This is a genomic window from Massilia horti (assembly GCF_004614195.1).
Lineage (GTDB): Bacteria > Pseudomonadota > Gammaproteobacteria > Burkholderiales > Burkholderiaceae_D > Telluria > Telluria horti.
Map to the genome: position 1 here is coordinate 1 of NZ_SPUM01000100.1, position 56,941 is coordinate 56,941.

The 56,941-nt window shown below is 63.8% G+C and carries 51 protein-coding genes and 1 pseudogene (1 of these 52 cut by a window edge); 22 read left to right on the top strand and 30 right to left on the bottom strand.

The window, feature by feature from the left end:
• Positions 1-285 precede the first annotated feature (285 nt).
• The gene (locus tag E4O92_RS14425; protein ID WP_135190437.1) at positions 286-825 is read left to right on the top strand and encodes an REP-associated tyrosine transposase; all 540 of its coding nucleotides are present in this window, start codon (positions 286-288) and stop codon (positions 823-825) included.
• Between the two features lie 106 nt (positions 826-931).
• Here E4O92_RS14425 and E4O92_RS14430 read toward each other — a convergent pair whose 3' ends face one another.
• Genes E4O92_RS14430 through E4O92_RS14445 form a run of 4 tightly spaced genes read right to left on the bottom strand, consistent with a single transcriptional unit; the run spans position 932 to position 6,122 of the window.
• Positions 932-1,984, bottom strand: a complete 1,053-nt coding sequence (locus E4O92_RS14430; RefSeq protein ID WP_135190438.1) for a glycosyltransferase family 9 protein — start codon at positions 1,982-1,984, stop codon at positions 932-934.
• 11 nt (positions 1,985-1,995) lie between these two features.
• The gene (locus E4O92_RS14435) at positions 1,996-2,997 is read right to left on the bottom strand and encodes a radical SAM protein (RefSeq protein ID WP_135190439.1); all 1,002 of its coding nucleotides are present in this window, start codon (positions 2,995-2,997) and stop codon (positions 1,996-1,998) included.
• 9 nt (positions 2,998-3,006) lie between these two features.
• Positions 3,007-4,362, bottom strand: coding sequence for a N,N-dimethylformamidase beta subunit family domain-containing protein (locus tag E4O92_RS14440; protein ID WP_135190440.1), 1,356 nt, complete (start codon positions 4,360-4,362; stop codon positions 3,007-3,009).
• Positions 4,359-6,122: a carbamoyltransferase family protein gene (locus E4O92_RS14445; protein ID WP_229483373.1), complete on the bottom strand. Its 1,764-nt coding sequence runs from the start codon at positions 6,120-6,122 to the stop codon at positions 4,359-4,361. Before E4O92_RS14445 ends, E4O92_RS14440 begins: the two co-directional genes overlap by 4 nt.
• Before the next feature lie 83 nt (positions 6,123-6,205).
• Here E4O92_RS14445 and E4O92_RS24865 point away from each other — a divergent pair, with 83 nt between their 5' ends.
• Positions 6,206-7,090, top strand: coding sequence for a DUF4142 domain-containing protein (locus E4O92_RS24865; protein ID WP_167759798.1), 885 nt, complete (start codon positions 6,206-6,208; stop codon positions 7,088-7,090).
• A 52-nt stretch (positions 7,091-7,142) separates the two neighbouring features.
• Complete coding sequence (nudC, locus tag E4O92_RS14455) at positions 7,143-7,961, top strand: NAD(+) diphosphatase (protein ID WP_135190441.1); 819 nt, start codon at positions 7,143-7,145, stop codon at positions 7,959-7,961.
• A 5-nt stretch (positions 7,962-7,966) separates the two neighbouring features.
• Here the strand turns inward: nudC and E4O92_RS14460 are convergent, their stop codons facing one another.
• Positions 7,967-8,854: a hypothetical protein gene (locus E4O92_RS14460; protein WP_206076880.1), complete on the bottom strand. Its 888-nt coding sequence runs from the start codon at positions 8,852-8,854 to the stop codon at positions 7,967-7,969.
• Between the two features lie 159 nt (positions 8,855-9,013).
• Here E4O92_RS14460 and folE point away from each other — a divergent pair, with 159 nt between their 5' ends.
• From folE to E4O92_RS14480, 4 genes and pseudogenes are all read left to right on the top strand, one after another.
• Complete coding sequence (gene folE / locus E4O92_RS14465; protein WP_135190442.1) at positions 9,014-9,580, top strand: GTP cyclohydrolase I FolE; 567 nt, start codon at positions 9,014-9,016, stop codon at positions 9,578-9,580.
• Positions 9,581-9,688: 108 nt separating this feature from the next.
• Positions 9,689-9,964 (top strand): annotated as a pseudogene (locus E4O92_RS14470) (transposase); the annotation flags it as partial.
• 654 nt (positions 9,965-10,618) lie between these two features.
• Positions 10,619-13,525 (top strand): TonB-dependent receptor, encoded by a 2,907-nt coding sequence (locus E4O92_RS14475; RefSeq protein WP_206076881.1) that lies wholly within the window; start codon positions 10,619-10,621, stop codon positions 13,523-13,525.
• Positions 13,526-13,733: 208 nt separating this feature from the next.
• A complete protein-coding gene (locus tag E4O92_RS14480; RefSeq protein ID WP_135190444.1) occupies positions 13,734-14,342 on the top strand; it encodes a phosphatase PAP2 family protein in 609 nt (202 codons plus the stop codon).
• A 30-nt stretch (positions 14,343-14,372) separates the two neighbouring features.
• On the opposite strand, the gene E4O92_RS14485 is transcribed toward E4O92_RS14480, so the two are convergent.
• On the bottom strand, positions 14,373-14,786 hold the full coding sequence (locus E4O92_RS14485; protein WP_229483375.1) for a hypothetical protein: 414 nt from the start codon (positions 14,784-14,786) through the stop codon (positions 14,373-14,375).
• 217 nt (positions 14,787-15,003) lie between these two features.
• Between E4O92_RS14485 and E4O92_RS14490 the strand changes: the two genes are divergently transcribed.
• Genes E4O92_RS14490 through E4O92_RS14500 form a run of 3 tightly spaced genes read left to right on the top strand, consistent with a single transcriptional unit; the run spans position 15,004 to position 18,855 of the window.
• Positions 15,004-15,651 carry a (2Fe-2S)-binding protein gene (locus tag E4O92_RS14490; protein WP_370660012.1) on the top strand — a complete coding sequence of 216 codons (648 nt, stop codon included), beginning with the start codon at positions 15,004-15,006 and terminating at the stop codon, positions 15,649-15,651.
• A 13-nt stretch (positions 15,652-15,664) separates the two neighbouring features.
• Positions 15,665-16,648 (top strand): FAD binding domain-containing protein, encoded by a 984-nt coding sequence (locus E4O92_RS14495; protein WP_135190446.1) that lies wholly within the window; start codon positions 15,665-15,667, stop codon positions 16,646-16,648.
• On the top strand, positions 16,645-18,855 hold the full coding sequence (locus tag E4O92_RS14500) for a xanthine dehydrogenase family protein molybdopterin-binding subunit (RefSeq protein ID WP_135190447.1): 2,211 nt from the start codon (positions 16,645-16,647) through the stop codon (positions 18,853-18,855). The genes E4O92_RS14495 and E4O92_RS14500 overlap by 4 nt, the downstream gene beginning before the upstream one ends.
• Positions 18,856-19,018: 163 nt before the next feature.
• Here E4O92_RS14500 and E4O92_RS14505 read toward each other — a convergent pair whose 3' ends face one another.
• Positions 19,019-20,002: a quinone oxidoreductase family protein gene (locus tag E4O92_RS14505; protein WP_135190448.1), complete on the bottom strand. Its 984-nt coding sequence runs from the start codon at positions 20,000-20,002 to the stop codon at positions 19,019-19,021.
• Positions 20,003-20,119: 117 nt separating this feature from the next.
• Here E4O92_RS14505 and E4O92_RS14510 point away from each other — a divergent pair, with 117 nt between their 5' ends.
• The gene (locus E4O92_RS14510) at positions 20,120-20,977 is read left to right on the top strand and encodes a LysR family transcriptional regulator (protein ID WP_206076883.1); all 858 of its coding nucleotides are present in this window, start codon (positions 20,120-20,122) and stop codon (positions 20,975-20,977) included.
• Between the two features lie 22 nt (positions 20,978-20,999).
• Here the strand turns inward: E4O92_RS14510 and infA are convergent, their stop codons facing one another.
• The 10 genes from infA to E4O92_RS14560 all read right to left on the bottom strand — a co-directional run bounded on the left by infA (position 21,000) and on the right by E4O92_RS14560 (position 35,732).
• Positions 21,000-21,260, bottom strand: a complete 261-nt coding sequence (gene infA / locus E4O92_RS14515) for a translation initiation factor IF-1 (RefSeq protein ID WP_135190450.1) — start codon at positions 21,258-21,260, stop codon at positions 21,000-21,002.
• Between the two features lie 448 nt (positions 21,261-21,708).
• Entirely contained in the window at positions 21,709-23,184 is a 1,476-nt protein-coding gene (locus E4O92_RS14520; protein ID WP_135190451.1) for an efflux transporter outer membrane subunit, read from the bottom strand.
• A 6-nt stretch (positions 23,185-23,190) separates the two neighbouring features.
• Complete coding sequence (locus E4O92_RS14525) at positions 23,191-24,120, bottom strand: efflux RND transporter periplasmic adaptor subunit (RefSeq protein WP_135190452.1); 930 nt, start codon at positions 24,118-24,120, stop codon at positions 23,191-23,193.
• A gap of 7 nt (positions 24,121-24,127) precedes the next feature.
• Positions 24,128-24,334, bottom strand: coding sequence for a DUF1656 domain-containing protein (locus tag E4O92_RS14530; RefSeq protein ID WP_135190453.1), 207 nt, complete (start codon positions 24,332-24,334; stop codon positions 24,128-24,130).
• Entirely contained in the window at positions 24,331-26,382 is a 2,052-nt protein-coding gene (locus E4O92_RS14535; RefSeq protein WP_135190454.1) for an FUSC family protein, read from the bottom strand. The genes E4O92_RS14530 and E4O92_RS14535 overlap by 4 nt, the downstream gene beginning before the upstream one ends.
• On the bottom strand, positions 26,379-26,849 hold the full coding sequence (locus tag E4O92_RS14540; RefSeq protein WP_135190455.1) for a MarR family winged helix-turn-helix transcriptional regulator: 471 nt from the start codon (positions 26,847-26,849) through the stop codon (positions 26,379-26,381). Before E4O92_RS14540 ends, E4O92_RS14535 begins: the two co-directional genes overlap by 4 nt.
• Positions 26,850-27,247: 398 nt before the next feature.
• Positions 27,248-28,945 carry a methyl-accepting chemotaxis protein gene (locus E4O92_RS14545; protein WP_135190456.1) on the bottom strand — a complete coding sequence of 566 codons (1,698 nt, stop codon included), beginning with the start codon at positions 28,943-28,945 and terminating at the stop codon, positions 27,248-27,250.
• 410 nt (positions 28,946-29,355) lie between these two features.
• A complete protein-coding gene (locus tag E4O92_RS14550) occupies positions 29,356-32,907 on the bottom strand; it encodes a pectinesterase family protein (protein ID WP_135190457.1) in 3,552 nt (1,183 codons plus the stop codon).
• A gap of 16 nt (positions 32,908-32,923) precedes the next feature.
• Positions 32,924-33,511, bottom strand: coding sequence for a PEP-CTERM sorting domain-containing protein (locus tag E4O92_RS14555; RefSeq protein WP_135190458.1), 588 nt, complete (start codon positions 33,509-33,511; stop codon positions 32,924-32,926).
• Positions 33,512-34,100: 589 nt separating this feature from the next.
• The gene (locus E4O92_RS14560) at positions 34,101-35,732 is read right to left on the bottom strand and encodes a TonB C-terminal domain-containing protein (RefSeq protein WP_135190459.1); all 1,632 of its coding nucleotides are present in this window, start codon (positions 35,730-35,732) and stop codon (positions 34,101-34,103) included.
• A gap of 491 nt (positions 35,733-36,223) precedes the next feature.
• On the opposite strand from E4O92_RS14560, the gene E4O92_RS14565 reads away from it, so the two are divergent.
• From E4O92_RS14565 to E4O92_RS14575, 3 genes are read left to right on the top strand one after another with little or no spacing between them, the layout of a single operon-like run.
• Positions 36,224-36,715: an Hcp family type VI secretion system effector gene (locus tag E4O92_RS14565; RefSeq protein ID WP_135190460.1), complete on the top strand. Its 492-nt coding sequence runs from the start codon at positions 36,224-36,226 to the stop codon at positions 36,713-36,715.
• Between the two features lie 12 nt (positions 36,716-36,727).
• Positions 36,728-37,198, top strand: a complete 471-nt coding sequence (locus E4O92_RS14570; RefSeq protein WP_135190461.1) for a hypothetical protein — start codon at positions 36,728-36,730, stop codon at positions 37,196-37,198.
• Positions 37,195-37,563, top strand: a complete 369-nt coding sequence (locus tag E4O92_RS14575; RefSeq protein WP_135190462.1) for a hypothetical protein — start codon at positions 37,195-37,197, stop codon at positions 37,561-37,563. The genes E4O92_RS14570 and E4O92_RS14575 overlap by 4 nt, the downstream gene beginning before the upstream one ends.
• A gap of 220 nt (positions 37,564-37,783) precedes the next feature.
• Here the strand turns inward: E4O92_RS14575 and E4O92_RS25035 are convergent, their stop codons facing one another.
• The 4 genes from E4O92_RS25035 to dnaA form a co-directional block, all read right to left on the bottom strand.
• On the bottom strand, positions 37,784-38,812 hold the full coding sequence (locus tag E4O92_RS25035; RefSeq protein ID WP_206076882.1) for an MrcB family domain-containing protein: 1,029 nt from the start codon (positions 38,810-38,812) through the stop codon (positions 37,784-37,786).
• Positions 38,813-38,947: 135 nt separating this feature from the next.
• A complete protein-coding gene (gene gyrB, locus E4O92_RS14585; protein WP_135190463.1) occupies positions 38,948-41,458 on the bottom strand; it encodes a DNA topoisomerase (ATP-hydrolyzing) subunit B in 2,511 nt (836 codons plus the stop codon).
• A gap of 185 nt (positions 41,459-41,643) precedes the next feature.
• Positions 41,644-42,750, bottom strand: a complete 1,107-nt coding sequence (gene dnaN, locus E4O92_RS14590) for a DNA polymerase III subunit beta (RefSeq protein WP_135190464.1) — start codon at positions 42,748-42,750, stop codon at positions 41,644-41,646.
• A gap of 98 nt (positions 42,751-42,848) precedes the next feature.
• Entirely contained in the window at positions 42,849-44,240 is a 1,392-nt protein-coding gene (gene dnaA, locus E4O92_RS14595; protein ID WP_135190465.1) for a chromosomal replication initiator protein DnaA, read from the bottom strand.
• Between the two features lie 361 nt (positions 44,241-44,601).
• Between dnaA and rpmH the strand changes: the two genes are divergently transcribed.
• The 5 genes from rpmH (at position 44,602) to mnmE (ending at position 48,745) form a co-directional block, all read left to right on the top strand.
• Positions 44,602-44,736, top strand: a complete 135-nt coding sequence (gene rpmH, locus E4O92_RS14600; RefSeq protein ID WP_040378179.1) for a 50S ribosomal protein L34 — start codon at positions 44,602-44,604, stop codon at positions 44,734-44,736.
• A 33-nt stretch (positions 44,737-44,769) separates the two neighbouring features.
• On the top strand, positions 44,770-45,183 hold the full coding sequence (gene rnpA, locus E4O92_RS14605; protein ID WP_135190466.1) for a ribonuclease P protein component: 414 nt from the start codon (positions 44,770-44,772) through the stop codon (positions 45,181-45,183).
• The gene (yidD, locus tag E4O92_RS14610; RefSeq protein ID WP_135190467.1) at positions 45,180-45,437 is read left to right on the top strand and encodes a membrane protein insertion efficiency factor YidD; all 258 of its coding nucleotides are present in this window, start codon (positions 45,180-45,182) and stop codon (positions 45,435-45,437) included. Before rnpA ends, yidD begins: the two co-directional genes overlap by 4 nt.
• 11 nt (positions 45,438-45,448) lie before the next feature.
• A complete protein-coding gene (yidC, locus tag E4O92_RS14615) occupies positions 45,449-47,098 on the top strand; it encodes a membrane protein insertase YidC (RefSeq protein ID WP_135190468.1) in 1,650 nt (549 codons plus the stop codon).
• 267 nt (positions 47,099-47,365) lie between these two features.
• Positions 47,366-48,745, top strand: a complete 1,380-nt coding sequence (gene mnmE / locus E4O92_RS14620; protein ID WP_135190469.1) for a tRNA uridine-5-carboxymethylaminomethyl(34) synthesis GTPase MnmE — start codon at positions 47,366-47,368, stop codon at positions 48,743-48,745.
• Positions 48,746-48,768: 23 nt separating this feature from the next.
• Here mnmE and E4O92_RS14625 read toward each other — a convergent pair whose 3' ends face one another.
• Positions 48,769-49,116 (bottom strand): GFA family protein, encoded by a 348-nt coding sequence (locus tag E4O92_RS14625; protein WP_135190470.1) that lies wholly within the window; start codon positions 49,114-49,116, stop codon positions 48,769-48,771.
• Between the two features lie 182 nt (positions 49,117-49,298).
• Here E4O92_RS14625 and E4O92_RS14630 point away from each other — a divergent pair, with 182 nt between their 5' ends.
• Positions 49,299-49,877 (top strand): DUF1439 domain-containing protein, encoded by a 579-nt coding sequence (locus E4O92_RS14630; protein WP_229483377.1) that lies wholly within the window; start codon positions 49,299-49,301, stop codon positions 49,875-49,877.
• 5 nt (positions 49,878-49,882) lie between these two features.
• On the opposite strand, the gene E4O92_RS14635 is transcribed toward E4O92_RS14630, so the two are convergent.
• Positions 49,883-50,449, bottom strand: a complete 567-nt coding sequence (locus E4O92_RS14635; protein WP_135190471.1) for a flotillin family protein — start codon at positions 50,447-50,449, stop codon at positions 49,883-49,885.
• A 340-nt stretch (positions 50,450-50,789) separates the two neighbouring features.
• Between E4O92_RS14635 and E4O92_RS14640 the strand changes: the two genes are divergently transcribed.
• Complete coding sequence (locus tag E4O92_RS14640) at positions 50,790-50,996, top strand: hypothetical protein (protein WP_135190472.1); 207 nt, start codon at positions 50,790-50,792, stop codon at positions 50,994-50,996.
• 23 nt (positions 50,997-51,019) lie between these two features.
• On the opposite strand, the gene E4O92_RS14645 is transcribed toward E4O92_RS14640, so the two are convergent.
• Both E4O92_RS14645 and E4O92_RS14650 read right to left on the bottom strand, forming a co-directional pair.
• Positions 51,020-51,634 carry an Hpt domain-containing protein gene (locus tag E4O92_RS14645; RefSeq protein ID WP_135190473.1) on the bottom strand — a complete coding sequence of 205 codons (615 nt, stop codon included), beginning with the start codon at positions 51,632-51,634 and terminating at the stop codon, positions 51,020-51,022.
• Positions 51,635-51,639: 5 nt separating this feature from the next.
• Positions 51,640-52,608, bottom strand: coding sequence for a CAP domain-containing protein (locus tag E4O92_RS14650; protein WP_135190474.1), 969 nt, complete (start codon positions 52,606-52,608; stop codon positions 51,640-51,642).
• 200 nt (positions 52,609-52,808) lie between these two features.
• Between E4O92_RS14650 and pssA the strand changes: the two genes are divergently transcribed.
• Positions 52,809-53,549: a CDP-diacylglycerol--serine O-phosphatidyltransferase gene (pssA, locus tag E4O92_RS14655; protein WP_370660010.1), complete on the top strand. Its 741-nt coding sequence runs from the start codon at positions 52,809-52,811 to the stop codon at positions 53,547-53,549.
• Positions 53,550-53,684: 135 nt separating this feature from the next.
• Here pssA and E4O92_RS14660 read toward each other — a convergent pair whose 3' ends face one another.
• The 5 genes from E4O92_RS14660 to E4O92_RS14680 form a co-directional block, all read right to left on the bottom strand.
• Positions 53,685-53,993 carry a metal-sensitive transcriptional regulator gene (locus E4O92_RS14660; RefSeq protein WP_135190476.1) on the bottom strand — a complete coding sequence of 103 codons (309 nt, stop codon included), beginning with the start codon at positions 53,991-53,993 and terminating at the stop codon, positions 53,685-53,687.
• A 9-nt stretch (positions 53,994-54,002) separates the two neighbouring features.
• The gene (locus E4O92_RS14665; protein ID WP_135190477.1) at positions 54,003-54,929 is read right to left on the bottom strand and encodes an aldo/keto reductase; all 927 of its coding nucleotides are present in this window, start codon (positions 54,927-54,929) and stop codon (positions 54,003-54,005) included.
• Between the two features lie 19 nt (positions 54,930-54,948).
• Positions 54,949-56,097, bottom strand: a complete 1,149-nt coding sequence (locus E4O92_RS14670; protein WP_135190478.1) for a D-alanyl-D-alanine carboxypeptidase family protein — start codon at positions 56,095-56,097, stop codon at positions 54,949-54,951.
• Between the two features lie 98 nt (positions 56,098-56,195).
• On the bottom strand, positions 56,196-56,825 hold the full coding sequence (locus E4O92_RS14675) for an alpha/beta hydrolase (protein WP_370660011.1): 630 nt from the start codon (positions 56,823-56,825) through the stop codon (positions 56,196-56,198).
• Between the two features lie 3 nt (positions 56,826-56,828).
• On the bottom strand, positions 56,829-56,941 hold the final stretch of the coding sequence (locus E4O92_RS14680; protein ID WP_135190479.1) for a (2Fe-2S) ferredoxin domain-containing protein. 208 nt of this gene lie beyond the right edge of the window; 113 of the gene's 321 nt are visible here — the last part of the coding sequence; its start codon lies off the right edge, out of view; the stop codon is at positions 56,829-56,831.

Genomic DNA, 56,941 nt, shown 5'->3' on the forward strand with positions numbered 1-56,941 from the left:
AGAAAGCGGACATTTCTACTTTGCTAGAACCGGACATTACAACTTTGCTCTTACAGGGTGCGCACCTGTGCGCCCGCGGTTCGCGAACGCAGCGCAGTGAAAACGACAGCCGCAAGCCAGCACCCGACGGAGCTGGTGGATCGAACTCAACGTATTCGAGTTCCTAGGGTGCGCACCAGTGCGCACGAGGACGATCGATCCGCCCGGGCCGTCAATCCCTGACCATGATGCGGTTTTTGACACCCGTCACGGGGCCGAAACGTGACGGGCGTACGATGCTGCGTCATGTCCCGCTATCGTCGTCCACTCGCTGGTCCGGCCTTCTTTTTCACTGTCGTTTCCTACCGCCGTCGTCCGATCCTGTGCAATGAATCGATCCGATTGGCGCTCAGGAGCGCAATCGAAATGGTTCGCGCTGTGCATCCATTCTCAATCGATGCGTGGGTTCTTCTTCCGGATCACCTGCATTGCGTGTGGACCCTGCCGGCTGGTGACAGTAATTTTTCCGTTCGCTGGTTAAAGATCAAGCGGTGGGTGTCGATATGCGTGCGCGACGATTTCAGGGACCAAAGATTGTTGACTCGGTCAAGTGTTGTACGACGAGAGTCGACGATCTGGCAGCGGCGTTTCTGGGACCACCGGATTCGTGATGATGTCGATTACGGACGGCATCTCGACTATGTGCATATCAATCCGGTGAAGCACGGGCATGCAAAGCGAGCTGCCGATTGGCCGTATTCGACATTTGGACGGTATGTTCGGGAAGGGGTTTATCCGGCGGATTGGGGTGGGGCGGCCGATTTGTCGGAAATGGATTATGAATGAGCCAACATGACGCACACGTACCGCGTGCGCACGGGTGCGCACCCTACGATGTTCATGCGTAGGTGCGCGGTGCACGATTAGGATTTCGCGTCCGCATCTGCCCGTGTCACCAATACGGCCACATCCCCGCCGCGCGCTCACGGCTCGGCGCGGTGCCGGCCAGCAGCGCGCGCGCATGCTGCAGCACCACGCTGGCGCGTTCGGCGTCCGGGTCCCAGATGCAGCGGTGGTTGCGGCGGTCGAGCGGTGCCCAGCGCGCGATGTCGGCCTTGCTGAACACGACCACGCTCTTGAGCTTGAGTCCGGCGGCGATATGTGACACACCCGTATCATTGCACACCAGCAGCCGCGCACGGCTCATCAAGGCCGCCATCGCGCCGATCGAGATCGGGGCCGCCGCGTCGATCGCCGGCGTGCGCATGTGCTCCGCCACCTCGGCCGTGGTGGTCGCTTCGCCGGCCGATCCGGTCAGCACCACCGCCACCCCGAATTCGTCGGCCAGCCGGTCCGCCACGGCGGCGAAGTGGCGCGCCGGCCAGCACTTCTCGCTCCTGCTCGCGCCCGGATGGATGCAGATGTAGCTGCCCGGCGACAGCCTGGCGCCGATGCCCCGGCTTTGCAGTTCTTCTTCGTCCTCGCTGCCGACCGGGAACTCGAGGTGTTCGCCGGCCGCTGGCGCGCCCAGTCCGAGGACGAGCTGCAGCAGGCGTTCCGGTTCCGCTCCGGTGTCGGGATAGGGGAGCAGCATGGTCTTGTCCGTGTGCACCGCCTCGCCGCGGGTGTAGCCGGCCATCGCCGCGGCGCCGAAGCCGGCCACGATCTCGTTGCTGACTTCGCCGCTGCCGTGCAGCTGCAGCGCCAGCGAAAGGCCGCGCTCGCACATCCCGGCATAGAAGGCGGTCAGTTCGGCTTGGCGCACGGGCTGCTCCGGGAGCAGCGGGTGGCCGGGAAAGGCGACAAATTCGTCGACGTAGCGCGCGAAGCGGTCGGCGAACTCTTGCGCCCAGGGCAGGCCGACCAGCGTGATGCGCGCCGATGGCAACGCGGCGCGCAGCGCCCGCAGGGCGGGCACGGCGCACAGCATGTCGCCCAGCCGCAGGGCACGGAAGAGGGCGACCGACCGGATGTCGGGCCGCTGCAGGAGTGGTCGGCGGTTCACGTGTTCCTCCATTAAAAGGTTCCCTTGTAAATCGCGCAGCTGGCGCACACGGCCGGCGGGGTGGGCGAGGACAGCTGGTCGCGGAACGCCTCGTAGGCTGCCCCGTGCCAGATGTCGGCGACGCCGCGCGCGGCCATGTCGCCGAAGTTGATGCGGTCCGGGGTTGCGACCATGCAGCACGGCATGGCCTTGCCGTCATAGCTGACGTAGGCGCCGCGCCACGGCCAGTCGCAGCGCTGGGGGCCGGGGACGTCCGGCGCGTGCACGCGCGCCACCAGCCGGGGCAGCTTGAGCGGAAGGCCGAGCCGCTCGGCCTCGGCGCGGGTCGCGTTGAACACGTCTTCGGCATGCGGGCGGTCGGCTTCGGTCAGCATCTCGGCGTCGACGAAGTCGCGCATCGGCAGGTAGCGCGCCGGCAGCGTCGCTTCGCCAAAGTCGTGGCACAGCTGCTGCACCGCCAGGCTTTCCGCGCCTTCGCGCGCGGCCAGGCGCACCAGCGCCGGCAACTGGTCCAGGTTGCGGCGCATGAGCACGGCAACGAGGGGAATCCGCGGCAAGAGCGAGCCCAGGCGCTCCCTGGCCTCGACCAGCCGGCGCAGGTTGCGCAGCACCTTGTCGAAGCGCGCGCGCACCCGGATCGCCTCGTAGGCTGCGGCGCTGGCCGCGTCGATCGAGACGTGGATGCTGGACAAGCCGCTGCGCACGCAGCGCACCGCCTGTTCCTCGGTCAGCACGGTCAGGTTGCTGTTGGTCGACACCGCGATCCCGCGCGCGGTTGCCAGCTGCACCATGTCGAAGAAGCGTGGATGCAGCAGCGGCTCGCCCAGGCCCTGCAGGTGCAGCTCGGCCAGTCCTTCGAACTGGTCGAGCAGCTTGCGGAAGGTGTCGTAGGGCATGAAGGCCGCGGGGCCGTGCTGGCCATCGGGCCGGAACTGGACCGGGCACATGCGGCAGCGCAGGTTGCATTGGCCGACGGGCTCGATCTGGACGAAGCGCGGCAGTGGCGTGCTCATGGCGTTCTCTCATGGGATTAACAGGCGGTCGAGCACGTTGCGCGTGATGCGCTCGACCACCGGCTCGCGCCCGCTGCCCAGCACCTGCGCCCAATCCGTGGTGCCGGCGCAAAACACGGTGCCGCCGCGTTCGAACAGGCCGAGCGTGGCCGCGTGCACGCCTTCCCCGGCGGCGTGGCGCGCGCGCGGCGGACGCTCCTGCCAGCGCGCGTCCAGCGGACTGGCCGCCAGCAGCTGGTAGCTGGCCGGCGTGCCTTCGTCATCAACCCACGCGGAGAGCAGGGCCGCGCCGGTATCCGGATCGAACGCGTCCAGCGGCGCGCCGTCGCATTCGTAGCCCACCAGCGGCGGCTCGCTGTGCTGGCCGAATGCTTCGCCCCGTTGCAAGCCGGTGCCGGCGAACACCCAGTGCTCCGGCTGCTGCACGATGTAGCCGCGGGTGGCGCGCGCGCCGTCCCACCAGCCGCCGCCGTGGCGGTAGCTCACGCCCGAGAGCGTGTCTTCCGGCCGGCCCGCGCCGCCGGGCGGCCACCAGTGGTCCAGCGCGCCGCGCGGCCCGCCCTGGTGGCACACCATGGCCGTGCCATCGTCGACCAGGTGCACCCGCCACCAGCACAGGTTGGCCGCGAAGAACGCGACGTTGCCGCCGCCCGTGACGAAGTCCTCGACCGCGTCGCGGGTGGCGGTGCTCCAGTATTCGTCGTGGCCGCTCGAGACCAGCAGCCGGTAGTCGTGCAGCATGTCAGGTTGCGCATGGAGGTCCAGGTCGGTGCAGAACTGCGGCGCGTAGCCGTTCCTGGCCAGCCAGCCGATGAAGCGCGCATCCCAGTGGGCGAAGGTCTGGCGCGGCGAACCGGGATCGTAATGGTCGGGGGCGCCCCAGGTGGGCCCGCCGATGCCGCCGCCCGGCCGCAGCAGGGATACGCGCGCCCCCGGCGGGTCGCTCGAGCGTGGCGGATTGAAGTAGTAACAGCCGCCGCCGCTGCAGTTGTAGGCGTGGTAGGTGGCCAGCGGCAGTTTGTAGAGCATGCCGCCCGGCTGCTCCCCGCGCACCACGAACAGCGCCGCCGCGCAATCGAGCGCGAGGTCGAAAGGTGCTCCGCCCGGCTCTTCCAGGTGGGCGATGTAGACCGCCGACGGCCAGTCGGCCGGAATGGCCAACGGGTAGACCGGCCAGCGCCAGTCCTGGTCAGCGCCGCGCTCTGGCGCGTCCTCGCCCGCCATCCATCCCGATGCGTGCACCGGCACCGGGCCGTCGCCGTAGCGGTAGAAGCGCACCCGGAAACGCGGGCTGTCGGTCGCCACGTGCAGCAGCAGCTGCTCGCCGGGCGCCACGCTGGCGCGGGCGGGATAGCCGCGGATCATTCGGGCAGCTCCGGCTCGACGCGCTTGCGCACCAGGAACGGCGGCATCGCCAGCGCGTGCAGGGGCATGCGCCGGAACGCGGCCACGGCCTCTTCCGGCGTTTCGACGATCGGTTCGTCCTTGCCATTGAACGAGGTGTTGAGCAGGACCGGCACGCCGGTGCGCGCTTCGAAACCCTTGAGCAAGGCGCGCAGCAGCGGATCGTCACGCGGGCCGACCGTTTGCAGCCGGGCGGTGCCATCGACATGGGTGATGGCCGGCACCAGCGCCGCCATCTCCGGATGCACGGGCGCGGCGAACTGCATGAATGGCGACGGGCCCGCCACGCCGAAGAAATCAGAGACGCGCTCTTCCAGCACGACCGGGGCCAGCGGCCGGAACCACTCGCGCTGCTTGACGCTGGCGTTGACCCAGTCGCGCACGTGGCCGTGGCGCGGATTGCCCAGGATGCTGCGATGCCCCAGCGCGCGCGGCCCGAACTCGCTGCGCCCCTGGAACAGGCCCACCACCTTGCGCGCGCACAGCAGGTCGAGCATGTGCACGGCGAGCACGTCGCGCCCCGGCGGGCGCTCGACGATCAGGTCGGCGCAGTCGGCCAGCGCCGCCTCGATGGCATCAAGGCGCGGCTCGGGCCCCAGATAGTCGTTGGTCCAGCGCCATTCGCAGCGCTGGCCGGCCAGCTCGACAAGGCCATACAGCGCGCAGCCGATCGAGGTGCCGGCGTCACTCGGCGCGGGCGGGATGAAGACGTGCTTGAACGGCGTTTCGCGCAGCAGGCGCTCGTTGGCGGAACAGTTCAGGCCGGTGCCGCCGGCAAAGCACAGGTTGTCCATGCCGGTCGTGGCGTGCAGCCAGCGTGCCACCTGCAGCAGCGCCTCTTCGAACGCGCGCTGGCCTGCTGCGGCCAGGTTGGCGCAGTCGGAAAAGCGCACGCCCGGCTCGCCGTAGCGAAAGCGTGCCCGTTCGCGCAACTGCGCGCGCCATGCCGCCGGGATCATGACGTGGAAGCCGTCGACATCGAGCGGCGGCAGGCCGAGCGCGCGCGGGTCGCCGTGCGGCGCCAGCCCCATGATCTTGCCTTCGTTGCCTTCGCCGGGGAACATGGTCTGGGTCAGCAGGAAGTAGAACATGCCCAGGCCGACCAGCTCTGCATCGTCGCGGTTCCAGACCTGCTTGTCGATGCATTCGATGCGCTCCCGGTCGGCGCGGTAAAACGAGGACACCTCGCGCCAGTCGCCCGGCACGCCGACCGCACCGTTCCAGTGCTCGGTCAGCGCGGACACCTGGCTGCCCTGGCCGTCCACGATCATCACCGCCGCATCGCGAAACGGCGAGGGATGGAACACGCTGTAGACGTGGGCCAGGTGGTGCGAGATGCGCCTGCTCTGCCAGCCGGGCGCCAGGCGCAGCGTCTCGCGCAGTTCCGCTTCGTACAGCGGCAGCTGGCCGATCTCGGGATCGGACGAGTAGCATTCGACCAGCACGTCGATCGGCCGGTCCAGCCCCGGCAGGCGGGGCGCATAATGGTCGCGGAAATCCCCCGGCTTGCCCCAGTGGTGCTTGTGGCGCGTCAGCCTTTCCTTCTGAATTGCCCATACCAGCTGCGAACCGTGCATCAGGCAGACGCTCGCGTCCTGCGTGCGGTTGACCCCGAGCACAACGGGCGCATCGTTCATCGTGATCTCCTGGTTGGCCATGGTGGCGACCCGGCGGCCGGCGATCCGGCGCTCCAGCTCACTGTTGGAGCGTGATGAGCTCATTAAGTTCGTGGCGGACGCGAGCGGCTGGGCGAAACCAGTATGCGAAAACGAGGTCTTAAGGCTATTTGTCAAGGAGGCCGATCATGGCGCACGTCAATCCGGTTCAGATTCAGAAGTTTTTGAAGGGCATGGACTATCCGGCGTCCAAGGCCTCGCTGATCGACAAAGCGAAGAGCGAAGGGGCGGACGCCAACGTCTGCGCATCGCTCGAAATGCTGCCGGACGAAATGTTCCAGACACCGGCCGACGTCAGCCAGGCGTTTGGGCGCTTACCGGATGATGTGACCGGCGGGCGTGACGAGGGCCAGGAACACAAGCGCGATACCAGGCATGAAGCCAAGCCGAAGGAGGCCGAGGCCAAGCACGAAACAAAGCATGAGGCCAAGCACGAGACAAAGCACGAAGCCAAGCCGAAGGAGGCTGAGGCCAAGCACGAGACCAAACACGAAGCCAAGCCGAAGGAGCAAGCCGAGGAAAAGCACGAGACCAAGCACGAAGCCAAGCATGAGACCAGGCATGAGGCCAAGCCTCACCTGGGCAGCAATGAATTCCTGATCGAGGCGCTCCAGGACTCGATGGCGGAAGTTAAGATCTGCGAAATGGCGATGGAAAAGTCGCAGAACCCCGAGGTCAAGCACTTTGCCCAAAGAATGATCGACGAGCACGGCCGCATGAGCCGCGACATGGAAAAGCTGGCGACCGACAAAAAGCTGGAAGTGCCGCGCGCCATCCGGCGCGAGCAGCAGATGACGGTCGACGAGCTGTCGGGCGTGGAAGGCACCGTGTTCGAGCAGCGCTGGATTCAATACGAAATCGACGTGCACGAGCGCGACATCAAGGTGTTTAGCCACTACGCCGATACCGAACCGGACCCGGAAATCAAGAAAATGGCGAAGGAGGGTGCGCGCATGTTCGGCGACCACCTGAAGCGGGCGCACGACGTGGGCAAGAAGCTGGGCCGTGCCTGAGGGAGGCGAAAGAAGGTATCATCGAGAGAACTTTTCTCGCTGATACCAACCCATGCTGCAGACGCCCGCTTCGTTCATTCCGCTCCTGACTCGCCAGTCCCACCCCGACCCGCTGACTTTCCTGTTCCACCAGGGGCGGCTGCTGGTGTCCGAGCCCGGCCTCGCGTTGCCGGATACATCGGTACTGGCGCAGTTGGACGTCGATCCCGAACGCCTGCTGCCGCTCGGCCTGTGGAATGGCCGCTACTGCCAGGCTGGCTGGACCGATAGCGAAAGCGTGCCGCCCGGCTTTGCCTGGCGCGGCCTGCGCTCGCTGTTCGGAACGCTTGACGACCAGTTGCTGGGACTGGCCGGGCGCGCCTCCCAGGTCGCCGAATGGGCGCGCACCCACCGTTTCTGCGGCGCCTGCGGCAGCCCGACGCTGCTGATGGCTGGCGAGCGCTGCTTCAAGTGCGTCGCGTGCGGCCACATGGCCTACCCGCGCATCTCACCGGCGATGATGGTGCTGATCAAGAAGGGCGATGCAGTCTTGCTGGCGATGCACGTGCACTCGCCCTCCAAGCGTTTCAGCCCGCTGGCCGGCTTTCTCGAGGCCGGCGAATCGATCGAGGAAGCGGTGCACCGCGAAGTGGCCGAGGAAGTGGGCCTGCGGGTGCACAACCTGCAATACTTCTCGAGCCAGTCCTGGCCTTTCCCGCATTCCCTGATGATTGCCTTCACCGCCGACTACCTGGACGGCGAGATCCGCGTCGACCGCAATGAAATCGCCGAGGCGCGCTGGTTCGGCCCCGGCGACGAGTGGCCGGAGCGGGTGCCGCACGTGTCGATCTCGAGCCTGCTGGTCGACACGCACCGTCCGCCCGGACGCTAGCAATCTCAGGCGACCGCCACCGGCTTGGCCGGCTGTTCCGGCTGGACCGCCAGCGCGCCATCGAGCACCACGGTCCGGGGCGTGTCCTGCGGTTTGGCGCCGGTGCCGCGCATCTGGATCGCACGCTGCAGCAGGTCGAACCAGAACGGCGCGCCGAACAGGGTGGTCGAGGCGGTCACCATCCAGCCGGCCAACTGCAGCGCAAAATCGGCGTTCAATGCCGGCGGGAAGCTGGTCCAGCCGATCGGCAGCGCCCAAAGCGCCTGCAGGGTCTCGGGCGTGAGCGCGCCCGGCACCGTGCTGATCTGGCTCGCCAGCGGGTGCTGCCACAGGGTGCGGAACAGGTGGATGCTGTCGATGTTGAACAGGACCGCCAGCAGGAACGAGATCAGCACCGAAATGAGCAGTTGCTGGCGCTTGTAGACGCCGGACAAACGATCCATGGCATTGTCGAACCACGCCGCCAGTGCGTGCTGGAACTGGGGCAGGTCGGCCGCGCGCCGGTACAGCCCCTGCATCATCCGCCGGATCTGATCATCCGGAATGGCATCGATCGCCCTTCCTAACGAACTGTAGTCGCCAGGCGTCTGCTGGATGCTGTCCACCAGCGCGATCGCGAAATTGGCCGGCTCGATATACGACGGCATGCTCTTGAGCGAGCCTGCCTCGGTACCGCCGCCATGCGGATTGACCAGCGGGTGCGCGTACACGGCCTGCGCCAGGCTGGCGAAGTTCGGGTCGTTGAGCATGCTCTTGACCCCGTCAAGCAGGGTGTTGGCGCGCAGCCGGAACGCCGACGCCAGCGCTTCTTGCAGCGCGCTCACGATCAGGGCGACCGTGCCAAAGCAAAACGTCAAACCAATCGCAACTTCCAGGACTGTGCTGCCAAACATGGGCGCCTCCTTGGCGAGTGAGTCAAAACTCGATACACGCTAGCGCATCCGGCTAACGGATGAGGTCGGTTTGCTCAAACTTGCTCGAACAAAAGGCAATGCCGGATACATTTGCGGCATTTTCTATATACTCTCGGGATTGCACATTTAGGGTTGAACATGTCTGACAAAGAAGCTTTCACCGAACACGACTGGCGTCGCCTGCTGACCAGCCTGGGAGAGGATCCGGACCGTCCTGGCTTGCACGAAACGCCGGCACGCGTTGCGAAAGCGTGGAAACACTGGACTTCCGGCTACGACCAGGACCCGGCCGAGATCCTCAAGGCATTCGAGGATGGCGCCGAGGAGTACAACGAGCTGATCGTGGTGCGCGGCATCCCGGTGTACAGCCATTGCGAGCATCACCTGGCGCCGTTCTTCGGCAAGGCCACCGTCGGCTATCTACCCAATGGCAAGATCGTCGGCCTGTCCAAGCTGACCCGTCTGGTCGACGTGTTCGCCAAGCGCCTGCAGGTGCAGGAGCGCATGACGATCCAGATCGCCAACGCGCTGATGGAAGTGCTCGAGCCCAAGGCGGTGGGCGTGGTCGTCAAGTGCCGCCACATGTGCATGGAAAGCCGCGGCATCCGCACGCCCGGCGAGGAAACCGTCACCTCGGCCATGCTGGGCGAACTGCAACCCAACCTGGCCCTGCGTACCGAGTTCCTGGCGCTCGCCCGCGACTGACCCCTGGCGGCGCCGGCCGGGCGCCGCTTTTTCATCGCGGCGCCATGGCGTCAAATCGGGAACCTGTTCCAGATCGGCTGTCTCAAAGTCGTATTTGGGACGATCGAGATGGCCAGGCCAGAATTCCCGAGCGACATTTCGCGCGAGCAGTTCGAACAGGTGCGCGACATGCTCGAAGCAGCGCGCCGCAAAACGCGTCCACGCAAACACGACTTGTACGACGTATATAACGCCGTCCTGTACTTCCTTCACACCGGTTCCGCCTGGCGCAGCATGCCGCCCGAGTTCCCGCCCTGGCGCACGGTTCACGAATATTTCACGCAGTGGACCATGCTGCGCGAGGGCGACCGCACGCTGCTCGAGCAGACGCTGGAAAAGCTCGGCCGCACGCAGGAACTGGAGCGGCTGCGCAAACTGCTGGCACCACGATAGAAGGGGACAGGCGACTGCTCCTGGCTGCCGGCATGTCGTCCCGCGCCCTGGTTTTTACTGCTGAGCGTTGGCCTGCACGCTTGACTGGCCGCGCAGGAAACGTCGTCCCTATCCACGCAAAGCCCGCTATCCGCAGCGCCTTGCCTTCTCCCCGCCGTCCGGCCGATTCCGCAGGCCGGCTAGATCACTTCCCTTCTGGACTGACCACTTGACGGAATAATAACGCGGCAAAAATCTTGGTGGTCTGACCACTTGTTGTTTTTTTGCCTCGGCGGTTTACCAATTCCTCAGCCCGCCATAAATTTCACATTCTTCCATTCCAACAAGAGATTGTTGGCTTTGCACGGCAGATTGCAGTGAAAACTGCGGAAATTCCGCCAAAATTGCAGATTCGTCAATCAATTTGAATGTAAAAAATGCATCCCTCGGCCGCCACCTTGGGCGTGTCCAAATGCGATTTTGGTTGTACTTACGGAAACTATAAGTAATCATCGGGCGTGACCGCTCAGAGTTTTGATTGCTCTCGATACGACCTCTCAGAGTTTCGGGTGGCGCCTACCGCAATAGCAGAAACAAGAAAGCGCTAACAAATGTATAGGAGACTGCATGCGTAACAAGAATCAACTGCCGGCCATGACCGTGCTTGCCACTGCCCTGCTGGCCATTGGCAGCAGCGCCCATGCCCAGACCGCCACACCCCAGGACGAACCGCAGACCGTGGTGGTGACCGGCCTGCGCGCCTCGCTGGAAAGCGCGCTCAATGCCAAGCGCACCGAAAACAGCATCGTCGATGTCATCAAGGCGGAAGACATCGGCAAATTCCCCGACACCAACCTGGCCGAGTCGCTGCAGCGCGTGCCCGGCGTGGCGATCGACCGCGATGCCGGCGAAGGCCGCAGCATCACGGTGCGCGGCCTGGGCCAGGACTTCACCCGCGTGCGCATCAACGGCATCGAGGGCCTGGCCACCACCGGCGGCACCGACAGCTCGGGCGGCAACAACCGTGGCCGCGGCTTCGACTTCAACGTGTTCGCTTCCGAACTGTTCAGCTCCCTGACCGTGCGCAAGAGCTCGGCGGCTGACGTGGAAGAAGGCTCGCTGGGCGCCACCGTCGACCTGCAGACCATGCGTCCGTTCGACCTCAAGAAGGGTTTCAACGCCACCGCGATGCTCAAGGCGCGCTACAACGACCTGGCGAAGAAGACCAATCCGCGCGGCGCCTTCATGGTGTCGAATACGTTCAACGACAACACCATGGGCTACCTGATCTCGGCGGCCTACTCCAAGCGCACCATGTTCGAAGAGGGCTTCTCGACCGTGCGTTGGGATAACGGTTCCTCCTCCGGCGGCTGGTGCGCCCCGATGGGCGTGGGCAGCTCGACCGCGACGACTTGCGCCCCCGCCGGCGGTGGCTTCCCGGCCGCCGACCGCCTGCCGGCCAGCGCGGGCGCCACGGATGCCTACAACCAGTCCAGCAAAAACGAAAATTTCCATCCGCGCCTGCCGCGCTACGGCCGCCTGACCCACGACCAGGACCGCCTGGGCGTGACCGCATCGTTCGAATGGAAGCCGATGCGCGGCACCCGCATTTCGCTCGACATGCTGTACGCCGATTTGAAGGCCACGCGCGAGGAGAGCTTCCTGGAAGCGATCTCGTTCAGCCGTACCGCCACCCAGGGTGGCAAGCCGCAGACCTCGGTGGTCCAGGCGCAATATGACGCCCAGGGCCGCCTGTTGTACGGCGTGTACAACGGCGTGGACATCCGTTCCGAGAACCGTTTCGACGACCTGTCCACCAAGTTCACCCAGCCGACCCTGACCATCGCGCACAGGTTGAACGATGACTGGACCGTGAACGCCCGCATCGGACGCGCCCAGTCCAAGTTCGCGAATCCGTACCAGACCACGGTGACCCTGGACGCCCCGAACGTCAATGGCTATACGATCGATTTCCGCAACAGCGACCGCCTGCCTTTGATCACCTATCCGTTCGATCCGTCCAAGACCGGCGTGCTGAACATCTACGGCGTGCCGGCAGGCGCCACGAGCGTTGCCAATGCCACCCCGAGCGAAATCCGCATCCGCCCGCAGGGTTCGAACAACGTCAACGATGTGCTCCACCTGGACGCGGCCTGGCGCGCCAACGACACCTGGACGCTCAAGGGGGGCGTGGACCTCAAGACCTACAAGTTCGACACCTATGAGTATCGGCGCGGCACCGAAGTCATGTACGGCCTGCCGGCCGGCACCAGCCTGGACAGCGTGACCCGTACGGTCACCGATTTCGGCAACGGGCTCTCCCTGCCTGCCGGCACCATCACCAGCTGGGTGATTCCGGACGTGAAGGCGATCACCAAGCTGTACGACGCTTACTGCAACTGCCTCAAGAGCGGTCCGGCTAACGGCCCGGGCGACTTCACCTTGGCCTCGATTACCAACGGCAACGCGCGTGGCAACAACCGCGCCATCAAGGAACAAGACAATGGCGTCTTCCTGATGGCCGATTTCGACACCGAGGCGGCCGGCATTCCGTTGCGCGGCAACGTCGGCGGCCGCTATGTCAAGACCAAGGTGACCGCCCAGGGCTACCTGGCCACCGGCGGCGGCACCCCGGTCACTGCCTACAACGACTACAAGGACTTCCTGCCGTCGTTTAACCTGACCGCCAGCGTCACCCGCGATTTTCTGGTCCGCCTGGCGGCCGCCAAGGTGATGTCGCGTCCGCCGCTGGGCAACCTGAACCCGGGCGGTTCGATCTCCACCGCGGGTTCGCCGTCCATCAACTCCGGCAACCCGGTGCTGAAACCGTTCCGCGCCAAGACTCTGGACGCCTCGTTCGAGTACTACTTCGGCAAGAACGCGTTTGTGGGTCTCGGCTTGTTCCAGAAGAATATCGACAGCTACATCCAGGGCGTCCGCCAGTCGATGCCGTTCAACCAGACCGGCTTGCCGATGTCGCTGCTGCCGTCTAACTGGAACGGTACCGAAGTGTTCGACGTGACCTCGTTCGCCAACACGCCGGGCGGCAAGCTGCGCGGCTTCGAACTGAACTATCAGCAGCCGTTCACTTTCCTGCCGTCCTGGGGCCGCAACTTCGGCGTGGTCGCCAACTACACGCAAGTGGAGTCGAAGATCAACTACCTGCTTGCAGCCAACGTCGCCAACAGCGGCATGGTGCAGGATGACCTGGTTAACCTGTCGCCCAAATCGTCGAACGCCACCCTGTACTACGACGACGGCAAGCTGAGCGCGCGCCTGACCGGCGCCCGCCGCGCGTCGTACCTGCAGGTGGTGCCGGCACAGAACAACAACGACGTGCAAGGCAAGAACGCCACCTTCAACGTCGACCTGTCTGTGTCGTACAAGTGGGACGACAAGCTGGAGTTCACGCTGGAAGGCGTCAACCTGACCAATGAGGCCAACGACCAGTTCGTGAGCCGGGCGCGCAACAGCGTGCTCGTGCATCACGTGACCGGCCGCGAGTTCCTGGTCGGCGCCCGCTACAAGTTCTGACGCTTCTTGCGCGCTAAGCCACGGCGTTCCCGCCGTGGCATCCGTTCACGGCCCCGTTTGCGCGGGGCCATTTTTTTTCATGGATGGCATCCCTGGCAGCGAGCCAGGTTGATCCTGATTACGTTCTGTCGCAATTGGCGTAGCACGGCTGGGCTCGCCTGCGTTAAGCTGAGCAAATCAAGCCCATTTCTTCCTCAGCGGTACCACCATGTTTGAACACCTCAACCTCGTTTTATTTTCCGTAATCAACGCGCCTGCCGGACTGGCCGGTTGGCGCCTGTCCGGCGCCGTATTCGCCGCCGAATGGCTGATCCTGCTGGTGCCGGTGGTGCTGGTCCAGCTCTGGATCGTTGGCGGGGCCAGGCAGCGCCAGGCGGCGGTGCGCGCTGGCCTGGCGGCCGGTGTCGCCCTCGCGATCAATGCCGTGATCGGCCTGCTCTGGTTCCATCCGCGGCCGTTCATGGCCGGAATCGGCAACACCTTCCTGCACCACGCGCCCGACAGCTCGTTCCCGAGTGACCACGGCACCATCATGTTCACCGTGGCGCTGGTGCTGTTGACCAGCACGCCGCCGCTGGCGCGCCGCTGGGGCGCGGTGCTGCTGCCGGCCGCGCTGGCGGTCGCGTGGTCGCGCGTGTTCCTCGGCGTGCACTATCCGATGGACATGTTTGGCGCCTTGCTGGTCTCGCTGGCGGTGGTGCTGCTGTTTAACGGCCGCGTCGGTGCGGCGCTCTGCGGGTGGCTGCTGCCGCCGATGGAAACGGTCTACCGCCGTGTGCTGGCAACGCCGATCGCGCGCGGCTGGCTACGGCCGTAATTGCCGGCGCCTGGCCCAACCTGCGCCTGATCATTTGGCCGCGGCATTCGCCGCGGCCTGCTCGAACACCAGGTTCTTCTTCCCGTCCAGCCGGAACATCCCCAACTGCTGGCCCAGTTCTCCCTGTGGCGGGTCGATCTGCGTGCAGCCCTGCGTATCCACCTGCCACACCTGTTCCGTGGTGCGCAGCGTGTACACCTGTTCGCCGCTGGCGAACAGTTCCACCTCGACGTCCGACAGCGGCGCCTTGCCCAGCACGAGCTGGCGCTGGCAGTCGGGCAGCCGCGACACCATCAGCCGCAGCGTTACCTGCTTGCTCCAGAAGGTGTCCTGCTGGGCGCGCAGGCTCAGCGCGTGCTCGTTGCCGTCGATGTAATAGCTGGCCGATTGGTTGACGCAGCCGGCCAGCAGCAGCGGCGCGGCCAAGCCCAGTGCTTTGCGCATGTCGATTCCTCTTTGATGCTCTATTGCATCACCGCGACCAGTATAGGTTGCTTCAAACGCCGTACGCAACCGCCGGCCGGACACGGCGCTCGTGGCGCGCTCCCCCGTTTTGGGATTTGGTAGATGATCAATCCGTAAGGCAGGTTGCAGGCTCAGGCAGGCTGTCTGCATCAAAGCTTGATCACGTGCCGCGGCCCACATCACTCATCCGTAGGAACTGCCGGTGGACCCGGCAGGTCAGACGGGTTCTTTGTCTTTCCTTCAATCGAGCACAGCCATGCCACAAGACGAGCAAACCCGGATCGAACGGCCTGTCGAGGCCGCTCCCATGCCGTATGCGCCCCCGCAGAATGTCCTGCTCCGCGTCAACGGCCAGAACCATGCACTGATGATCGAGCCGCGCGTGACCCTGCTCGACGCCCTGCGCGAGGTGCTGGGCCTGACCGGCACCAAGAAGGGCTGCGACCACGGCCAGTGCGGCGCCTGCACGGTGCTGGTCGACGGCCGCCGCATCAACTCCTGCCTGACGCTCGCGATCATGCAGGAGGGCAGGGAGATCACCACCATCGAAGGATTGGCACAGGACGGCGCGCCGCACGCGCTGCAGCAGGCCTTCATGGACCATGACGCCTTCCAGTGCGGCTACTGCACGCCGGGCCAGCTCTGCTCGGCGGTGGCGCTGCTTTCCGAGGCGGCCGGCGGCCAGGCCAGCGCGGTAACAAAGGGCGATGCGCGGAGCGGCGCGCTGTCGGACGAGGAGATCCGTGAACGCATGAGCGGCAACCTGTGCCGCTGCGGCGCCTATCCCAACATCGTGGCGGCGATCCGCAACGTGGTCGAACGCACCGCCATGCCCGGATCGTAAAAGGGGGCGGCCCGTGCAATCGATCTACTACGACAGGGCGCGCGACGTCGACCACGCGATCGCGCTGGCACGCCAGCCGGGCACCATGTTCATCGGCGGCGGGACCAACCTGCTCGACCTCTACAAGAGCGGCATCGAACGGCCGCTGCGGCTGGTCGACGTGAGCCGGCTGGCGCTGGACGGCATCGAGGAACTGCCGGATGGCGGCTTGCGTATCGGCGCCACGGTCTCCAACACCATTGCTGCCAACCATCCGCTGGTGCGCGAGCGCTACCGCGTGCTGTCCGAGGCGCTGCTGAGCGGCGCCTCGGCCCAGCTGCGCAACATGGCGACCGTCGGCGGCAACCTGCTGCAGCGCACGCGCTGCTATTACTTCACCGACCCCACGCTTGGCGCCTGCAACAAGCGCGAGCCCGGCTCCGGCTGCGCCGCCAAGGACGGCTACAACCGCATCCACGCGATCCTCGGCGCCAGCGAAGAGTGCATCGCCACCAACCCGTCGGACATGAGCGTCGCCTTGTGCGCGCTCGATGCCATCGTGCGCCTGAAGGGGGAGCACGGCGAGCGCCAGGTGCCGATTGGCCAATTCCACCGCCTGCCCGGCGACCATCCCGAGTTGGACACGGATATCCGGCCCGGTGAACTGATCACGGCGGTCGACCTGCCGCCGCCGCTCCCCGGCCGCTCGCATTACCTCAAGGTGCGCGACCGCGCCAGCTACGCCTTTGCGCTGGTGTCGGTGGCCACGGTGCTGGACGTGCAGCGCGGCGCGGTACGCGAACTGCGCCTGGTGCTGGGCGGCGTGGCGCACAAGCCGTGGCGCGCGATGGAGGCGGAAAAAGAATTGCGCGGCAATGCCTTCGACGAGCTGACGATCGAGCGCACCGCGCACGCCGCGGTGGCGGGCGCCCGCCCGTATGTGCACAACGCGTTCAAGGTCGAGCTGGCGCAGCATGCCATCGTGCGCGCGCTGCGCACCGCGGGAGGACTCGCATGAGCTTCGTCGGCGCACCCGTCAACCGCACCGACGGCTGGGCCAAGGTCAGCGGCGCAGCACTTTATTCTGCCGAGCATCCGGTCCCGAACCTGGCGCACGCGGTGCTGGTCACCAGCACCGTCCCGAGCGGACGCATCACGCGCATCGACACGCGCATGGCGGAGCAGGTTCCCGGCGTGCTGCTCGTGATGAGCTATGAGAACGCCATGCGGCTGCCGCCTGCAACCAGAATGGGCAAGCTGCAGCCGCCGATCGGTCGCGCGCTGACGCTGCTGCAGGACGACCGGGTTTATTACAACAACCAGCCGGTTGGCGTGGTCGTGGCCGAGACCCTGGAACATGCGCGCGAAGCCGCGGCGCGCCTGCAAATCGAATACGAGCGTGCCGACGCGGTGCTCGATTTCGAATTGGCCAAGCAATCGGTCCATCCGCCTGGCACCATATTGGGCGAAGACCCGGACACCAGGCGCGGCAACCTGCAGACGGGCCTGCTGACGGGCAGCGCGCGGGTGGAGGCGACCTACGTCACGCCCTACGAGAGCCACAACCCGCTCGAGCCGCACGCGACCATCGCCGCGTGGGAGGGCGATCGCCTGACCCTGTACGACTCGACCCAGTACATCAAGGGCGTGCAGCGGATCGTGGCCGAAACGCTTGGCATGCCAGCCGACCGGCTGACCGTGTTCTGCCCCTTCACCGGCGGCGGCTTCGGCTGCAAGGGGTCCGTGTGGTCGCACGTGGTGCTGGCCGCGATGGCCGCGCGCCAGGCGGGGCGCCCGGTCAAGCTGGTCCTGGACCGAAACCAGATGTTCGGCCCGGTCGGCATGCGCCCCGCCACCGAGCAGCGCATGCGGCTGGCGGCGCTGAGCGATGGGCGCCTGACCGCTTCCAGCCACGACGTGACCTCCTACACTTCCGTTATCGAGGACTGGACCGAGCCGTCGGCGCTGGTCACCCGCATGATGTACGAGTCGCCCACCCAGGAGACCTCGCACCGGCTGGCCAAGATGAACCTCGGCACCCCGACCTTCATGCGCGCGCCCGGCGAAGCCACCGGCACCTATGCGCTGGAGTGCGCGATGGACGAACTGGCATACGAGCTCGGCATCGACCCGATCGAGCTGCGCCTGCGCAACTACACCGAGCGCGACCCGGACAAGGGCTTGCCTTTCTCGAGCAAGTCGCTGCGCCAGTGCTACGAGGTTGGCGCGCAGCGCTTCGGCTGGCACGGCCGCAATCCGGCCCCGCGCTCGATGCGCGAAGGTGACAAACTGGTCGGCTGGGGCATGGCTACCGCCACCTACCCGATGCGCCGCATGGCGGCCAAGGCCAGCGTCGTCATGTATCCGGACGGCTTTGCGATCGCGCGTTCGGCCACCCAGGACCTGGGCACCGGCACCTACACGGTGATGACCCAGGTCGCCGCCGACGCGCTCGGCGTGCCGCTGGCGAACATGCGCTTTGAACTGGGCGACTCGCGCATGCCGGATGCGCCGGTGTCGGGCGGGTCGATGACGGTGGCGAGCGTTTCGTCCGCCGTGCACGCGGCGGCGGGCGCCCTGCGCCACAAGCTTGCCAGCATTGCCTGCGCCCATCCGCACTCGCCGCTGCACGGTGCAGTGCCTGAGGAGGTGGGTGCTGACGCTGGCTGGCTGTTCCTGTCCGGTGATCCGTCCCGGCGCGAGCCGATGGCGCTGGTGGTTGAACGCCACGGCCAGGGCCCGATCGAAGCGACCGCGAACGCCGCGCCCGGCGAGGAAAAGAACAAGTATTCGATGCACTCGTTCGGCGCGGTATTCGTCGAGGTGCACGTGGATGAACTGCTGGGCGAAATCCGCGTGCCGCGCGTGGTCGGGGTGTACGGCGTGGGCCGGCTGCTCAACCGAAAGACCGGCCACAGCCAGCTGATGGGCGGGATCGTCTGGGGTCTGGGCATGGCGCTGTTCGAAGAAACGCTGATCGACAAGCGCATCGGCCGCGCGGTGAACGGCAACCTGGCCGAGTACCATGTGCCGGTCAATGCCGACGTCGGCACGATCGACGTGCAGGTCGTCGAGGAGCACGACCCTTACGTCAATCCACTGGGCGCCAAGGGCATCGGCGAGATCGGCATTACCGGTGTGGCGGCGGCCGTGGCCAACGCGGTCTACCACGCCACCGGCAAGCGGGTGCGCGACTTGCCGATCACGCTGGACAAGCTGCTGTAGGCGATCGACTGGCAGCGTGTCCACTCAGGCGTAGGGTGCGCAATTTTGATCACGCGGTTCGCGAACGTCGCGTAGTGAAGCGGTAGCCGCAAGTCAGCATACGGTGACCGCGTGCGCACAGGTGCGCACCCTACGCAGCCGATCGAACCGATAGTAGCTCAGCCTAGGGTTTGAGCAGCACCGAACCCACCGTCTGCCCGCTCTCGATCAGCCGATGCGCCTGCGCCGCGTGCGCCAGCGGCAGTTCCTGCCCGATCCGCACCCGCAGCCCCGCTGCCAGCCGCTGCAGGGTCGCCTGTGCGCCTTCGCGGTAGCGCGCGAGGTCGCTCATGAAGCGAAACACGCCGGGCCGGGCGAATGCGATCGAGCGGTACGGTCCCAGTTCGGCCGGGTCGAGCGCCGCGATTGTTCCCGCCACCTGGCCGATGCTGGCCACCATCCCGTACGGCCGCACCGCGTCCAGCGTCTGGCGCAAGGTCTCGCCACCGATGCCGTCGATCGCCAGGTGCACGCCTTCGCCCTGCGTGAACTTGCGCGTTGCGGCGACAAAGTCCTCTTCCCGATACAAGATGGCGTGGTCCAGCCCGTGCGCGCGCGCAAGCTCGGCCTTGGCCGGGCTGCCCACGGTGCCGATCACAATCGCGCCGAGCGCCTTGGCCCACTGAACCAGGATCAGCCCCAGTCCACCTGCGGCAGCGTGCACCAGCACCGTATCCCCCGGCCCGATCTTGCGAACCCACGCGAACAGCATGTGCGCGGTGATCCCGCGCAGCATGACGCCGGCAGCCGTCTCGAACGAGACCGCGTCCGGCAGCACGATCGCGCGTTCCGCCGGCAGGTTGCGCGCATCCGCGTAGCTGCCCACGGGAGCCCCGGCGTAGGCCACGCGCTGGCCGGGCACGATTTCCCGCACGCCCGGCCCGACCGCCTCCACCACGCCTGCCCCTTCCGCACCAAGCGTCGCGGGCAGGTTGGGCAGCGGGTACAAGCCGGTGCGGTGGTAGACGTCGACAAAGTTCACGCCGATGGCGGCGTGGCGGATGCGGATCTGCCCCGGGCCAGGCGGCGCAAGTTCGATCGGCTCGCAAACCAGTTGCGTGTGGTCGCCGTGGGCATGGATGCGAACGTGTTGGATCAGGTCGTTCATGGAAGGCTCCTCAAGTGATGATGGTTGCCAGTCATGGTAGATGGTGCAAAAATCGTCCGAAATAGCAAAAAATCGACCGTTACTGTGCAAAATTCGACTGAACACGCCAAAGACGCGCTGAGCTGGGACGACGTGCGCTACTTCCTCGAATTGGCCCGCCAGGGCAAGCTGACGGCGGCCGCACGCGCGCTCGGCGTCGAGCACTCGACCGTTGCCCGCCGCGTCAGCGCCCTCGAGGCCCGGCTTGGCCTGCGCCTGTTCGACCGCCTGCCCAAGAGCTGGAACCTGACCGCCGAGGGCGACGCGCTTGTCGCCCACGCGCGCCGCATCGAGGACGAGGCGCTGGCCTTCAGCCGCGCCAGCGCCGGCTTCGGCGCGTCAAACGGCACGGTGCGCATCTCCGCGCCGCCGGTGTTTGCCAGCCACTTCCTGATTGCGCGCCTGGCGCGGGTGCGCGACCGCTGGCCGGGAATCACGATCGAGATGGTCGGCGAATCGCGCCAGGCCAACCTGTACCGGCGCGAAGCTGACCTGGCGATTCGCCTTTCGCGGCCCGAAGAACTGGAACTGGCGGCGCGCCCGCTCGGCAGCATCGGCTACGGCCTGTACGCGAGTCACGCATGGCGCGAGCGCAGAGCGGACGGATGGGAATTCGTCGGTTATGACGAGCTGCTGCGCGAAACGCCGCAGCAGCGATGGCTTGAAGAGCTGGCGCAGGGGCGGCCGTTCAGTTTGCGCACCAACGACCTGGGCGCGATGCACCAGGCCTGCCGTGCGGGGCTGGGATTGGCGGCGCTGCCGCACTTCCTGGCGCGCGGCGACACTGCGCTGGTGCTGCTGGCCCAGCATCCGTGCCCGGTAAGCCGGCCAATCTGGCTCGCGGTCCATCCCGATGTACGCCGTTCACCCCGGGTCAAGGCGGTGGCGGACCTGCTCGCCGATGTGATCCATGAGGGCGAAGCCGCGCTCGTGTAAGAGGGATCAGTGGTGCGACCGGCTATCTGCGGCCACGGTATCCGGGACGCGCCGCCGCCCGATGTTCGATGTGACGGAAAGTGATCCGGCCCTTGGACAGGTCATAAGGTGAGAGTTCGAGTTTGACCTGGTCGCCTGCAAGGATGCGAATATGATTCTTGCGCATCTTGCCGGACGTATAGGCGATCAGTTGGTGGCCATTCTCGCAGTCAACGCGGAAGCGCGAGTCAGGAAGGACCTCGGCGACAACGCCGTTCAGTTCGATCAGTTCTTCTTTTGCCATTTAATGTTTCCAGTGCAGGGAGTGAAATGGGTTGCCGGGAGATATAGCAACCCGATAACGACGGTGAAACGGAAATGATGGCAAAGCCTGCCGAGGATGCCGAACAGCGAGCAGCCACTGCGCTGTGCGACCAAAAAAAAGCCCGCTTGCTGCGGGCTTCGTTTCAATGTGATACCAATGTTGAATCGCTGAACCAGCCCATGCTATCTGCATGGTGCGGAACGTCGGACGCCCATGCTATCTGCATGGTGCTCGTTCGTGTAATCGACACATCGTGTTGGGATGACATCCCCAGCGGCATACTCGCCTACGCCATTACACATGACATATCGCGTACCGTTTAGAGAACGGAAAGGTCCGTAACAACCTACCGATGAAGCCAGTGTACCACGCATGGCCTTGTTCAGCGCGAAAACACGCTTTTTTATTTGGATATCTCGTCCCAGGGTCAGTGGTGCTGATCCTGGCCTTGCTTGCCATGCCCCTGTCCGTGGGAGCTCTCCCAGCCACCGCCCAGCGCCAGGAACAGCGTCGCCTGGTCGGCTGCAAGCTGCGCATCCGATGCTGCCACCGCCGATTCGGCCACCGCCAGCGAACGTTCCGCGTCGAGCGCCGTCAGGAAGTCGGTACGCCCGTAGCGGTAAAGCTTGGCCGCCTGATCTGACGCCAGCGCGCTCTGGTCGCGCGACGCCTTCAGTGCCGCATTGCGGTCCAGTTCCCGCGCGTAGACCGTCAGCGCGCTTTCGGTCTCGCGCAGGGCATTGAGCACCACGCCGTCGAAGTGCGCCAGCGCGCCGGTGGTGACGGCCTTGGCCTGCACGATGCGTGCGCGCGCCGAGCTGAAGGACGGCAGATTCCACGAGATGAGTGAGCCAAGCGAATAGTGCCAGGTGTTCGCGTCGCCGATGCCCGGGATCATGCCGATACTGCCGAACGATGCGCCGAGCGTGATGCTCGGGTACAGGTCGGCGGTCGCAACCCCGATGCGCGCGGTGGCGGCAGCGAGCGCGCGCTCGGACTGGCGAATGTCCGGCCGGCGGCGCAGCAGCGCGGCGCCGTCCCCGACGGGAATCGCGGAGGTCACGCGCGGCGGGGTGTCGCACTTGGCCACGTCGGCCGGGAAGTTGGAGGGGATTTCACCAGTCAGCACCGCGAGCCGGTACAGGGCGGTGCGGCGACGCGCCTCCAGCGGCGGCAGGGCGGCGCGCAGCTGTTCGAGCTGGCTGCGCGCGCGGCTGTTGTCCAGCGCGATGCCGCGCCCGAGCTTGACGCGTTCCGCGGTCAGCGCCACGAACTTTTGCTGCAGGTCGACCGAATGCTGCGCGACCTTCAACTGGTAGCCCGCCGAACACGCGTCCGTGTAGGCGCGCGTGGTGTCGGCCGCGACGACCACGTGGGTCAGGTCGAGCGCCGCCTGCGTCGCTTCCACGTCGGCTTCGGCGGCCTCGATGGCGCGCTTGACCTTGCCGAACAGGTCGAGCTCGTACGCGATCTTGATGTCACCGTTGTACAGGCCCGTGTCCGGCAGCACTTCCGGAATCCCCAGCGACATGCCCGAGATGCGGCCATAGGCCACGTCCGTGCCTGTCTCGACTTCGGGGCGCTTCTTTTCCTCGACCTGTTCCAGCACTCCGTGCGCACGCTGCAGGTTGGCAGCGGCCATGCGCAGGTCGGTGTTGGCCTTGAACGCCTTGGCGATCAGCGCGTCGAGCGTCTTGTCCTGGTACAGGCGCCACCAGTCGGCCGGCAGCGGCTCGGACTTGAACGGCGCATCCTGCGCGCCGATGAAGGGCTTGGACGCATCCGGGCGCTTGATCACCGCTTCCTTGGGCACGTGGTAGTCGGGACCGACGGTGGTACAGGCGGCCAGCAGCGCGAACGTGGCTGCTGCCGCGGACCGTTTGATGTATCGATGTGCAGTCATGTTGCCTTACTTGTTGAGCTTAAGCGTGGCCGCAGCTTGCATGGCCGGTGTGGCCGCCGCCGGCTTGGGGCCGGCATTGAGCACCTGCACCGTCGCGGTCTGCCCCGCAACCAGGCGCACGTCGGCAGGCACCGCATCGAGCGCCACGCGCACCGGGATGCGCTGGGCCAGCCGCACCCAGTTAAAGGTCGGATTCACGTTGGGCAGCATGTTCGGGCTGGTGCTGCGATCGCGGTCGGCGATGCCCTCAGCGAAGCTTTCGACATGGCCGGTGAGCGGCTTGCGCAGGCCCATCAGCGAAACCTGCACCGGATCGCCCAGGTGGATGCCGGGCAGCTTGGTCTCTTCGAAATAGCCTTCGACGTAGAACGAGTGGCGGTCCACCACCGCCATCACCGGGCGGCTGGCGCTGGCGTACGCGCCCACGCGCAGGTCGAGGTTGGTGACGAATCCGTCGACCGACGAGACCACGCGCGTGCGTTCCAGGTTGAGCCTGGCCGTATCCAGGTTCACCAGCGCCTGGGCCAGCGCGGCCTTGGCCTGGTCGGTGCGGGTCTGTCCCTGTTCGCGCGTTTCCTCCGATACCAGGTCGTCGAGCTGGCCGTTGCGTCGGTTTTCGCGCAGGGCCTGGGCCAGCGCGGCCTGCGCCGCCTGCACGGTGGCTTCGCCCTGGCGCAGCGCCAGCTCGAAGCGCGCGCGGTCGATTTCGAACAGCGGATCGCCGGCCTTGACCGGCTGGTTGTCGTGCACGTACACCTTGGTGACCGGGCCAGTGACATCCGGCGCCACCTGCACCACGTACGCCTTCACGCGTCCGTCGCGGGTCCAGGGTTCGACCTCGTAGTGGCGCCACAGCTGCCAGCCGGCGTAGATTGCGCCCGCGGACACCGCCAGCGTGATGCCGACGCGTCCGAACGCCGGCAGGGAGAGTTTCATGACCATGTCAAAACCAGTTCGATGCGAAGAATGAGAGACTGCCGAGGATGATGACGAACAGCGAAAAGTCGAACAGCGCCGGATGCCACACCAGGCGATAAAAGCCGGTGCGCGCGAGCAGGCGATTCAGTAAGCTCGAGATGGCCAGGGCCACCAGCGTCAGCAGCAAAAGCGGGGGAACATAGAGGCCGTAAAGGCTGACTTCGCCGATCATCGGATCTCCTTTTCAAGAATGGGGGATGGCTCGTAGCCGGGAGCGCCGGGGAACAGGTCGCGCCGGATGCCGGCCAGGGCGGCGACGGCTTCGCGCTGCGCGTGGCTGGCTTGGGCCGCGCACACAGAGCGCAAGGCGTTGTCCAGCGAGGCAAGCAGGCGCGCTTCGCCCGCCGGGTCTGGCATCGGCCTGGCTTCGAAATGCTGCGACAGGTGCTCGAGCAGCGGCCACAGCGACGATTCGCTGCGTCCGAGCTGGCCACGCATGTCCTGCAGCTGCGCCATGTTCAGGCCGATGCGCAGGTCGACCAGCGCGTCGGCCGCTTTCAGGTCCTGCTGTGCGCCGGCCAGCGTCAGGCGCGGGGTGAGCAGCGCGATGCGGTCGACCATGCGCGCCGAGAATTCCGGCACCGAGGGCACTTTTTCGCCGCTGCCCAGCCGCGCCAGCTCGCTCCAGCCGGCCCTGAGCAGCCGCCGCGCAGTCCAGCTCGCGCCGAAGGTGCGGAACATGCGCGTGAATACGGCCGCCGCGATCAGGCCAGCGACCTGCGCCAGCGTGAAGTTGAGGAACGAGACCAGATCGGCGTTGTGGGTGTCGAGCATCGACAGCGTGCCGGCGAGCCCAAAGTACAGCGGCATCGCGATGCCGAACGTCGACGGCCGCGACATCAGCCAGCCGATCACCAGGAAGGCGGGCGCGCAGGCGAACATCAGCATCTCGAAGCTGTGCAGCGCGGGCAGGATCACCAACACGTACAGCGCCGACAGCGGGATCGAATAGATGATGTAGACCAGGAAGCTCTTGATGAACGGGACCGGGTTGTCCTGCGTCGCGAACAGGCAGCACATCACTGCGGCAAACATCGGCGCGGCCGCGCCGGCGGGCCAGCCGGTGAGGATCCAGAACGCGCAGCAGGCCAGGGTGGCGATGATCGCGGCCAGCGCCGAGATCAGCGCCTGGCCGTGGTCCAGGTGCAGCGCGCGCGGCGGCACGCCCGGCACGTGGCGCGCTTGCGGCGGCAGCTCGCCGTGCACGCCGGCGTCGATGTGGCCGCGCAGCGTCTGGGTCTCAATGCAGGTGTCGATCAGCGAACGCAGGCGCGCGGCCAGGTTCACCTCGACCAGCTCGCGCCAGCTCGAATCGCGCCCGACCTGCGGCGTGAGCGCGTCGATCTGTTTGCGCAGGGCGAGCTCGCGGCCCGGCTCGGCCTGGCCGCGGCGCGACCCGGTCCATTGCCTGATGTCGTTCAGCAGGGCGGTCCAGCGCGAGGAGGCGTCCAGCGCACCGAGCTGGCGCAGCGCGAGCAGTCGGTCTTCGACTGCCGACAGCAGCGGCACCATCGTTGCCAGGCGCTCCTGCAGCGCGTGGATCGCGTTCGCGGTCCAGCGCAGGTGCGAGGTGTCAAACGGAAGATGGCTCGCCATCAGGCGCAAATCGGTGATGTCGCCGGCCAGCTGGCGCCGGTCCTGCGGGGTGCGCGCGTCGCCGTCCGGCGCCAATGCGTCGGAGATCCAGTGCTGGGCGTCGCGCAGCGCCTTGTCCAGCCGCGCCAGCAGCACCGGGGCGAAACTTTGCGGCAGGACCAGGCTGTGCACCAGCGTCGCGCAGGTTATGCCGAGTGTGATCTCCTCGACCCGCGCCAGCGCGATGTCGAAGATCGATTCCGGACTGCCGACGGCGGGAAACGCGATCAGGCCCGCCGTGTACCCGGCCAGCATCAGGGTGTACGAGCGCGGGGTGCGGTCCAGCAGCGACACGTACAGGCAGCCGCCGATCCACAGGGCCAGCGCAAGCGACAGCAGTTCCGGCGCGTTGACCAGCTGCGGCACCAGCACGATCACCGCGATCGCGCCCAGCAGCGTACCGCCGGCGCGGTACACCGCTTTCGAGCGGGTGGGGCCGGCGAACGGCGCGGCCACGATATACGAGGTCATCATCGCCCAGAACGGGCGCGGCAGGCCAATGCGCATCGAGATGTACAGCGACAGCATCGCTGCGGCGAAGCACTTGATGGAAAAGAGCGCTTCGCCTGCGGTCGGCAGCTTCACGCTGGCTTGCGTCCGGCGGAGGGATCGGCGGGCTTGGCCAGCAGCGCGTTCAGGCCACTGAGCACGCTCAGCGTGGCCTCGACGTCGGCCGTGGCGAAGCCTTCGAACAGCTTGCGGCGAAACGGGATCAGGGCTTGTTCCATCAGCTCGGCGGTCTTCTTGCCTTCCCCGGTCAGCTCGAGAATCTTGGCGCGGCGGTCCTGCGGGTCTTCGCGCCGTTCGAGCAGGCCCGCTTCGATCAGGTGGTCCACCACCCGCACCAGCGACGATGCCTCCAGGCCGAGCGCATCGGCCAGCACGCCGGGCCGCACGCCGTTGCCGAGCCGGCCGATGATCAGCACGGGCAGGCCGGTTGCCTGGGAAAGACCGTAGTCGGCGGCGACCTTGTCCACTGCCGCCTTGTAGCTGCGGGAGGCGAGCGCCAGCGTCGCCGTCAGGTTCATGAGGGTGTGATCGAGGGAATCCATGAGGAGGGTGTAAATATACTTCGCGAACGAAAGTTTAGCATACGAAGTAATTTCTTGCTGTGAAGCCCAATCCGCCTTGAGGGAAGAAGGGGCGTTCCGGCTGCAAATGCAGCGCCCGGGTGGCGATGAAAAAGGCTATGTCATCGCTAAGTGTGGGCTCACGCACGACGTAGGGTGCGCACCAGTGCGCACGCGGTACGGTTGAATGCCGTTGGCTCCGGTACGCACACTCCCGCGTGCGCACTGGTGCGCACCCTACGCCTTTGGTAAACAGCAGCTCGGCTGCCAGCTCGGTTCCACACTTAGCGGTAACATAGCCTAAAAAAAATGCCCCGGCTTTTTGGGCCGGGGCATCGTGATGATGGGAGCGCGTTAGCGTTGCCGCAACGGCGCGCGCATCAAAATTCCTGCCAGTCGTCGGTCGTGGCCGGCTCCTTGCGTGGCACCGGCTTGGCGTGCTGCGCCTGTTTTGCCCGGGGCGCGTGCACCGGCAGCGCCGCCCGCGCGGGAACGGCGTGCGTGGCCTGGGCAACCGGCGCTGCCGCCACACTCGCGTCCAGCCGGAACACGCTGACCGCCGCGGCCAGCGTTGTCGCCTGGTCCTGCATCGCCTGCGCTGCGGCGGCCGACTCTTCCACCAGCGCGGCATTCTGCTGGGTGACATCATCCATCTGTGTGATCGCCTGGCTGATCTGTTCAATGCCGGCGGTCTGCTCCTGGCTGGCGGCCGAGATCTCGCTCATGATGTCGGTCACGCGCCTGACGCTGTCGACGATCGCGCTCATCGTCGTGCCGGCTTCGCTGACCAGCTTGCTGCCGCTCTCCACCTTTGCGGTCGAATTATCGATCAGGGTCTTGATTTCCTTGGCCGCAGCGGCGGAGCGCTGGGCCAGGTTGCGCACCTCACTGGCCACGACCGCAAAGCCGCGCCCCTGTTCGCCGGCGCGGGCCGCCTCGACCGCAGCATTCAATGCAAGGATGTTGGTCTGAAATGCAATCCCGTCGATGACGCCGATGATGTCGGTGATCTTGCCCGACGCGTTATTGATCTCGACCATCGTGGTGACCACCTGGTCGATCACCTGGCCGCCCTTGGCCGCCACGTTCGAGGCCGACATGGCCAGGGTATTGGCCTGGCGCGCATTGTCCGCGTTCTGCTTAACGGTCGAGGACAGCTCTTCGATCGAGGAAGCGGTTTCCTCCAGTGAGCTGGCCTGCTGTTCGGTCCGCGCGGACAAGTCTTGGCTACCGGCCGCCATTTGGCCCGACGCGGTCGCGATCGCATCGGTACCGGTGCGCACCGTGCTCACCGTGCGCGCCAGGCTTTGGTTCATGGTCTCGAGCGCCTCGAGCAGTTGGCCCATTTCGTCACGGGTGTGCACTTCGATGCGGCTGGTCAGGTCACCCTTGGCCACGGTATTGGCAACATCGAGCGCCGTGCGGACCGGGCCGGTAATTGACCGAGTGATCCAGACGGAGACCGAGGCCGCAAAGGCCAGTATCGCCAGGCCCAGCCCGAACATCAGGTTGCGCGTGCTCGTAAAGGTCTCGGCGGCAGTGGCGGCCGCCTGCTCGGCCAGTTCGGTTTGGACGCCAATTTGCTCGTTAACCGCCCCTTGGAGGGCGGCCAGCTGCGGGCGCAGTTGTTTGGCCAGGTAGGTTTCCGCGCCGGCCTTGTCACCGGAATCGATCATACGCACCAGTTGATCGATCCCTTGCAGGTAGACGTCGTTGTAGCGCTTCACCTCCTCCAGTATTTGCCTGCCCTTGGCCGATTGGAGCGTCCTGTCCAGATTGTCTAGGAGCTCTTTCGCGGCTCGGTGCGAGGACGCAATCATTTCCCGTTGCGCCTGCTTGTCCGCAGCGTCGTCGGTCAGCATGATGTTGCGTACCGCGATCGCCACTTTGTTAATTTCATGCAACAACTTGTTGCTCGTTTCGATTCTCGGCATGCGATTGTGGGCAATCTCTTGTGTGCCCTGATCGATGCGTCCCAGCATGGTGATGGCCAATCCGACAATTAACATGAGCAACGCGCAAATGATGCCGAATCCTAGCGCCAGTCGGTTGCCGATCCTTAAATTTGCAAGCCACATCGTCCTTCTTCTCCTATTTTCCAGAAGTTGCAATTTTGGAACGGATATTTACGAAAACAAATATCATACGACTAAGCTGGGAACGAGTCGACGGCCGGAGGGTTAAATGTTCCTAAAAGCAACACTTATTGAATGATCCCTCTAATTCGGCAAAAAAACGCTATGTCACCGCTAAATGTGGGTTTCGTAGGGTGGGCGGGGTGAAGTTGGCCAGTGGCCGACGTTACGAACGCCCACGATGGAACCAGTCGGGATATGGCATGCCATCGCTGAACGCGTGGGCTTTCGGCCGGCCACTGGCCAGCCTCACCCTGCCTACCCTACGCCCCCCACAGGTAACGGTGACAGCGCCAAAAAAAACGCCCCGGCCATTGGCACGGCCGGGGCGCTAGGTAGCTGCGTTGATCCGGTCAGGGCTGCGGATTCCAGCCCGCGCCGCTGCCATAGGCCGCGAACACCTTGGCGCGCGTCGTAAAGCGGTTCGCTGCCTCGTCGTCCGACAGCGTGTAGCCGCCCACGCGTGCCGCCAGGTTCAGCGGCGCACCCAGCAGGTCGGTGCTGCCATACTCGCGCCAGCCCGCGTCCGCGGTCGGCACGGTGGGATTCGGCGCGGGCTGGCCGTTCACGCCCAGCCCGGCCCAGCCGGCGGGCGCCACATGCGCATCCATCTTGCAGTTGATGAAGGCAATGTTGTCCCAGCTCGTCCCGCCGCCCTGGCTGCGGGCAAGGTAAGTGGCTCCAACGGGGACGTCGCCATGCAGCGGGCCCGGTCCCTGGCCATGGGTCAGCGTGCTGTTGAGGAACACGTAGCCGATGTCGTTTGCCGCCGGCACGCGCGCTTGCAGCACATAGCCGCCGTTGTTGGCGTTGGCGCTGTCGCCCACAGAGCGGATTTCGCTCTCCTCAAACAGCGCGGCATGGCTGCCGCCCCAGATGAAGTCCACATTGCCCGCCACCAGGGTGCGGTAGAACCACGACCACCCCTTCAGGTTCAGCGTGTCCTGCTCGCTGTAGAAGTTGGCGTTCTTTGCGATCAGGCGTCCCTCGCTGTTGAAGTAGATCGTCTCCGCCTGTGCCGAGATGGACGACGAGCGGATCGTCGCGTTCTTCAGCGTCAGCGTATCGAGGGTCAGCATGTCGGACGACTCCACCAGCATGACTGCGCGCCCGCCGTTGCTCGAACCGGGCGCGGAACTGGACTGGCTGCCGCCGGTGCCCGGATTCAGCCTGTCATAGTTGATGTACTGGATCACGACGCCGTCGCGGCTCTCGCCCTTGATCGTCACGTTGTCCTTGCCGTTGAGGAACAGCAGCTCCTCGTAGGTGCCGTTGCGCACGTTGATCGTCACCGGCGCGCTCTTCGCGAATTTCTGCATCGCATAGTTCAGCGCGCCTTGCACCGTGCGGAAATCGGCCGGACCATCGTCGGCGACCGTGACACTGTTACTGCCCGGAGCGCTCGCCCGCGTGGTGAAGGTCCAGCCGGCCAGCTTGCCGATGCCTCTGAACGGCGTGCTGCCCAGCGTTGCGCCAGTAAACACCCCGTCGGCAATCCCGACATAGTACTCGGTGCCATAGGCCAGCTTGTTACTGTGCAGCTTGATCGTTACCGTGTTGCCATTGATCTTGATCGGCGTCGTGTTGACCTTGCGGACCAGCGCCTGGCCTGGGTAGCCGATCGCATCCGTCTCGCCGCTGGTGCGGATCACGTCGACCAGCGCATCGTCCGACTTGCGGAAGATGCGGATGGTGCCGCCGGTGCCAAGCTGCGGCTGCTGGTCGAACACCAGCTTGAGCGACGCGTCCACGTTGACCGCCGTGTCTAGTGGCGCGGGGAAGGCAGCGCCTGGCAGTGCCGAATAGATCACGGTCGGCTGCGTGAAGCCAGACTGGATGGTGGCCGCGATCGCGCGGGTAACACTCGGCTCCGAACCGCTGGCAAACACGATGTTGGCCGTACCCGCGGCAAGTGGCGTGAGCGTGACATATTTGCCGCTGGTGCTCACGCTGACCACCGACGGGTTGCTCGAAGTGACGGTAAAGCTGTCCGGCTTGCCGTCGCTCGCCACCGCGGTGACGGTGATTTGCGCCGGCGTGTCGCCCGCTTCCGCAGAGTACGTGGTGTTGGCCGGATCGAGTGTGAGCTGGACCGGCTTGAGGTTCGGGTCGCCAACGCGAATGTCGTCGATCTGGAACGACTTGTTGGCGGTGTACAGGCCGATCAGGCCGCGCTGGGTAAACGACGTGTCGGTGGTCGAACCAATGCTCTTGCCGTCGAGGTAGACCGTGAGCGTGCTGCCGATCATTTCGAAACGCACGGTGTAGAACTGCGCATCCATGTCGATCGGGACCTTCACCTGCTTGGGACGGCTCAGCGTACCGTTTTGCATCTTGGCGATTTCAACCTGGGTGCTGGTGTTGGCGCTCTGCACGTTCAGGCCCGCGCCATACCAGTTGTTGGCGTCGACGTAGCGGGTGACGAGGTAAAGCAGCTTGTTGCTGGTGGTGCTGTTCGTCATCGGACGGATGCGCGCCTCCACGAAATAGTCGCCCGACGGCACGCCCGCGAATGCATCCGGCTTGACCAGCGCGAGAACGCCACCGGTGCTGGCCGCGGCATATTGCAGCACCTTGTTGGCGCTGCCCGCCACCTCCGCGACCACACTGAACTTGCCGTTCGGCCCGCTGACAGGCAACAGGTTCCACTTGTTGCTGGTGCCATCCTGAAAGTCGTCACAGAAGTACAGGCCGCTGGGCGGGCAGGTCAGGTTCACGGTATCGACCGTCACGCTGCCGGTACCGGTGACCGCCGTCGTCAGCTTGCCGCCGCCGGCCTGGGCCAGTGCATTGGCCTTGACCAGAGCGATTGGGCGCACGCTGTAGGCGTAGGGAACAGTCCAGGTCACGTCGCTGGACACTGGGCAGGCGCCGAGCGGGGCGCCGTTGAGCACCGAGCCGGTATCCTTGTACGCACCGGGGGCGCCGCTGGCCATGTCTGTCACCACGCTCTTGCAGCCTTGCGCGCCGGCCACCTCGAACACGTTATTGTTCGAAATGATCTTTGCCGCCGTGCCGACGCCCACGCTATAGCTGTGCTTGTAGATCTCGGCCGACTTGCTCCCAACATAGTAGTTGTTAAACAGGTGCACCTGGCCAAAGCGCACGCGCGGAGCGCGTTGTGTGATGTCGCGGAACACGTTGTTGCTAAACGTGACGCGCAGCTTGCCTTCGTCGGCGGTTGTCGTATCGCTGGACCCGATCAGGTTGTTCTTGTCGTGCTCGCCGAACACGTTGTAGGACACCGTCACGTAATCCGACGCATTGGAAATGTCGACCGAGCCGTCATGGCACTGTTTTTTCTTGCCATTTTCGATCGGCAGAAAGTTGTCGGTGATCGGCGCGTCCGTGAACGAATTGTGGTCGATCCAGATGTGGTGCGAGCCCGAAATGGTGATCGAGTCGTACTGCGAGTTCCAGTTGCCGGTGCTGCCGTCGTTCGGATCCCAGATCGGTTCCACGTCGCACGGATTCACGAAGTTCAGGTTGCGAATAATGATCTGCGACACGTTCGTCAACAGGATGGAACCGTTCACGATGCCGGAGTTGGCGCCGTCGCCGATCAGCGTGGTATTGCTCTTTAAGCGGATCATGCCGCGCGCGGCCATGTCGGCCGTGCTGGTGTACGGCGTGCCTTCGGTCATGTCGATCGTGCCCACCAGCTTGATGATCTTCGGCAGTGTGCCGCCATTGGTGATCGCCGCCAGCAATTGCGCGCGGTTAGTGACTGTGTAAATCTGGTCGGTGGTAGCGGCCGAGCCGCCGGCCGTGCCGCCAGCCTGGCTGGCCCAGCCGTCCGACGGGGCCGGCTGCTGGGCCGGGTCCACCGCGGCGCTGGCGGCGTGGCCGAACACGCTGGCGAGCAGAAAAGCCGCGCATAGCGATTTGAAACCGAATCTTTTCATGGGTTTCTCCTCGCATTTAGCCGCGGCGAGTGCGCTGGCGCCTGCTGGCGGCCACGCCCGCCACACCGGCGAGCACCAGTGCAATGCTGCCGGGCTCCGGAATTGACGTTGGCGCCGAAGTGCTGATCCGAGCGCTGAAGGTGACGTAATCGCCGCGCCAAGTCACGTTGGAAAGATCGAGCCCGATCGCATGGCTATTTATCAGCGACAGCGCCGGCATGCCGCCGATGGCGTTCCTGTCGGCCAAGGTGAAGCTGGTGATGGCCTGCGACAGGCTGCTGCCGAAGTCGAACACTATGCTGTACGAGCCAAAGGGTATCGTGTCGTTGTTGTAGACCGTCAGCATCCCGTCCTCGGCGAAATCGAAGCCGAACAGGAAGTCGCTGGTGAGAAATTCCACCGAGATATCCGACGGATCGAGTCCGGTGATGTTGCTGCCGGGCCCGCCGCTGTAGCCGCTGTCGAAGCCAAGCATGCCGGCGGCCGAACCGTTATAGGTCGCCGTGATCTTCGCACCCTGCAGCGGAAGCGGCGTTGCCTTTGCAGGGGAAGCGGCAAGTACCGCAGCTAAAACCAATGTCTCCAGAATAATTGTCTTTTTCATTTTTAATTAAAAGTGAAGAGTTATTACGGGAAAGCGTCGAGCAGGAGGCGAAGCGGAACCTACGGCGCAAGGCCGAGCGGGGGCGCGAACGTTTGAGGGGAATAATGCGGATCGAACCCGCATGCGGGGCTGGCGCTGGTGCTACGACGACTAGTCTGCATGAGGCTGTCTCCTGTCGAACGCTATTGACGGGCGCGGCTTGAGGCCGCGCCAGAGGCAGGCACCTCGCGTGCCCGGCGCCACCATGACGAGGGCCGGTTGCGCTGGCCGAGGTCGGAGTGGTCAATAACTTCCGCTGTGGAAGCAGCTTCAGTCGCAACCTGTATTGACAGGCTGGAAGTCAATGTTAGCACGAAGTAAACATATTTGGTCAGACCAATCGTGCGAGGTCTGACCAGTTTGCAACACCTTTGCCTTGGGGAAGGGGCTGTACCTGTCAGGCTCAATCGAGAGGGCTACGGGCGCGGAAACGACGTAGGGTGCGCACCCGTGCGCACGCGGTACGGTTGAGCAGAGTTTGCATCCGCGCGCCCCAGGTCCTCCGCCAGCCATGAATCCCCGAGGTCAATGCGTCAAATCGAAAGCCTGCTCACTGCAGGCGGATGCTAACGTCGAATATCCATGTGCGGCGAATTTCGACCACGTCGTACCGGCGCGCAAGGGCGGGCGGGAACGCACCATAGGGGGCCTGGCTGGCCACCACTTTACGTATCGCTTCGTCGATAGCAGCCACACCGCTGGAGACCACGAAAGTAACCTTCTCTACGGAGCCGTCGGCGCGCACAGCCACCGTCACTGTTGGCTGGACGTGAGGCTGCTTCACCACCTCGCGCACCATATCGAACGTCATATTCCTCTCGATCTTCCGGCTCATGGCGTCCGCATAAAGAACGAGATCGGCATCCGGGTCGACGCGGCCAAAAAGCCATCCGCGGCGCAGGCTGCTTTCACCAGGCAGTAAGGAGCGTGCAGGCCGAGTTGATGCTGCGTCGCGTTGGGCCGCTTCTTCGTTGAGTTGCCTGCCGATTGCGCGGAGACGCTCTTCGCGTTCTTCCTCTTGTTTAGCCCGGTCCCGCTGCGCTTGCTCTTTTTTTGCCTGTTCTTGGCGTGCTGCCTCTTGCTTTATTGCGTCTTGCCGCGCCTTTTCTTCTTGTCTTGCCTGCTCTTGTCGCAGTGACTCTAGCCGTAGAGCTTCTTGCCGGGCATGCTCCTGACGTTCGGCTTCCAAACGCGCAGCTTCCCTGGCCTTTTGCTCAACGCGCGCGGCATCTTGTCGCAGTTGCTCTTGCCGGGCAGCTTCAAGCCGTAGAGCTTCTTGCCGGGCATGCTCCTGACGTTCGGCCTCCAAACGTGCAGCTTCCTTGGCCTTTTGCTCGGCGCGCGCGGCGTCTTGTCGCAGTTGTTCTTGGCGTGCAGCTTCAAGCTGTGTTTGCTTCGCTTGCTCTTGTCGTATGGCTTCCTTGCGCTCAGCTTCCAGTCGTGCAGCTTCGGCCCGTTCCTGCTCCTGTCGAGCTGCTTCCTGCCGCAACTTTTCTTCCTGTCTTGCCTGCTCTTGTCGCAATACCTCTCGACGCCGGGCCTCTTGCCGCGCGAGCTCCTGGCGCCCAGCCTCCAGTCGTGCGACTTCGTCCCTGGCCGCTTGCTCAGCGCGTGCCGCCTCTTGTCGTTGCTGCTCTTGAAGAGCCGCTTCGCGCTGTGCGGCTGCAATCAGTTCCGCCTTTCGCAGCATTTCGGCGTTCTGCTTGTCCTGCTCGGGACTGGCCTGCCCTAGCGTTCGTTCTAGCGTTTTATGTTCGGTGTCTGGATCACTCGCGCTATCGGGTGCTGCGGGTGCCCTTAATGGTGGCGCATCGGGCGCGATCGGTAGGCTCACTTCGGGTCGCATCGCTGCCGCCATGACCGGCTTGCTGGGAGGCGCAGGATTCGGTGCTGGCGCTGGCACGGATGTTGTTGGTGAGGACAATACGGGAGGGGCCTGCACCAGAGGTGTCTCGTTACTCACATCTGCGAGCTTGTCCTCTGAGGTGGACCCCACATTGGGCATTTCTGACGGCGCCGACGCTGGCGCAAGCGGCGTGGGCTGAGACGGTGCAAGTGTGATGTGCAAGTTATTAGCTTCCAGGCGCCTTTCTATCCAGGGAAAGGCAAAGTCAGGAAGCCCGAATTTGTGGCCACCAAATGTGACGCTCAATAGCAGCGCATGAGCCAACAGGGAGAGCAATACTGCGGTGCTCAGTCGTTTAGGGTTGTCGCCGTCCTCAGACGTGAGAGTTTTTGTATGGGCTGCGCGGAGCGACCTCGCGCGCGACGCACGTGACACACTACTCAAAGCGATTATCCTCACAAGTATTGTTCATAGATCCGGCAGCACTACTCGAAAACTTTAATAGGCGTTCTTTTTCGAACTCATCGCCATTGGGAGAAATTCGCTGATACATCCAATATCTGCGCAATCGCCGGCGCAAACCATTGCCAAAATATCATGGCTTAGTATTCTAGCGCTAGATTCGGACAGTCCGAGCATGCGTCGGACCCGTCGAGAAAAAAACAATTCGGGTCTTTGTGACCCCTGGGGTTGCTCGCACTTTGTTAGCTGCTGTTTGGTAGCCGACTTGTTGACACTCCTCTGTCCAGAAATTTGATCTTTCGCAACTCTGCCAGCTGATCTCCAAGCGAAACTTATTCACTTAATGCAACTAATTGGAGGATTGCATGGCAATCGACGCATATCTGCTGATCGACGGCATCAAGGGCGAGTCTCAGGATTCTGCACATCAGGGCTGGATCGAATTGACTTCGGCGCAGTGGGGCATTGTCCAGCCCCGGAGCGTCACGGTATCAACTGGTGGCGGCCATACGTCCGAACGTTGTGAGCACCGGGCCCTGACGCTCACCAAACTCGCGGACCTGGCCTCGCCGATCCTGATGCAGCACTGTTCGATGGGTAAGACGATCCCGAAAGCCAAGCTGGAATTTATGCGGGCCGACGGCCAGGGCAAGCCAGTGAAGTATTACGAGGTTGAGTTGGAGAATGTCATGATCGCGACCATTGACCAGAGCGTGCACGAAGGGAGCATTTTGCGCGACGCTATCGGCCTGCGTTTCTCAAGGGTCAAGTGGAAATACACCCAACAGAAAATTGGCGGCGGTGTTGGCGGTGCCACGGTCGGCGGCTGGGATCTGGCGGCCAACAAAATCGTGTGACGGGGGCCGGCCATGGTGCTCGAAGTCCAGAAGAAGGATTCACGCGGCTACTTTGTGCTGCCCCAGGCGCCTGAAGAAGCGGGCTACTACGTGTACGGAACGCCGCCCGATGGCGAGGGCCAATACGCGCATCATGCAATGATGTCGATGCTCCTGTTCGTCGAGCGTGAGTGGGCTGCCACTGATAGACGCAAGTTCGGTGTTGGGAACATTAGCCTCGCTGGCGGCGAACCGTACGAGAAGCACGAGACGCACAAGAGCGGGTTGGAGGTGGATGTCCGGCCGATCCGCAAGGATGGTCGCCACGACCAGGTATTCTGGTACCAAAGGGACCTGTACGACCACGACGCGACAGCGAAGTTGATCGGCATCTTTCACGCCTACGCTGGGGTGCGCACGATCCTGTTCAACGACACTTCCATTCCTTTCGTCAAGCCGTTCAAAGACCACGACCACCACTTTCACGTCCAACTGCGGCCATGAAGCGATCTTTTACCCTCGCGCTCAGCGCGATCACCACACTCACTTTGGCCTATGCGGCCGAGAAAAGCGAGTGGTGGCAGTACAAGGCTTTCAAAGGGGCCTATCTAATTTATTCCAACCAGTTGGGCGAGGAACGGCCCCCGACCGCAAGCGACCGCAAAATCTCGTTCGCGGTTAGCGGTCCGCTCGCGAAGGAAATGTTCGATTCGATGTACCCCGACGTGAAAGTGGCGTGCAGCCTTGACAAGGATTTTCATCAGCGGATCAAGGGGAATATCTCATGCGTCCACGACCGAGATGGCTACACGTGCCATTTTGGATTCAACCTCCGAACCGGGGCCAGCATTTCTGGCGCGACTTGTTAGGGGTGCGTTACTTTTGCCCGGACAGTACCGGCTACGGATCCGTCCGCGATGTGCAGTTACAAAAAAACGGCCGGTGGGAGCCGTTGATGTAAGTCCAGCGCTGCCTTTGCACGGGAAGCGGCAAGCGCCTGAGCCGGCCATGCCTGAGATATCGATACTTACTGCCCGACGCTGTTCGCCGACACAAGGGCCAGTCTTCTATATCGCTGGACTTTATGTATTAAGTCATTAAATCTTCGTAAAACGCGCGAACTTTCGGATTCACTGTTTCGCGCAAAAAATCGAGCGTGGGGCATCCAAGACGGTGAATAATCCTGTGGCATGTCGGACACAGCACAGCGAAATCTTTAGCAGTGAGCTCGACGCCTTGATCAGGTGCTTGGGCGAGCGGGGTCAGGTGATGCGCTTCTATGAAGTCGGCTCCGATCCTGCCGTAAGCTGAGCTCAGTGTCACACCACAGCCTTGGCACGTACACCCGAGCTCAATTTTTACCTGCTTCACTAGCCTAGAATTTCGGTGCTTCCACTCTACGGTTTTGTGATGGGCGACCTTCAGGGCTCCGTCGAGACCGGCTGTACGTGGAAGCTCACCACTTGCCGCGAGCTGCTCGGCAGCTTGTTCTTCTTGTAAAAAAAGCCTACCCACTCGCCGGACAACCTCCTCGTACAGCTCGAGCATCGAATTTAAATCACTCCTGAACTCTTGTAGTGAAGGCGGGGTCTTGACCATGTAACGCTTGCCGAAAGCTATCGAGGCGGCCCACGGGTCATCGGCGACTTCGGTTGAAGAAGTGTTCCCTCGACTATAGGTGTGGAATGGGCCAGCAGAAAAGCCGAGTTGCCTCCAAGCTGGGGCTGCGTTTCTGAGAATCGGAGCTCTGTTCTTTAGGATGGCACAAGTTTTCCTCATTCCAAATAACTCAGTAAGAGAATGGGAACCTTGAGCCAGAACTAGGCAGAATGATTGAAAACCGCGCTCAAAGAGAATTACTGGGTAATAGCCCGCTTGTGGCGTAGATGTGATCTCCCCGTGGAGGAAGGCCATAAAGGGCGCTTCACTCCACTGCCCCTGACCTGCGCTTGCCTTAGCTTTAATAAGTGGGAATTTAACCGCAGGGAACAAGGCGGAAAAGCTGTTGGGCCACTCATTCCTGATTAGTGCCGCCAGCCAATTTTGGGCGAACTGACGCTGTCGTTCCTGAGAAAAATTTTGTCCAACAGTTACTGCGATGTCGAGAATGTCGGGCATGTAGCCTCCCTGTTGTTCAATATCTAATCATAGTAGAGCAAAAGAAACTTAAATGATAGATATTGAACTAGGGAGGTAAAGCACAAAAAGAAAGAGGCCTCGAATGAGGCCTCTTTTAGCTTCTGATAGCAAGATTTAGACGTCGATATTCCCCGCCTGCAGTGCATTCGTCTCGATAAAGTTCCTGCGCGGTTCCACCTCATCACCCATCAGTGTGGTAAAGATCTGGTCCGCCGCAATCGCGTCCTCGATCTGCACCTTGAGCAGGCGGCGCACGGTCGGATCCATGGTGGTTTCCCACAGCTGTTCCGGGTTCATCTCGCCCAGCCCCTTGTAGCGCTGCTTCGAAACACCACGCTCCGCTTCGTCACGCAGCCACTGCATGGCCTGGTGGAAGTCGGTCACCGCGAATTCCTTCATCTTTTCGCCTTCGCCGCGGCGCACGATCGCGCCGTCGCCCATCAGGCCCTTGAAGGTGTCGGCCGCACGCACCAGCGCGCCGTAGTCGGCGCCGGCCACGAAGTCGGCGTCAATCGACGTCACCTGCACGTTACCGAAGCGCATGCGCTCGATGCGCAGCAAGTGCTTTTCCGACAGTTCGTCCGAACGCACGACAACCTTCACGCTCGGATCCTTGATCGCAGCCGACAGCGCCTGCGCCGATGCCTCGGCCGCCGGCAGTGACGCCAGGTCCAGCTTCACGCCGCCAGTTACGATCGCCGACAGTGCGGTGCGGTCGATCACGCGCGACAAACGCATCATGATCGCGTTGGTCATGTTGTACTGGCGCACCAGCTCGGCCAGCGCTTCGCCGGTGATGGGCTCGGCGCCTTCGCGCGGAATCAGCGAAGCGCTGTTCAGCGCCACCGTCATCATGTAGCTCGCTTCTTCGACGTCATCCTTCAGGTAGCGCTCGTCGCGGCCGGCCTTGACCTTGTACAGTGGTGGCTGGGCAATGTAAACGTGGCCACGCTCGACCAGTTGCGGCATCTGGCGGTAGAACAGCGTCAGCAGCAGGGTGCGGATGTGGGCGCCGTCGACGTCCGCGTCGGTCATGATGATGATGCGGTGGTAACGCAGCTTGTCGACGTTGAATTCGTCCGGGCCGATCGAGGTGCCGAGCGTGGCGATCAGGGTCGTGATCTGCTCCGACGACAGCATCTTTTCGAAGCGCGCCTTTTCCACGTTCAGCACTTTGCCGCGCAGCGGCAGGATGGCCTGGAACTTGCGGTCGCGGCCTTGTTTGGCCGAGCCGCCTGCCGAGTCACCCTCGACGATGTACAGTTCGCACAGCGCCGGGTCGCGTTCCTGGCAGTCGGCCAGTTTCGACGACAGGCCCAGGCCGTCCATCACGCCCTTGCGGCGGGTCAGGTCGCGCGCCTTGCGCGCCGCTTCGCGCGCACGGGCGGCTTCGACGATCTTGCCGCAGATGATCTTGGCGTCGGTCGGCTTTTCGTTCAAGAAGTCGGTCAGGGTCTTGGCGACGATCTCTTCGACCGGGCCGCGCACTTCCGACGACACCAGTTTGTCCTTGGTCTGCGACGAGAATTTCGGCTCCGGCACTTTCACCGACAGCACGCAGGTCAGGCCTTCGCGCATGTCGTCGCCCGAAATTTCTACCTTGGCCTTCTTGGCAAAATCGTTCTCGTCGATGTACTTGTTGATCACGCGCGTCATCGCCGCGCGCAGGCCCGTGAGGTGGGTGCCGCCGTCGCGCTGCGGGATGTTGTTCGTGAAGCAGAGCACCTGCTCGTTGTAGGAGTCGTTCCACTGCATCGACACGTCCACGGCGATGGTGGTGCCGTTTTCCGAGGGGCGCTCGCCGGTTGCCTGGAACACGGTCGGGTGCAGCACGGTCTTGGCCTTGTTGATGTATTCGACGAAGCCGCGGGTGCCGCCTTCGAATGCGAATACTTCTTCCTTGCCGGTGCGCTGGTCGGACAGCTTGATGTTGACGCCGTTATTCAGGAACGACAGTTCGCGAATGCGCTTGGAGAGGATCTCGTAGTGGAATTCGACATTGCCGAAAATGGTTTCGTCGGCCCAGAAATGTACTTCGGTGCCGCGCTTGTCGGTCTCACCGATCACCTTCATCGGGGAGATCTCGACGCCGTCGACGACTTCAATGATCCGGTCCAGCGGCACGCCACGCTCGAATTCCAGCTGATGGACCTTGCCGTGCTGGCGGACCGTCACGCGCAGCAGCTTCGACAGCGCGTTCACGCACGACACGCCCACGCCGTGCAGGCCGCCGGACACCTTGTACGCGTTCTGGTTGAACTTGCCGCCAGCATGCAGTTCGGTCAGGGCGATCTCGGTCGCGGAGCGCTTCGGCTCGTGCTTGTCGTCCATCTTGACGCCGGTCGGGATGCCGCGGCCGTTGTCGGTGATCGAGATCGAGTTGTCGGAGTGGATCACGACATGGATTTCGGAGCAGTAGCCGGCCAGCGCCTCGTCGATCGAGTTGTCCAGCACTTCGAAAACCAGGTGGTGCAGGCCGGTGCCGTCCGAGGTGTCGCCAATGTACATGCCGGGGCGCTTGCGTACCGCTTCCAGGCCTTCCAGGATTTGGATCGAGGCGGCGCCGTACTCGTCTGGCTTGTTGGCCGGCGCGCCGGACGTGACTGCTTGAGTGTTCTCGGACATGGACTGCTTTCTCAAAAAACTATTCACTTCAGGCTGCCGGCCCTTGGCCAGCAGTCTAAAAACGTCGTTCCCGGCCTCGGCGGCAGCCCGGCGGGAATCTAATTTGAGTTGCGCGGGTTTTTACGCAAAATTAGATTCCCGCCGGGCTGCCGCCTGCGCGGGAACGACGTGTTTGGGTCGCGCGATTAAATCCGCATCGGCATGACGACGTACTTGAAGTCGCCATTTTCCGGAATCGAGATCAGCGCCGACGAATTCGCGTCGCCCAGCGCAATGTTCACCTGGTCGCACTTCAGGTTATTCAGCACGTCCAGCAGGTAGGTCACGTTAAAGCCGATGTCGATGCGGTCGCCCCCATAGTCGATCTCGAGTTCTTCCACCGCCTCTTCCTGGTCGGCGTTGGTCGAGCTGATCTTCATGCTGCCCGGCTCGATTACGCAGCGCACGCCCTTGAATTTGTCGCTGGTCATGATTGCGGCGCGCTGCAGCGAACGCAGCAGTTCTTCGCGGCCGATCGTGAAGTCGTTGTTGTAGCCCTTCGGGATCACGCGGGTGTAGTCGGGGAACTTGCCCTCGACCAGCTTCGACACTAGTTCAATGTCGGCAAAGGTCAGCTTGACCTGCGAGCCGGCGATGTCCAGCTGGACCGTCTCGTCGCTTTCTTCAAGCAGGCGCTGCAGTTCAATGATGGTCTTGCGCGGGATGATCACTTCCTGGCGCTCGAACGACTGCTCGGTTTCCACTTGGCAGAACGCCAGGCGGTGGCCGTCGGTCGCCACGGCGATCACGTTGTGGCCGTCGAGCACCAGCAGCAGGCCGTTCAGGTAGTAGCGAATGTCCTGCTGCGCCATCGAGAAGTGCACCATGTTAAACAGGTGCTTGAGCGTCTTTTGCGGCAGCGTCACCGAGGCGTTGTAGCTGTCGGCCACCGAGACGGTGGGGAATTCTTCGGCCGCCAGCGTCTGCAGCGCGAAGCGCGACTTGCCGCTTTGCACCGTCAGGCGCTTGTTCAGCAGGGTCAGCGACACGTCGCCCGTTTCCGGCAGTGCGCGCAGGATGTCGAGCAGCTTGCGCGCGGCCACCGTGGTGCCGGTCACCTCAGGCCCCGAGCCGATGTTGGCGGTCGTGGTGATCTGCACTTCCGTGTCGGTCGACAGGAAAGAGACGTTGTCGCCGTCCTTGCGGATGAGGATATTGGCCAGAATCGGCATCGTGTGCCGACGCTCGACAATACCACTCACAATTTGCAGTGGCCGAAGAAGCGTGTCCCGAGTAGTTTTGACCAATTGCATAGTTATCCTCAATCAGGTTTGTATTTGTTGAAAGTGTTTCTAGCGCGTATTTTGCCAGAAATTACCGGAGGCAAACGATATTGCCCCAGGGCTCTCCCTTAGCCTTTCAGCGTCTGTTCCAGGACGTGCAGTTCGTGATTCAGCTCGGCAAGCTTCGCCCGGTCCTGGGCGATCTTGCGCACCGCGTGCAACACCGTGGTGTGGTCGCGGCCGCCGAACAGTTCGCCGATCTCGGGCAGGCTCTTTTGCGTCAGCTCCTTGGCCAGGTACATAGCGATCTGGCGCGGGCGGGCGATGTTCGCCGGCCGGCGCTTCGAGTACATGTCCGCGACCTTGATGTTGAAAAAGTCCGCCACCGTCTTCTGGATGTTTTCCACCGAGATTTGACGGTTCTGCACCGACAACAAATCCTTCAGCGCTTCCTTGACGATGTCGATCGTGATTTCCTTGCCGTGGAAGCGCGAATACGCCAGGATCTTGCGTAGCGCGCCTTCCAGTTCGCGCACGTTCGAGCGCAGGTGCTTGGCCACGAAAAACGCCACGTCGTCGTTCAGCGTCACGCCTTCGGACTGTGCTTTCTTGAGCAGGATCGCCACCCGCATTTCCAGTTCCGGCGGTTCGATCGCCACCGTCAGGCCCGAGTCGAAACGGGAGATCAGGCGGTCGTCCATGCCCGTGATCTCCTTAGGATACGTGTCGCTGGTGATGATGATCTGCTTCTTCGCAGCGATCAGCGCTTCGAACGCATAGAAGAACTCTTCCTGCGTGCGGCTCTTGCCGCCGAAGAACTGGATATCGTCGATCAGCAGCATGTCCAGCGAGTGGTAATAATGCTTGAAGTCGTCGAAGCCCTTGCGCTGGTAGGCGGTCACCACGTCGCGCACGTACTGCTCGGCGTGGATGTAGCGGATGCGCGCGCCCGGCTGGTCGGCCATGACCTGGTTGCCAATGGCATGGATCAGGTGGGTCTTGCCCAGGCCCACGCCGCCATAGAAGAACAGCGGGTTGTACGACACGCCCGGGTTGTTGGCGACCTGGATCGCGGCGGCGCGCGCCAGCTGGTTGGCCTTACCGGTCACGAAGCTGTCGAACGTCAGGTCCGGGTTGATGCGGCTCTGTTCGCGCTTGGGCGAGTTGGCGACGTTGACGTTGCCCGGCGCCGGCGGCGCGGGCGGCTCGGCCACGGCATTGACCGCCGCTGCCGCTACCGAGTGGCCGGCGGGGCCCATCGGTTTCTTGGCCGGGTTGTTCTTGGGGTCGAGCACGAACTGCACCTCCACCGGCGCCTCCCAGTACTGGCAGGCGAGGGCGGTGATGCGGGCGGCGAACTGCGTCTTGACCCAGTCGAGCTTGAAGCGGTTCGGCGCGGCGACGCGCAGCTTGCCGTCTTCGTAATCGAGGGCGACCAGCGGTTTGATCCACGCGCTAAACTGCTGCGGCGTCAGTTCGAGTTCGAGCTGCGCGGAACAGGTCTGCCAAAAGTTTTCCATACATCGACCAATTGATACGTAACACTCTATTTTACATGTCTTGGCGCGAGTTATCCACAGGCACGTCGCGATTTTTCCACCGGTGCGCTCTGCTTGCATCGGCGGCCCCGGCGGTGTAGGGAAAGGCGCGGATAGGACACACCGGCCTTGACAGTCCGATCGAAAATGCTGTCTAATTCAGGGTTCCCTATCTCCGTGCCATGTCAAGCAGTCAACTTGCTCGACCGTGTGACGGGAGAAAAGAGTATCAGCTGTGGCGTGACGCTGGCTTAACCATCTGCGAACTGTCATTGGCGCCGAATCCTGACGAGACGTCAGACCGATTTTGCATATTAATTAATTTGCTTTAAGCGAGACCACCATGAAACGTACTTACCAACCTTCCGTCGTCCGTCGCAAGCGTACGCACGGCTTCCGCGCACGTATGGCTACCCGTGGTGGCCGCCAAGTCCTGAACGCTCGCCGTGCCAAGGGCCGCAAGCGTCTGGCTGTATAAGGCAGCCAAGCGCCGCATCGACCGCGCTCGGCCATGACAGCCGAAAGGTCCCACGACTACGCGCGCGTTCGGCGCATCGTTAAAACGGATGAGTTTTCATCCGTTTTTCGTTTGCGGCCGACCCAAAAAACCGCGCATTTCGTGCTCTACACCCGGCCCAACCAGTTGCCGCACGCGCGGCTTGGCGTGGTCGCGGCCAAGCGTTTTGCTCCGCGCGCGGTGACGCGCAACACCATCAAGCGCGTCTCGCGGGAGCTGTTCCGCGTCACCCCGTTGCCCGCCATCGATTGCATCGTGCGCCTGGCGCGCCCGGTCAACGCCAAGGACGGTCCGGCCACCGGGCGCGCGCTGAAGGCGGCGCTGCGTAGCGAGCTGGCGCGCCTGTTCGCCTTGCAGCAGCCGCGCGGCGCCCGGCCGCCAGCGCCAAAGGCTGCTGCCGGATCATGAAACGCGTGCTTGTCTGGCTGTTGCGCGGGTATCAGCTGTTGCTGTCCCCGATGCTCGGGCAGAACTGCCGTTTCTACCCGTCCTGTTCCAATTACGCGATCGAGGCGCTGCAAAGGCACGGCGCCGCGCGTGGCGGCTGGCTGGCTGTGCGCCGCGTCTGCCGTTGCCATCCGTGGAATCCCGGCGGCCTCGACCCGGTGCCGCCCGCGCCCCACGAGTCTTCTACAGCCGCTTGCGGTTGCAACCACTCCTGATCAAGACCTCAATGGAAATTAATAAACGTACCATCCTGTGGATCGTGTTCGCCGTATCACTGGTAGTTCTGTGGAACGACTGGATGGTGTCGAACGGTAAGCAGTCGATGTTCTCGTCCGCGCCCCCGGCCAAGGTCGCCACCGCGCCCGCGGCCAAGCCGGCCGACGTACCGGCGGCGGGCACTGCCGCGGGCACCGCCGTGCCGGGCGCAGCTGAAGCTGCCGCTCCGGTCCAGACCCATATCGTCACCATCACGACCGATGTCGTGAAGGCCGAGATCGACACCGCCGGCGGCGTGATCAAGCGCCTCGAACTGCTGAAGTACCGCGACGCCCAGGATCCGACCAAGAACCAGGTGCTGTTCCACGTCGGCGGCAATGACGTGTACATCGCCCAGACCGGCCTGATCGGCCAGACCCCGGCCGGCGCCTTGCCGAACCACAACACTCCGTTCGTCGCGCGTCCGGGTCCGCGTTCGCTCGATAGCAACGACCAGGTGCAGCTGGTGCTCGACGCGGAGCAGGGCGGCGTCAAGCTGACCAAGACCTTCACGTTCAAGCGCGGCGACTACGTGATCGGCGTGCGCCACGACGTGACCAACCTGACCGACGCGAAGATCGACCCGTCGCTGTATCTGCAGATCGAGCATGACGGCAACAAACCGCCTGGCGACTCGTTCTTCATGAGCAGCTACACCGGTCCGACCCTGTACACCAGCCAGGACAAGTACCAGAAGCTGACCTTCGAGAAGATCGAGAAGGGTACGGCCGAGCACAGCCTGAAAGCCAAGGACGGCTGGTTCGCGCTCTCGCAGCACTTCTTCGTGTCGGCATTCATTCCGCCGGAGGGTGAGGCGCGCGACATCTACACCAAGAAGGTCGGCAACAACCTGTACGCGATCGGCAACATCCTGCCGCTGGGCCCCATCGCGCCGGGCGCTACCGTGTCGAACGACGAGCGCTTGTACTCGGGTCCCCAGACCGAAAGCGTGCTGGAGAAAGTTGCGCCGGGCCTGGAGCTGGTCAAGGACTACGGCATGCTGACGGTCATCGCCAAGCCGATGTTCTGGGTCATGGAAAAGATCCATGGCGCGCTCGGCAACTGGGGCTGGACCATCATCGCGTTCACCATCCTGATCAAACTGCTGTTCTTCCCGCTGTCCGCAGCCGGCTACCGCAGCATGGCCAAGATGAAAGTGGTGGCGCCGAAGATGCAGGCGATCCGCGAGCGCCACAAGGATGACCCGGTCAAGATGAACCAGGCCACGATGGAGCTGTACAAGTCGGAGAAGATCAACCCGCTGGGTGGCTGCCTGCCGATCCTGGTGCAGATGCCGGTGTTCATCGCGCTGTACTGGGTGCTGCAGGCCTCGGTCGAAATGCGTGGCGCGCCGTGGATCGGCTGGATCCACGACCTGACCGCGCCGGACCCGTTCTTCATCCTGCCGATCCTGTATGCGATCTCGATGTTCCTGACGCAGAAGATGAACCCAGCCCCGGCTGATCCGGTGCAGGCGAAGATGATGCTGTTCATGCCGCTGGTGTTCTCGGTCATGTTCTTCTTCTTCCCGGCTGGCCTGGTGCTGTACTGGGTGGTGAATAACCTGATCTCGATGGCGCAGCAGTACGTGATCACCAAGAAGCTGATGCCGGCAAAATAATCCGGCCGCTGGCGAGAAACAAGCCCGTGCCCCGCACGGGCTTTTTTATAGGCTATGTCCCGCTAAGTGTGGGTCCACGCACGTCGTAGGGGGCGCGGGGCCGCCGAGGACCTGTGCGCACGCGGTACGGTTGAATGCCGTTGGCTCCGGTACGCACACGTACCGCGTGCGCACTTGTGCGCACCCTACGCCTTCGGTAAGCATCTGCGGTGGCGCGTAGCTTCGAGCGCGCGCTACTGCGCCTGGTAAATAACTTACAATTCCCCCATGAAGCTTGATACCTCCCCCATCGCCGCCATCGCCACCGCACCGGGGCGCGGCGGCATCGGCGTCGTGCGCGCCTCCGGCAAGAACCTCGGCCCGCTGATCGAGACGCTGTTCCCCGGCGCCAAACTCGCGCCGCGCCATGCCACCTACATCCCGTTCACGTCCGCCAGCGGCGAGGTGATCGACCAGGGCATTGCGCTGTACTTCAAGGCGCCGCATTCGTACACGGGCGAGGACGTGCTCGAGCTGCAAGGCCACGGCGGGCCGGTGGTGCTGCAGATGCTGCTCGCGCGCGTGCTGGAAGCGGGCATGGCATCCGGCCTGCGCCTGGCCGAACCGGGCGAATTCACCCGCCGCGCCTACCTGAACGACAAGCTGGACCTGGCCCAGGCCGAGGCGGTCGCCGACCTGATCGACGCCTCGACCGAAGCGGCCGCGAGGTCGGCGTCGCAGTCGCTGTCCGGCGCGTTCTCGCAGGTGGTGCACAAGCTGGTCGACCAGACCATCAACCTGCGCATGCTGGTCGAGGCGACGCTCGATTTCCCGGAAGAGGAAATCGACTTTCTCGAAAAGTCGGACGCGCGCGGGCAACTGGCCGCCATCGTCGAATCGCTCGACCACGTGTTCCGCCAGGCGGCGCAGGGCGCGCTGCTGCGCGAAGGCCTGAACGTGGTGCTGGTGGGGCAGCCGAACGTCGGCAAGTCCTCGCTCCTGAACGCGCTGGCCGGTTCGGACGTGGCAATCGTCACCCCGATCGCGGGCACTACCCGCGACAAGGTGACGGAAACCATCCAGATCGAGGGGATCCCGCTCAATATCATCGACACTGCCGGCATCCGCACGGTGGACGAGGGCATCGACGTGGTCGAGCGCATCGGCATCGAGCGCACCTGGGGCGAAGTCGGCAAGGCCGACGTGATCCTGCACCTGCTGGACGCGAGCCTGGGGCCGAGCCGCGCCGACGAGGAGATCGTGGCCGCGTTCCCGGCCAACGTGCCGGTCGTGTGCATCTGGAACAAGATCGACCTGTCCGGCCACCGGCCCGCGGTCGAGCCGGCCGAGGATGCGACTTACATCTACCTGTCGGCACACGAAAAGCTCGGCATCGACTTGCTGCGCAAGGAGCTGCTGCGCATCGCCGGCTGGCAGCAGACAGGCGAGTCGCTATACCTGGCCCGCGAGCGTCACCTCATCGCGCTGCGCTCCGCGCGCAGGCACCTGGACGTCGCAGCCGAGCACGCCGCTCAGAACGACCAGTCGCTCGACCTGTTTGCCGAAGAGCTGCGCCTGGCGCAGGACCAGCTGTCGAGCATTACCGGGGAGTTCACGCCGGACGATTTGCTCGGTGTGATCTTCAGCCGCTTCTGTATCGGCAAGTAGAGCGGAACGGCCTCGGGCGGGCTTTAGAATGACCGCCCGTCGACCGGCACTCGTTTGAGCGACGACAGGTCCAGGTCCTCAAGGCAACGCACGTTGACCGCCACAGTTTCTGCTCCGGAACGATCCGTGCCGTTAGCAAACGGAGCGCAGCCGCAGGTCGGGCAGAACCGGTGCTTGATGACGTGGCGGTTGAAGGTGTAGGTCGACAGAGGGGCTTCCGGTGTGTTCAGCGTGAACTGAGTGGCCGGAACGAACCACAGCAAATAGCCCTTGCGGCTGCAATGCGAGCAATTGCATTCCAACGCTTCGCCCAGGCTGCCTTCGACTTCGAAGGCGATCTGCCCGCAGTGACAGCTTCCTTTGTATTGCATATTCTTCTCCTGACAATGGGACGGCGAATTTCGGAAAGTAAGCTGAACAAAATAGTAACAGAAGCGGTCGCGCTCATCCGATCCGTGCGCACTTTAAGAAGGTAACGGGACGTAAGCGGGGCGGTCAGTGTGGCATTGTTGTGCTAGTCTTTTCGTATCGAACCCAAGCGGAAAGGCAAGCGATGGCAACCAACAGCGTTGGAGCAAACAGGCGGCGCTTTGGCATGGCGCTGGCGGCAATGGCAGCCTGCGCCATGCTGGCCTCGTGCGCAAGTTTCGTCGGGCCGCGCGAGGTCGACATCCCGCTCTACCGGCTGCAGGCAGGGCTGGACCGCCATTTCCCGCTCGACAATCGTGCACTGGAGCTGTTCGACATTCAGCTGTCGCGCCCCGAGCTGGCCATCCTCCACGACCGCGACCGGGTGGGCCTGACGATGCGGGCTGACGTGGCGCCATTCTTCCTGCGCCAGTCGTGGCATGCCAGCCTGACGCTCTCCGGGCGCTTGTACCTTGACCCGTCGCGCAATGGGGTGTTCATGGCGGAGCCGAGCGTCGACCACCTTGCGATCGACGGCGCTGACGACATGAACCAGCGCCAGTTGACCAAGGTCGCCAACCTGGTGCTCGACAAGGTGGTGCGCGACGTGCCGCTGTACTCGTTCCACATGGAAGACCTGAGCTACGCCGGCGTGCAGTTTGTACCGACCAGCATTCGGACGGTCCCCGGCGCATTGCGGGTGCGCCTGGAGCCGGTCAAATAGGGTGACTAAGGCATTCTCCCCGACTGGGTTGACGCGGGAGGTGTGCCGGAGAGGGGGGCGACAGGTTTGGCAGACAGTGCAGTCACAATGATGCCTGTCGCAGTGACGCCTACTGCTGTTATGGCAATCACTGTCCCGATCATCCACTTGATCAGATCATTGATCCTCTTCTCCATCTTCGCATCCGCTTCGGCGAATTGCATCTGAACTTTCGCGAATTGTGCCTGCATCCGCGCATCCGCCTCCGCGAATTGCGCCTGAACCTTCTTGTCCGCCTCCGCAAACTGCATCTGAACTTTCGCAAATTGCGCCTGGACCTTGTTGTCAGCCTCCGCGAATTGCATCTGAACTCTCGCGTCCGCCTTGGCGAATTGCACCTGAATCCTCGCCTCCGCCTCCGCGAATTGTGCCTGAACCTTCGCGCCCGCTTCCGCGAATTGCACCCGCATCTTCGCGTCCGCCTCCGCGAACTGCACTTGGGTCCTCGCATCCGCCTGTGCAAAGCGCGTGTCGATGTGCTGCTCGATCGTCCCGAGCCGCGCGTCCAGTTCTTCTCTGGTCAGTTCGTTCATGTCCATGTTTGATTGTCGCTGCTTAGATACGACCGGGTCGTCCACGGTTCGGAACGTGCGCGCCTTCCGTTATCATTCCGCTATGATTTTTCGCAGTTGCATTCGCCGATGGGACGCGCCTGTGACGACGTCATACGGAGGGTGTGGCTGCTTTTACTCCACAATGGCCTGTCGATAATGACAGCATTGCAGAGCCAGGGGATTGAGCGCAAACTGGGGCTTCCACAACTGTCAAGGCAACTTCGACAGTACGGTGTCTACGCTTGAGCTTTATCATGCCCAAGGTATTCCGCTGAAGTAATCTTGCTTTTGTGACGTGCAGCCGGGTAGGGGGTCTATCGTGGAATCGATACAGGAGAGTTTGCCGGATAAGAACGCGGCTGCCGAGCCGCTGGTCGCCGGCGCAGTGCGCGCAATTCCTTCGCGGCAGAGCTTGCCGGCCAAGGGTTCGTGCTGGTACTGCGAAAAGCCGCTCGACGCCGTGCGTCGCTTCTGCGGCAAGACTTGCGCCTCCGCTTTCGACGAAGAAGCGGAATACACGCGTTGAACGGTGCGCTGGCCGGCCCGGCGTTATCGGGCGTTGGCGTTCCCGTCGAGCAGGCGCAATGCCCGCTCGTAATCGAATTCATTGATCGATGCCGCGACCTCATTCGTTCGCGCGGCGCCCAGCATTTGCACCAGCGCCGCCCGCGCTTCCCCCACCAGTTCCACAGCGGCGCCGTCACCCGTGTCCAGCAACGCGCGCAGCCGCGCCAGCACCTCGCCTGAGGGAGCCGGTGCGGGGCATGACGCCTCGGACGTGCTTTCGGCGCTCGCGAGTATCGTGTCGACTTCCCGCATCACGCGCGCAAGCTCCGCATCCATCAGGTCGAGTTCCCGCTGACAGCCCTCGCGCGGCGCGCGCAGTGACTGCTCGAGCAGGAACGCGCGCTGCTGCAATTCGTTTGCCTCGATCATACCCGCCGCACCCTTGAGCGTATGCGCGAGCCGCTCGGCGGCCTGCACATTGTCAGCCGCGAGCGCGGCGCGGATCGAACCGCTGGCCGACAGGTAGTTGCTGCGGAACCGGGCGAGCAGGCGAATGAACATCGACCGGTCGCCCATCATCCGCTCGATCCCGGCCGCGACGTCGATCGCGGCGGGATCAATGCCCGCGTCCGCGCGCGGCGCACGGCCTGGGCGCATTGTGCTCACCTCGTCGTGAACGACCAGTTCCGGCTGACCGGGGCGCCATTCACCGTGCCGGAGAAGCTTACGTCATAGGTCGTCCCCGAGGCGAGCGGCGAGAGCGGGATGATCGACGCCGCGTAATCGGGCGTCTCCGGGTCGCCGGCCTTCGCGAGCAGCCTCACCGCCAGGTCGCCGCCGCCATGTGGGCGCACCGAGAAGATTTGCACCGTCAGCTTGGAATCCAGGTTGGTGTGGACGCTGATCGGGTAGCCCACTTCGTTCCGGTCGGGGACCGGGTCCGGTGTCTCGTAGTCGCTGAAGAAGTTGGGCGTGACCTGGGTCTGTCCGTTAAATGGCCAGGTCACGATCGATCCGGACGCGATCCCGCGGCCAAAGCCGCCGCGCGACCCGAAGTCCGCCGTGAAGTAGGAATAGCCGGACGAGGTGGTGGCCGCGCCGGTGCCGATCTCTTTGAACATGGGCTCGAAAATCACGAAGCGGTGGTAGATCGCCGTGATCAGCTCCTCCGCCATGTAGGCGCCCGACTTGCTGCTGGTGGCCGAGATCACCTCGCCGATCGCATATCCGTTGACCGGGATGGTATAGCCGGCATTGTTCATGCGGGTGAGCAGATCGGCGCCGGTGAAGCCTGGTTTTTTCGGGTCCTGCGTGTGCGTCACGTAGTTGTTGGTGCGCTGGTATTCCGAGTGCCCAAGCGCCGCCACGTTAATCTGCACGTTCTCCGCCACTTGGGGAACGCCTGCCTGGGCGCGCCGGTAGTTGATCCAGTTCCGGCCATCGACCGCGATGTTGCCGGTGCTCGCCGGCGCGTTCGGATCGGTCGTGGCGACGGGGGGCGGTGGCGGGCTCACCGCGCTGCTGTCGGCGCTGATGCCGGTGCTGCTGCCACTGTCGCCGCCGCAGGCGGTGAATGCCAAAGCGGTCACGCACCCCGCCACAATCGTTCGCAAGCGAAGCAATCCGCTCATGACAAGACTCCTGTAAATACAAAAAAAGCGAAGCCCCAATTCTAGGGCAAATCCAAAATTGATGAGTGGCTTAGCGAAGCGACACGAGCCTGATGCGGCCCACTGTAGAATATCCCATTGAACCCTTTTGTTCGCTTCCTGTTGGATCAAAAAATTTGAGAACCACACCCCGAAAGCGTCTCGCGCGCGCCAAGTTTGCCTTGCCAAGCCTTGTCACCCTGCTGTCGATCGCATGCGGTTTTGGCAGCATTGTCATCTCCGTCGACAACGCACCGATCGGCGATCCTGACGATTACCGGCTGGCGGCGATCCTGCTGGTGCTGGCCGGCGTGTTCGATGCGCTGGACGGCTTCGTCGCGCGCGCGACCAATACCCAGTCCGCATTCGGCGTGCAGCTCGATTCGATCGCGGACGTGATGAATTTCGGCTGCGCGCCCGGCCTGCTGCTGTACTGCTACGGGTTTGCCCAAATGAGCGTCTCGCACCCGACCCTCGTGCGCATGGGCGGGCTGGCCTGCTTCGTGTTCGTCGCCTGCGGCGCATTGCGGCTGGCGCGCTTTAACATCAGCGTCGGCCGCACCGATCCGCGCTACTTCGTCGGCATGCCGATCACCGCCGGCGCGGCATGTGTGGCCTCCGTGGTGGTCGCCTGGCCCGAGCCGCTTACCACGATGGCCCAGGGCTTCCTGCTGATGGCGCTGATGATCGGCGTCGGCGCGCTGATGGTGTCGACGCTGCGCTTCCCCAGCTCCAAGCAGCCGAAGAACAAACTCCTGTTCGTGCTGCTCGCGGTCTGCGTCCTGTTGTTGATTTGGCTGCGCACGCGCTTTTTTGTCCTGTTCTTCCTGTTGTACATTGGTGCCACCCTGCTGCTGAACCTCGCGTGGCGCGGCGGCTGGCGCGGGATCGCGCCGCCAAAAGTGTACGACGAGCAGGCATAATACGTAGGGTGCGCACCTGTGCGCACGCGGTACGTGTCCAGGCCGGCGCCAACGGCATTCACCCGTACCGCGTGCGCACAGGTCCTCGGCGGCCCCGCGCCCCCTACGATCGCATACATCGCGGGTTACGGCCTCTTAGGCGAATTTGTCCAGCAGCGCCGCCAGATGCTCGGCGCTGGAGCGCGCCTGTTCCAGGTCAGGCGCCTGCCCGCTCTGGGTGACGATGCTGGCCGCGAGCAGCTGCACGAACGAGCGGTCCAGCGCCTTGCGCGCCGCAGCCATCTGCTGCGCCACAGCGTCGCAATCGGACGGCTGCTCGGCCAGCGCGATCAGCTTTTGAATGCCGCGCAGCTGGCCCTCGACGCGCGCCAGCCGGTTCAGCAGGTCCTTCTTCTGCTGGTGGGTCAGCGCGGGTCCTTCGACGATCCTCAAAGGTTCGGCCATGGCGCTTCCTTACGCGACCTCGTGGCCGCGAGCCGCACGCAGGATGGCGAACCAGTCGTTGCGCGAGAGGGTGAAGGTGGTGCCGGCGACCGCTACCCCGATCGCCTCGATGCGGCCGCTGCCGGTGAGCGGGATCGGGCGGCTGGGCAGCTGCATAATCCACGAGAACACCACGCTGGCGAACGGCTGCTTGATGCGATCGGCCACTTCCTTGATCACCAGGCGCAGGTTCTCGGCATTGGTATCGTTGGACGTGAACAGGCGCCCGCCGCCCAGCGGCGACCAGACCATCGGCGCGACGCGCAGGTCCTGCAGGCCGTCGAAGGTCTCGTCGAACATCGGGGCCAGGTGCAGCGGGGAGAACTCGACCTGGTTGGTGGCCAGCTCGATGCGGCGACCCAGCGACTCGAACTGGTTGCGGCTGAAGTTCGACACGCCGAAGTGCAGCACCTTGCCCGCCTTTTTCAGCGAGGAGAAGGCTTCGGCGATCTCGTCGAAGTCCATCAGCGGGTCAGGGCGGTGGATCAGCAGCAGGTCGAGGTGGTCGGTGTGCAGCTGGCGCAGCGATTCCTCGGCCGAGGCCACGATATGCGCGGCCGTGGTGTCGTAGTGCTGGAGCGTTTGTTCGGGGCGCATTGGCGACACCAGCCTGATGCCGCACTTGCTGACCAGTTCGATGCGGTCGCGCAGCGAGGGCTGGGCGCGCAGCGCCTCGCCGAACAGGCCCTCGACGCTATAGTTACCGTAGATATCGGCGTGGTCGAAGCTGGTCACGCCCAGCGCCACGCACTGTTCGATGAAGACCACGCGCTGCTCCACCGACATGCCCCATTCGGCCATCCGCCACATGCCGGCGACGACGCGTGACAGTTCCAGTCCGCCCTGGCGCATCGCGATGCGCGGGCAGGACAGATCGGTGGGCGGCGCGTAGTTCATGGTATGGGCCGCCGGCGGCTTATTTCAGCCACAGGCGCATCGAGTCCCACGCACGGCCGAAGATGCTGGCCTGCGACACCTCTTCCAGTGCCACCACCGGCAGGGCCAGCAGCGGTTTGCCGTCGACCATCATCTTGAGCGTGCCGACCTGGCCGTTCTGCGGCAGCGGCGCCACCAGCGGGTCTTTGCGCTCGAGCACCGGCTTCATCTTCTGGGCCACGCCCTTGGGCACGGTCACCAGCACGTCGTTGGTAAAGCCGATCTTCACGGTCGACTTCGAGCCCTTCCACACTTCCGGCGTCGCGATCGCCTGGCCCTTCGAGTACAGCTTGACCGTGTCGAAGTTCTGGAAGCCCCAGTTCAAGAGCTTCTGGCTTTCGGCGGTGCGGGTGCCGTCCGTGTTGGCGCCCGAGAGCACCGAAATCAGGCGGCGCTCGCCGGCCGGGCCGTTGGGGCGGCGTGCCGACGCAATCATGGAATAGCCGGAGGCCTCGGTGTGGCCGGTCTTCATGCCGTCCACCGTCGGGTCGAGCCACAGCAAGCGGTTGCGGTTCTGCTGGCTGATCTTGTTATAGGTGAACGTCTTGACCGAGTCGATCTTGTAAAACTCGGGGAAGTCCTTGATCACGTGCGTGGCCAGGATCGACAGGTCGCGCGCGGTCGAGTAGTTTTCCGGGCTCGGCAGGCCGTGCGGGTTGGCAAAATGGGTATTTTTCAGGCCCATGCGCTGGGCTTCGTGGTTCATCAGGGTCACGAAGGTGCCTTCGTCGCCGGCCACTGCCTCGGCCAGTGCGACCGCCGCGTCATTACCCGACTGCACCATCAGGCCGTACAGCAGATCGTTGATCTTGACCGGGGTGGCGGGGTCGATGAACATCTTTGAACTGCTGCCGTCCACTTTCCACGCGCGGACCGACACGTTCACCATCTGGTCGAGCGTGATCTTTTTGTCGCGCAGCGCCTGGAACACCACGTAGGCGGTCATCACCTTGGTCAGCGAAGCCGGTTCGATGCGCATGTCGGCGTCTTGCGAGGCGATTATCTGGCCGCTGGTCGCGTCGAGCAGGGTCCAGGAACGGGCCGCAATCTGCGGCGCAGGAATGGTTTGCGCGCTGGCAGTCGACATCAGCAGCACGCTGGCGGCCACGGCCGCAATCATTTTTTTCATGGGAGCAAAAGTAGTCAACATCGCGGTGCGCGGGCAATACTCGGAAGCATTGCCCAGAAAGAAGAAGACCCATTATAGGCCAGCGTGCACTGCAAATGTCACCGACGCCACATCTGGACGACAAGATTTTTAATGTGCCCGAGCTTTCGGTGGAAAAAGTGGTCTGCGCCGGGAATCACGATCACGGGCAGGTCTTGCGGGCGCGCCCAGTCAAAGACCTGGGTGAGCGTGATGGTGTCGTCCTGTTCGCCGTGGATCAGGATCGTGTCGGCGGGAACCTCGGGCATCGGCCACTTGCCGGCAGCGGCGCCGACCAGCACCAGGCGCTCGGCGGGGCGGTTTTGAAAGATCAGGCGCTGCTGGAACTGGGCCTGGACGAAGGTGCCGAACGAAAAGCCGGCGAGCGCGACCGGCAGTCCCGGATACTGTTCCTGCATGTAATCGAACATCACGCCCATGTCGTCGACTTCGCCGCGGCCAACGTCGTGCACGCCTTCCGATTCGCCCACGCCGCGGAAATTAAAGCGGGCCGTCACGTAGCCGAGCGCGACAAAGGTGCGCACCAGGGTTTGCACCACCTTGTTTTCCATCGTGCCGCCGTACAGCGGGTGCGGGTGCGCCACCAGGGCAACACCGCGCGGGGCGCCTTCGGGCAGGTCGAGCAGGCATTCCATCTTGCCTGCAGGGCCAGTCAGGTAAAACTTCTTCGAATTCTTGTTCAGTAACATGGATCAGATTTTCAGTCGGTCGACTACCTCGCCCTTGAGTAGGTGGGAGTCGATGATTTCGTCGATGTCGTCAGTGTCGACATAGGTGTACCAGGTGCCTTGCGGGTAGACCACCA

Coding starts and splice junctions, on each gene's coding strand:
- E4O92_RS14635 (WP_135190471.1), bottom strand. CDS start 50,449: ATGAACGAACTGACCAGAGAAGAACTGGACGCGCGGCTCGGGACGATC.
- E4O92_RS14565 (WP_135190460.1), top strand. CDS start 36,224: ATGGCAATCGACGCATATCTGCTGATCGACGGCATCAAGGGCGAGTCT.
- E4O92_RS24865 (WP_167759798.1), top strand. CDS start 6,206: ATGGCGCACGTCAATCCGGTTCAGATTCAGAAGTTTTTGAAGGGCATG.
- gyrB (WP_135190463.1), bottom strand. CDS start 41,458: ATGTCCGAGAACACTCAAGCAGTCACGTCCGGCGCGCCGGCCAACAAG.
- E4O92_RS14525 (WP_135190452.1), bottom strand. CDS start 24,120: ATGAAACTCTCCCTGCCGGCGTTCGGACGCGTCGGCATCACGCTGGCG.
- E4O92_RS14575 (WP_135190462.1), top strand. CDS start 37,195: ATGAAGCGATCTTTTACCCTCGCGCTCAGCGCGATCACCACACTCACT.
- E4O92_RS14440 (WP_135190440.1), bottom strand. CDS start 4,362: ATGATCCGCGGCTATCCCGCCCGCGCCAGCGTGGCGCCCGGCGAGCAG.
- E4O92_RS14550 (WP_135190457.1), bottom strand. CDS start 32,907: ATGAAAAGATTCGGTTTCAAATCGCTATGCGCGGCTTTTCTGCTCGCC.
- E4O92_RS14445 (WP_229483373.1), bottom strand. CDS start 6,122: ATGAGCTCATCACGCTCCAACAGTGAGCTGGAGCGCCGGATCGCCGGC.
- E4O92_RS14435 (WP_135190439.1), bottom strand. CDS start 2,997: ATGAGCACGCCACTGCCGCGCTTCGTCCAGATCGAGCCCGTCGGCCAA.
- yidC (WP_135190468.1), top strand. CDS start 45,449: ATGGAAATTAATAAACGTACCATCCTGTGGATCGTGTTCGCCGTATCA.
- E4O92_RS14485 (WP_229483375.1), bottom strand. CDS start 14,786: ATGCGCAAAGCACTGGGCTTGGCCGCGCCGCTGCTGCTGGCCGGCTGC.
- E4O92_RS14570 (WP_135190461.1), top strand. CDS start 36,728: ATGGTGCTCGAAGTCCAGAAGAAGGATTCACGCGGCTACTTTGTGCTG.
- dnaN (WP_135190464.1), bottom strand. CDS start 42,750: ATGCAATTGGTCAAAACTACTCGGGACACGCTTCTTCGGCCACTGCAA.
- E4O92_RS14475 (WP_206076881.1), top strand. CDS start 10,619: ATGCGTAACAAGAATCAACTGCCGGCCATGACCGTGCTTGCCACTGCC.
- E4O92_RS14630 (WP_229483377.1), top strand. CDS start 49,299: ATGGCAACCAACAGCGTTGGAGCAAACAGGCGGCGCTTTGGCATGGCG.
- E4O92_RS14530 (WP_135190453.1), bottom strand. CDS start 24,334: ATGATCGGCGAAGTCAGCCTTTACGGCCTCTATGTTCCCCCGCTTTTG.
- E4O92_RS14645 (WP_135190473.1), bottom strand. CDS start 51,634: ATGCGCCCAGGCCGTGCGCCGCGCGCGGACGCGGGCATTGATCCCGCC.
- E4O92_RS14670 (WP_135190478.1), bottom strand. CDS start 56,097: ATGAAAAAAATGATTGCGGCCGTGGCCGCCAGCGTGCTGCTGATGTCG.
- dnaA (WP_135190465.1), bottom strand. CDS start 44,240: ATGGAAAACTTTTGGCAGACCTGTTCCGCGCAGCTCGAACTCGAACTG.
- E4O92_RS14545 (WP_135190456.1), bottom strand. CDS start 28,945: ATGTGGCTTGCAAATTTAAGGATCGGCAACCGACTGGCGCTAGGATTC.
- E4O92_RS14660 (WP_135190476.1), bottom strand. CDS start 53,993: ATGGCCGAACCTTTGAGGATCGTCGAAGGACCCGCGCTGACCCACCAG.
- E4O92_RS14665 (WP_135190477.1), bottom strand. CDS start 54,929: ATGAACTACGCGCCGCCCACCGATCTGTCCTGCCCGCGCATCGCGATG.
- E4O92_RS14505 (WP_135190448.1), bottom strand. CDS start 20,002: ATGAACGACCTGATCCAACACGTTCGCATCCATGCCCACGGCGACCAC.
- E4O92_RS14460 (WP_206076880.1), bottom strand. CDS start 8,854: ATGTTTGGCAGCACAGTCCTGGAAGTTGCGATTGGTTTGACGTTTTGC.
- E4O92_RS14650 (WP_135190474.1), bottom strand. CDS start 52,608: ATGAGCGGATTGCTTCGCTTGCGAACGATTGTGGCGGGGTGCGTGACC.
- E4O92_RS14675 (WP_370660011.1), bottom strand. CDS start 56,825: ATGTTACTGAACAAGAATTCGAAGAAGTTTTACCTGACTGGCCCTGCA.
- yidD (WP_135190467.1), top strand. CDS start 45,180: ATGAAACGCGTGCTTGTCTGGCTGTTGCGCGGGTATCAGCTGTTGCTG.
- E4O92_RS14540 (WP_135190455.1), bottom strand. CDS start 26,849: ATGGATTCCCTCGATCACACCCTCATGAACCTGACGGCGACGCTGGCG.
- E4O92_RS14425 (WP_135190437.1), top strand. CDS start 286: ATGTCCCGCTATCGTCGTCCACTCGCTGGTCCGGCCTTCTTTTTCACT.
- E4O92_RS14520 (WP_135190451.1), bottom strand. CDS start 23,184: ATGACTGCACATCGATACATCAAACGGTCCGCGGCAGCAGCCACGTTC.
- E4O92_RS14480 (WP_135190444.1), top strand. CDS start 13,734: ATGTTTGAACACCTCAACCTCGTTTTATTTTCCGTAATCAACGCGCCT.
- rpmH (WP_040378179.1), top strand. CDS start 44,602: ATGAAACGTACTTACCAACCTTCCGTCGTCCGTCGCAAGCGTACGCAC.
- E4O92_RS14625 (WP_135190470.1), bottom strand. CDS start 49,116: ATGCAATACAAAGGAAGCTGTCACTGCGGGCAGATCGCCTTCGAAGTC.
- mnmE (WP_135190469.1), top strand. CDS start 47,366: ATGAAGCTTGATACCTCCCCCATCGCCGCCATCGCCACCGCACCGGGG.
- E4O92_RS14500 (WP_135190447.1), top strand. CDS start 16,645: ATGAGCTTCGTCGGCGCACCCGTCAACCGCACCGACGGCTGGGCCAAG.
- nudC (WP_135190441.1), top strand. CDS start 7,143: ATGCTGCAGACGCCCGCTTCGTTCATTCCGCTCCTGACTCGCCAGTCC.
- E4O92_RS25035 (WP_206076882.1), bottom strand. CDS start 38,812: ATGCCCGACATTCTCGACATCGCAGTAACTGTTGGACAAAATTTTTCT.
- folE (WP_135190442.1), top strand. CDS start 9,014: ATGTCTGACAAAGAAGCTTTCACCGAACACGACTGGCGTCGCCTGCTG.
- E4O92_RS14555 (WP_135190458.1), bottom strand. CDS start 33,511: ATGAAAAAGACAATTATTCTGGAGACATTGGTTTTAGCTGCGGTACTT.
- rnpA (WP_135190466.1), top strand. CDS start 44,770: ATGACAGCCGAAAGGTCCCACGACTACGCGCGCGTTCGGCGCATCGTT.
- infA (WP_135190450.1), bottom strand. CDS start 21,260: ATGGCAAAAGAAGAACTGATCGAACTGAACGGCGTTGTCGCCGAGGTC.